Annotated in this window: 49 protein-coding genes and 1 pseudogene (2 of these 50 only partly in view); 25 read left to right on the top strand and 25 right to left on the bottom strand. The window is 74.2% G+C overall.

What is annotated here, in order from left to right; translation table 11 throughout:
• Positions 1-904, top strand: partial view of a TIGR03842 family LLM class F420-dependent oxidoreductase gene (locus tag ACWCRA_RS12380; RefSeq protein WP_351555687.1) — the 3' portion only. Its footprint begins 95 nt before the window's first position; only the last 904 of its 999 coding nucleotides appear in the window; its start codon lies off the left edge, out of view; it ends in the stop codon at positions 902-904.
• A gap of 254 nt (positions 905-1,158) precedes the next feature.
• On the top strand, positions 1,159-2,295 hold the full coding sequence (locus ACWCRA_RS12375; RefSeq protein ID WP_351555591.1) for a PQQ-dependent sugar dehydrogenase: 1,137 nt from the start codon (positions 1,159-1,161) through the stop codon (positions 2,293-2,295).
• 124 nt (positions 2,296-2,419) lie between these two features.
• Here ACWCRA_RS12375 and ACWCRA_RS12370 read toward each other — a convergent pair whose 3' ends face one another.
• Complete coding sequence (locus ACWCRA_RS12370) at positions 2,420-3,478, bottom strand: lipoate--protein ligase family protein (protein WP_351555588.1); 1,059 nt, start codon at positions 3,476-3,478, stop codon at positions 2,420-2,422.
• A 189-nt stretch (positions 3,479-3,667) separates the two neighbouring features.
• Between ACWCRA_RS12370 and ACWCRA_RS12365 the strand changes: the two genes are divergently transcribed.
• Both ACWCRA_RS12365 and ACWCRA_RS12360 read left to right on the top strand, forming a co-directional pair.
• Positions 3,668-4,492 carry an inositol monophosphatase family protein gene (locus ACWCRA_RS12365; RefSeq protein ID WP_451067397.1) on the top strand — a complete coding sequence of 275 codons (825 nt, stop codon included), beginning with the start codon at positions 3,668-3,670 and terminating at the stop codon, positions 4,490-4,492.
• Positions 4,493-4,647: 155 nt separating this feature from the next.
• Complete coding sequence (locus ACWCRA_RS12360) at positions 4,648-6,063, top strand: phytoene desaturase family protein (protein WP_451067434.1); 1,416 nt, start codon at positions 4,648-4,650, stop codon at positions 6,061-6,063.
• A gap of 33 nt (positions 6,064-6,096) precedes the next feature.
• Here ACWCRA_RS12360 and ACWCRA_RS12355 read toward each other — a convergent pair whose 3' ends face one another.
• Positions 6,097-6,939: an NmrA family NAD(P)-binding protein gene (locus ACWCRA_RS12355; protein WP_351555579.1), complete on the bottom strand. Its 843-nt coding sequence runs from the start codon at positions 6,937-6,939 to the stop codon at positions 6,097-6,099.
• Between the two features lie 78 nt (positions 6,940-7,017).
• Between ACWCRA_RS12355 and ACWCRA_RS12350 the strand changes: the two genes are divergently transcribed.
• Complete coding sequence (locus tag ACWCRA_RS12350; RefSeq protein ID WP_451067396.1) at positions 7,018-7,866, top strand: AraC family transcriptional regulator; 849 nt, start codon at positions 7,018-7,020, stop codon at positions 7,864-7,866.
• 257 nt (positions 7,867-8,123) lie between these two features.
• Here ACWCRA_RS12350 and ACWCRA_RS12345 read toward each other — a convergent pair whose 3' ends face one another.
• Together ACWCRA_RS12345 and ACWCRA_RS12340 are read right to left on the bottom strand one after the other, a co-directional pair.
• Positions 8,124-9,563: a WGR domain-containing protein gene (locus tag ACWCRA_RS12345; protein ID WP_351555573.1), complete on the bottom strand. Its 1,440-nt coding sequence runs from the start codon at positions 9,561-9,563 to the stop codon at positions 8,124-8,126.
• A 106-nt stretch (positions 9,564-9,669) separates the two neighbouring features.
• A complete protein-coding gene (locus ACWCRA_RS12340; RefSeq protein ID WP_351555570.1) occupies positions 9,670-10,206 on the bottom strand; it encodes a hypothetical protein in 537 nt (178 codons plus the stop codon).
• A gap of 207 nt (positions 10,207-10,413) precedes the next feature.
• Here ACWCRA_RS12340 and ACWCRA_RS12335 point away from each other — a divergent pair, with 207 nt between their 5' ends.
• Both ACWCRA_RS12335 and ACWCRA_RS12330 read left to right on the top strand, forming a co-directional pair.
• A complete protein-coding gene (locus ACWCRA_RS12335; RefSeq protein ID WP_351555567.1) occupies positions 10,414-11,898 on the top strand; it encodes a DNA-3-methyladenine glycosylase 2 family protein in 1,485 nt (494 codons plus the stop codon).
• An 11-nt stretch (positions 11,899-11,909) separates the two neighbouring features.
• The gene (locus ACWCRA_RS12330) at positions 11,910-12,413 is read left to right on the top strand and encodes a methylated-DNA--[protein]-cysteine S-methyltransferase (protein ID WP_451067395.1); all 504 of its coding nucleotides are present in this window, start codon (positions 11,910-11,912) and stop codon (positions 12,411-12,413) included.
• Positions 12,414-12,453: 40 nt separating this feature from the next.
• Here the strand turns inward: ACWCRA_RS12330 and ACWCRA_RS12325 are convergent, their stop codons facing one another.
• Both ACWCRA_RS12325 and ACWCRA_RS12320 read right to left on the bottom strand, forming a co-directional pair.
• Positions 12,454-12,942 carry an NUDIX hydrolase gene (locus ACWCRA_RS12325; protein WP_351555562.1) on the bottom strand — a complete coding sequence of 163 codons (489 nt, stop codon included), beginning with the start codon at positions 12,940-12,942 and terminating at the stop codon, positions 12,454-12,456.
• A 101-nt stretch (positions 12,943-13,043) separates the two neighbouring features.
• Positions 13,044-13,403 carry a peptidase inhibitor family I36 protein gene (locus ACWCRA_RS12320; protein ID WP_351555560.1) on the bottom strand — a complete coding sequence of 120 codons (360 nt, stop codon included), beginning with the start codon at positions 13,401-13,403 and terminating at the stop codon, positions 13,044-13,046.
• A gap of 170 nt (positions 13,404-13,573) precedes the next feature.
• On the opposite strand from ACWCRA_RS12320, the gene ACWCRA_RS12315 reads away from it, so the two are divergent.
• Positions 13,574-15,247 carry a GNAT family N-acetyltransferase gene (locus tag ACWCRA_RS12315; RefSeq protein ID WP_451067394.1) on the top strand — a complete coding sequence of 558 codons (1,674 nt, stop codon included), beginning with the start codon at positions 13,574-13,576 and terminating at the stop codon, positions 15,245-15,247.
• A 1-nt stretch (position 15,248) separates the two neighbouring features.
• Here the strand turns inward: ACWCRA_RS12315 and ACWCRA_RS12310 are convergent, their stop codons facing one another.
• The 10 genes from ACWCRA_RS12310 to ACWCRA_RS12265 form a co-directional block, all read right to left on the bottom strand.
• The gene (locus ACWCRA_RS12310) at positions 15,249-17,105 is read right to left on the bottom strand and encodes an AMP-binding protein (RefSeq protein WP_451067393.1); all 1,857 of its coding nucleotides are present in this window, start codon (positions 17,103-17,105) and stop codon (positions 15,249-15,251) included.
• A gap of 83 nt (positions 17,106-17,188) precedes the next feature.
• Entirely contained in the window at positions 17,189-18,043 is an 855-nt protein-coding gene (gene pssA / locus ACWCRA_RS12305) for a CDP-diacylglycerol--serine O-phosphatidyltransferase (RefSeq protein WP_351557815.1), read from the bottom strand.
• Positions 18,036-18,683: a phosphatidylserine decarboxylase gene (locus ACWCRA_RS12300; RefSeq protein ID WP_351557809.1), complete on the bottom strand. Its 648-nt coding sequence runs from the start codon at positions 18,681-18,683 to the stop codon at positions 18,036-18,038. The genes pssA and ACWCRA_RS12300 overlap by 8 nt, the downstream gene beginning before the upstream one ends.
• Positions 18,684-18,853: 170 nt before the next feature.
• Entirely contained in the window at positions 18,854-20,059 is a 1,206-nt protein-coding gene (locus tag ACWCRA_RS12295) for an acyl-CoA dehydrogenase family protein (RefSeq protein WP_451067392.1), read from the bottom strand.
• A gap of 2 nt (positions 20,060-20,061) precedes the next feature.
• Entirely contained in the window at positions 20,062-20,640 is a 579-nt protein-coding gene (locus tag ACWCRA_RS12290; RefSeq protein ID WP_351557805.1) for a MaoC family dehydratase, read from the bottom strand.
• Between the two features lies 1 nt (position 20,641).
• Complete coding sequence (locus ACWCRA_RS12285; protein ID WP_351557803.1) at positions 20,642-21,607, bottom strand: HpcH/HpaI aldolase/citrate lyase family protein; 966 nt, start codon at positions 21,605-21,607, stop codon at positions 20,642-20,644.
• On the bottom strand, positions 21,604-23,709 hold the full coding sequence (locus ACWCRA_RS12280) for a methylmalonyl-CoA mutase family protein (RefSeq protein ID WP_451067391.1): 2,106 nt from the start codon (positions 23,707-23,709) through the stop codon (positions 21,604-21,606). The genes ACWCRA_RS12285 and ACWCRA_RS12280 overlap by 4 nt, the downstream gene beginning before the upstream one ends.
• Positions 23,706-25,073, bottom strand: a complete 1,368-nt coding sequence (gene ccrA, locus ACWCRA_RS12275; RefSeq protein WP_351557799.1) for a crotonyl-CoA carboxylase/reductase — start codon at positions 25,071-25,073, stop codon at positions 23,706-23,708. The genes ACWCRA_RS12280 and ccrA overlap by 4 nt, the downstream gene beginning before the upstream one ends.
• Before the next feature lie 372 nt (positions 25,074-25,445).
• On the bottom strand, positions 25,446-26,324 hold the full coding sequence (locus ACWCRA_RS12270; protein WP_351557797.1) for a TetR family transcriptional regulator: 879 nt from the start codon (positions 26,322-26,324) through the stop codon (positions 25,446-25,448).
• Between the two features lie 148 nt (positions 26,325-26,472).
• Positions 26,473-28,254, bottom strand: coding sequence for a 3-hydroxyacyl-CoA dehydrogenase family protein (locus ACWCRA_RS12265; protein WP_451067390.1), 1,782 nt, complete (start codon positions 28,252-28,254; stop codon positions 26,473-26,475).
• A gap of 394 nt (positions 28,255-28,648) precedes the next feature.
• Here ACWCRA_RS12265 and ACWCRA_RS12260 point away from each other — a divergent pair, with 394 nt between their 5' ends.
• Positions 28,649-29,215 (top strand): HEAT repeat domain-containing protein, encoded by a 567-nt coding sequence (locus ACWCRA_RS12260; protein WP_351557793.1) that lies wholly within the window; start codon positions 28,649-28,651, stop codon positions 29,213-29,215.
• Positions 29,216-29,238: 23 nt separating this feature from the next.
• Here ACWCRA_RS12260 and ACWCRA_RS12255 read toward each other — a convergent pair whose 3' ends face one another.
• A complete protein-coding gene (locus ACWCRA_RS12255) occupies positions 29,239-29,841 on the bottom strand; it encodes a hypothetical protein (protein WP_351557791.1) in 603 nt (200 codons plus the stop codon).
• Between ACWCRA_RS12255 and ACWCRA_RS12250 the strand changes: the two are divergent.
• Positions 29,795-30,226 (top strand): annotated as a pseudogene (locus ACWCRA_RS12250) (helix-turn-helix domain-containing protein); the annotation flags it as partial. The gene ACWCRA_RS12255 and the pseudogene ACWCRA_RS12250 overlap by 47 nt on opposite strands.
• Before the next feature lie 1,080 nt (positions 30,227-31,306).
• Positions 31,307-31,924 carry a hypothetical protein gene (locus ACWCRA_RS12245; RefSeq protein WP_451067438.1) on the top strand — a complete coding sequence of 206 codons (618 nt, stop codon included), beginning with the start codon at positions 31,307-31,309 and terminating at the stop codon, positions 31,922-31,924.
• A 15-nt stretch (positions 31,925-31,939) separates the two neighbouring features.
• Here ACWCRA_RS12245 and ACWCRA_RS12240 read toward each other — a convergent pair whose 3' ends face one another.
• Positions 31,940-33,001, bottom strand: coding sequence for an Rv2578c family radical SAM protein (locus tag ACWCRA_RS12240; RefSeq protein ID WP_451067389.1), 1,062 nt, complete (start codon positions 32,999-33,001; stop codon positions 31,940-31,942).
• Positions 33,002-33,166: 165 nt separating this feature from the next.
• Between ACWCRA_RS12240 and ACWCRA_RS12235 the strand changes: the two genes are divergently transcribed.
• The 6 genes from ACWCRA_RS12235 (at position 33,167) to ACWCRA_RS12210 (ending at position 40,115) form a co-directional block, all read left to right on the top strand.
• Positions 33,167-33,634: an SRPBCC family protein gene (locus ACWCRA_RS12235; protein ID WP_351557787.1), complete on the top strand. Its 468-nt coding sequence runs from the start codon at positions 33,167-33,169 to the stop codon at positions 33,632-33,634.
• A 143-nt stretch (positions 33,635-33,777) separates the two neighbouring features.
• The gene (locus tag ACWCRA_RS12230; RefSeq protein ID WP_451067388.1) at positions 33,778-34,455 is read left to right on the top strand and encodes a hypothetical protein; all 678 of its coding nucleotides are present in this window, start codon (positions 33,778-33,780) and stop codon (positions 34,453-34,455) included.
• A 360-nt stretch (positions 34,456-34,815) separates the two neighbouring features.
• On the top strand, positions 34,816-35,649 hold the full coding sequence (locus ACWCRA_RS12225; protein ID WP_351557783.1) for a M55 family metallopeptidase: 834 nt from the start codon (positions 34,816-34,818) through the stop codon (positions 35,647-35,649).
• Between the two features lies 1 nt (position 35,650).
• On the top strand, positions 35,651-37,012 hold the full coding sequence (locus ACWCRA_RS12220; protein ID WP_451067433.1) for a M20/M25/M40 family metallo-hydrolase: 1,362 nt from the start codon (positions 35,651-35,653) through the stop codon (positions 37,010-37,012).
• A 71-nt stretch (positions 37,013-37,083) separates the two neighbouring features.
• Positions 37,084-39,129: a prolyl oligopeptidase family serine peptidase gene (locus tag ACWCRA_RS12215; protein WP_451067387.1), complete on the top strand. Its 2,046-nt coding sequence runs from the start codon at positions 37,084-37,086 to the stop codon at positions 39,127-39,129.
• Complete coding sequence (locus tag ACWCRA_RS12210; RefSeq protein WP_451067386.1) at positions 39,126-40,115, top strand: S66 peptidase family protein; 990 nt, start codon at positions 39,126-39,128, stop codon at positions 40,113-40,115. The genes ACWCRA_RS12215 and ACWCRA_RS12210 overlap by 4 nt, the downstream gene beginning before the upstream one ends.
• 270 nt (positions 40,116-40,385) lie before the next feature.
• On the opposite strand, the gene ACWCRA_RS12205 is transcribed toward ACWCRA_RS12210, so the two are convergent.
• Together ACWCRA_RS12205 and ACWCRA_RS12200 are read right to left on the bottom strand one after the other, a co-directional pair.
• A complete protein-coding gene (locus tag ACWCRA_RS12205; RefSeq protein WP_351557777.1) occupies positions 40,386-41,450 on the bottom strand; it encodes an adenosine deaminase in 1,065 nt (354 codons plus the stop codon).
• Between the two features lie 43 nt (positions 41,451-41,493).
• Positions 41,494-42,240, bottom strand: coding sequence for a GntR family transcriptional regulator (locus tag ACWCRA_RS12200; RefSeq protein WP_351557775.1), 747 nt, complete (start codon positions 42,238-42,240; stop codon positions 41,494-41,496).
• Between the two features lie 153 nt (positions 42,241-42,393).
• Between ACWCRA_RS12200 and ACWCRA_RS12195 the strand changes: the two genes are divergently transcribed.
• The 3 genes from ACWCRA_RS12195 to ACWCRA_RS12185 all read left to right on the top strand — a co-directional run bounded on the left by ACWCRA_RS12195 (position 42,394) and on the right by ACWCRA_RS12185 (position 45,412).
• Positions 42,394-42,636 carry a LapA family protein gene (locus ACWCRA_RS12195; RefSeq protein WP_351557773.1) on the top strand — a complete coding sequence of 81 codons (243 nt, stop codon included), beginning with the start codon at positions 42,394-42,396 and terminating at the stop codon, positions 42,634-42,636.
• Positions 42,637-42,665: 29 nt separating this feature from the next.
• The gene (locus ACWCRA_RS12190) at positions 42,666-43,346 is read left to right on the top strand and encodes a GNAT family N-acetyltransferase (RefSeq protein ID WP_451067385.1); all 681 of its coding nucleotides are present in this window, start codon (positions 42,666-42,668) and stop codon (positions 43,344-43,346) included.
• Between the two features lie 89 nt (positions 43,347-43,435).
• Positions 43,436-45,412 carry a DUF5107 domain-containing protein gene (locus tag ACWCRA_RS12185; protein ID WP_451067384.1) on the top strand — a complete coding sequence of 659 codons (1,977 nt, stop codon included), beginning with the start codon at positions 43,436-43,438 and terminating at the stop codon, positions 45,410-45,412.
• Positions 45,413-45,590: 178 nt separating this feature from the next.
• Here ACWCRA_RS12185 and ACWCRA_RS12180 read toward each other — a convergent pair whose 3' ends face one another.
• The 3 genes from ACWCRA_RS12180 to ACWCRA_RS12170 form a co-directional block, all read right to left on the bottom strand.
• Positions 45,591-45,944 (bottom strand): VOC family protein, encoded by a 354-nt coding sequence (locus ACWCRA_RS12180; RefSeq protein ID WP_351557767.1) that lies wholly within the window; start codon positions 45,942-45,944, stop codon positions 45,591-45,593.
• A gap of 91 nt (positions 45,945-46,035) precedes the next feature.
• Complete coding sequence (locus tag ACWCRA_RS12175; protein WP_351557765.1) at positions 46,036-46,845, bottom strand: methyltransferase domain-containing protein; 810 nt, start codon at positions 46,843-46,845, stop codon at positions 46,036-46,038.
• 101 nt (positions 46,846-46,946) lie between these two features.
• Positions 46,947-48,470 carry a phosphatase PAP2 family protein gene (locus ACWCRA_RS12170; RefSeq protein WP_451067383.1) on the bottom strand — a complete coding sequence of 508 codons (1,524 nt, stop codon included), beginning with the start codon at positions 48,468-48,470 and terminating at the stop codon, positions 46,947-46,949.
• Positions 48,471-48,847: 377 nt separating this feature from the next.
• Between ACWCRA_RS12170 and ACWCRA_RS12165 the strand changes: the two genes are divergently transcribed.
• Together ACWCRA_RS12165 and ACWCRA_RS12160 are read left to right on the top strand one after the other, a co-directional pair.
• Entirely contained in the window at positions 48,848-50,047 is a 1,200-nt protein-coding gene (locus ACWCRA_RS12165) for a sulfite oxidase (protein ID WP_451067382.1), read from the top strand.
• A 50-nt stretch (positions 50,048-50,097) separates the two neighbouring features.
• Positions 50,098-51,276: a pyridoxal phosphate-dependent aminotransferase gene (locus ACWCRA_RS12160; protein ID WP_451067381.1), complete on the top strand. Its 1,179-nt coding sequence runs from the start codon at positions 50,098-50,100 to the stop codon at positions 51,274-51,276.
• A 367-nt stretch (positions 51,277-51,643) separates the two neighbouring features.
• Here the strand turns inward: ACWCRA_RS12160 and ACWCRA_RS12155 are convergent, their stop codons facing one another.
• Both ACWCRA_RS12155 and ACWCRA_RS12150 read right to left on the bottom strand, forming a co-directional pair.
• A complete protein-coding gene (locus ACWCRA_RS12155) occupies positions 51,644-52,309 on the bottom strand; it encodes a DedA family protein (RefSeq protein WP_351559548.1) in 666 nt (221 codons plus the stop codon).
• Positions 52,306-53,076, bottom strand: coding sequence for an MBL fold metallo-hydrolase (locus ACWCRA_RS12150; protein ID WP_351559550.1), 771 nt, complete (start codon positions 53,074-53,076; stop codon positions 52,306-52,308). The genes ACWCRA_RS12155 and ACWCRA_RS12150 overlap by 4 nt, the downstream gene beginning before the upstream one ends.
• A gap of 106 nt (positions 53,077-53,182) precedes the next feature.
• On the opposite strand from ACWCRA_RS12150, the gene ACWCRA_RS12145 reads away from it, so the two are divergent.
• From ACWCRA_RS12145 to ACWCRA_RS12135, 3 genes are all read left to right on the top strand, one after another.
• Entirely contained in the window at positions 53,183-53,587 is a 405-nt protein-coding gene (locus ACWCRA_RS12145) for a hypothetical protein (protein ID WP_351559552.1), read from the top strand.
• An 89-nt stretch (positions 53,588-53,676) separates the two neighbouring features.
• Positions 53,677-55,854 (top strand): phage holin family protein, encoded by a 2,178-nt coding sequence (locus ACWCRA_RS12140; RefSeq protein ID WP_451067380.1) that lies wholly within the window; start codon positions 53,677-53,679, stop codon positions 55,852-55,854.
• Between the two features lie 43 nt (positions 55,855-55,897).
• Positions 55,898-56,215 carry the beginning of a zinc-dependent alcohol dehydrogenase family protein gene (locus ACWCRA_RS12135; RefSeq protein WP_351559556.1) on the top strand. 723 nt of this gene lie beyond the right edge of the window, so the window shows 318 of its 1,041 coding nt (coding positions 1-318); its start codon is at positions 55,898-55,900; the stop codon falls past the right edge of the window.

Raw genomic sequence — 56,215 nt, 5'->3', positions numbered from 1 at the left:
GACCTTCGACTCGGCGGTGCTCTGGCAGGAGCCCTTCGTCATCCACAGCCGGATTCTGGAGCACACCGAGCACCTCGTCGTCGGGCCGATGGTGACCAATCCGTCCACCCGTACCTGGGAGGTCACCGCCTCCACCTTCGCCACCCTCAACGACATGTACGGCAACCGCACCGTCTGCGGCATCGGGCGCGGCGACTCCGCGGTGCGGGTCGCCGGGCGGCGGCCGAACACCCTCGCCCGGCTCTCCGACGCGATGCGGGTCATCCGCGATCTCGCCGAGGGGCGCGAGACCCTCCTCGACGGGAAGCCGCTGCGGCTGCCGTGGGTGCGCGACGGACGGCTCCCGGTGTGGATGGCGGCGTACGGGCCCAGGGCGCTGGCCCTCGCGGGCCGGGAGGCCGACGGGCTGATCCTCCAGCTCGCCGATCCGTATCTCACCGAGTCGATGATCACGGCCGTGCGCACCGCCGCGTCCGACGCGGGCCGCGACCCGGCCGCCCTCACCATCTGTGTCGCCGCGCCCGCCTATGTCGGCGACGACCTCGCCCACGCGCGCGACCAGTGCCGCTGGTTCGGCGGGATGGTCGGCAACCACGTCGCCGATCTGGTCGCCCGGTACGGCGAGCACTCCGGCGCGGTGCCCGAGGCCCTCACCTCGTACATCAGCGCCCGTGAGGGATACGACTACAGCCACCACGGCCGCGCCGGGAACCCGTCCGCCGATTTCGTCCCCGACGAGATCGTCGACCGCTTCTGTCTGCTGGGCCCGGCCGGGGCGCACATCGAGAGGCTCCGGCACCTGCGCGGCCTCGGGGTCGACCAGTTCGCCCTGTACGACATGCACGACGCCCGGGAAGCGACCATCGACGCGTACGGCTCCGACATCATTCCGGCGTTCCGCTGACACCGGCCGGCGGCACGGGTGCGCGGCCCGCCGCCGGACCCGTGACCGGGCGGCGGGGCGCGGGTGCCGTACCGGCCATCGCGGGGCGGGGATCGGACAGGGGCCTGCGCCGGGCCGCCCCGCCCCCGTATCCTCATCCGTAGCCAGCGGCACACCCCCCACACCCAGTTGCGTGCTGGCGCGCGGGCACCCCCATGGTCACTCCGCCCGAGCAGCCGGGTGACTCGCCACTCGCCGCCTCCAGGAGGCTCACGGTGAACATTCCCATCAGAAGCTCGGCGATCATCGGCACCCTCTGTCTCGTCGCGTCCCTCGCCCTGGCCAAGGCGTCCGCCGACGAGCCCGCCGCCGCGCGTCAGCCGGCGAAGGTCCAGCTCACCCAGGTGGCCACGGCCAAGAACCCCATCGCCGGTGCCGCCGGCCCAGGCGGCACCGTCTGGATAGCCGAACGCGCGGGCACCGTACGGGTCCTGGACGACCGAGGGCTCGGCGCGCCGGTCCTCGACATATCCCGGGAGACCACGACCGACGGCGAACGCGGGCTGCTGGGCATCGCGTTCGACCGGACGTTCAAGCACTTCTACATCTCGTTCACCGACCTCGAAGGCACCAGCACCATCGACGAGTTCGCCGTGAAGCGCGGCCGGATTCAGCCGGAGACCCGGCGCACCGTCCTCACCCAGACACAGCCGTACGCGAACCACAACGGCGGCGACCTCAGGTTCGGCCCCGACGGCTATCTCTACATCGCCTTCGGGGACGGCGGCGCGGGCGGCGATCCGCACGGCTACGGACAGAGGCTCGACACCCTGCTCGGCAAGATCGTGCGGATCGACCCGGCCGGCGCCAGGCCGTACGCGATCCCGCCGGGCAACCCGTACGCCGACGACCCGGCGGCGAGGGACGAGATCTGGTCCTACGGGCTGCGCAACCCGTGGCGGTTCTCCTTCGACGCGGGCACGGGCGATCTGCTGATCGGCGATGTCGGCCAGAACGACTGGGAGGAGATCGACTGGGCCCCCGCGGACAGCGAGGGCGGCGAGAACTACGGCTGGTCCCGGATGGAGGGCAACCACCCCTTCCGCGGCGGCACCGAGCCCGCCGACCATGTGCGGCCGGTCCACGAGTACGACCGCAACGGACTGGGGTGCGCGGTGACCGGCGGATACGTCTACCGGGGCAGCGAGATCCCCGCCCTCAGGGGGCAGTATCTGTTCAGCGACTACTGCGACGGAACCGTCCGCGCGCTGCGGATGCGGAACGGCGTGGTGACCGGCCAGAGCGACCTCGGAGTCAACGGCGGCGAGGTCATCTCGTTCGTCCAGGACGGCGACCGCGAGCTGTATGTGCTCGCCATCGGCGGCGCCATCTCCCGTATCGATCCCGCGTAGCACCGCTCACCACCGGGAGATCCCGGCCGGACGGACACCGTCCGGCCGGGATCGTCCAGGGCCCGCGCGCGGCGCCCACAGCCGCCGCACCCCCGGCTCCCGCCGGGGCCGGCGGCGAACGGGCCTACGGGACCCGCGCGGTCCACTCCGGCGTACCGAACTTGCTCCGCACCAGCTCCCGCGCCCGGCTCAGCTCCTCGTCGGAGATCCGCCCCTCCGTGAGCCCGTACCGGGCCCGGAAGGAGTCGATCATCCGCTCGATGACCGCCTCGCGCGGCAGCCCGGTCTGCCGCCGCAGCGGGTCCACCCGCTTCTTCGCACTCCGGGTGCCCTTGTCGGAGAGCTTCTCCCGGCCGATCCGGAGCACCTCCAGCATCTTGTCGGCGTCGATGTCGTACGCCATCGTCACGTGATGCAGCACGGCACCCCGGCCGCTGCCCACCACCCGCTTCTGCGCCGCGCCCGCGATCTTCCCGGCGTCCGTGGCGATGTCGTTCAGCGGCTGGTACCAGGCCTTGACGCCCATGTCGCCGAGAGCGCCGAGCACCCAGTCGTCCAGATAGGCGTAGCTGTCGGCGAACGAGAGCCCCGAGACCAGCGCGTCCGGCACGGAGAGCGAGTACGTGATGGTGTTGCCGGGCTCGATGAACATCGCCCCGCCGCCGCTGATCCGGCGGACCACACTGATCCCGTGCCGCTCGGCGGCCTCCGGGTCCACCTCGTTGCCCAGCGACTGGAAGCTGCCGATGACCACGGCGGGCGCGCCCCACTCCCACACCCGCAGGGTCGGCGGGCGCAGCCCCGCGGCGACCTCGGCGGTGATGACCTCGTCCAGCGCCATGTGGAGTTCGGGCGGCTGCGGGGGCTCGTGGACCAGCTGCCAGTCGTAGTCCGTCCAGTCCGTGGCGTGCGCCAGCGCCCGCCGCACGGCCACCCCGACGCCCTCCGAGGTCAGCCCGAACATCTCGGTGCCGGGCGGCAGCGCCGCGTCGATACGGGCCGCGAGCCCGGCGGCGCCGGTGTCCGCCGGAGCGCCCTCCAGCGCGCCGTCGATCGCCTCGATCGCCTCGTCGGGCTCCAGGAAGAAGTCCCCGGCGACCCGCACATTCCGCAGCGCGCCGTCCTCCGTGTCGAGATCGACGACCACGAGCTTGCCGCCCGGGACCTTGTACTCGCCGTGCATCCTTCAGCCTCCGGATCGACCTGCCGCGCACCCGCGCCGGACAGCCAGATCGTACTCCCGGGCGGCGCCGCTCCCCGGGCGGCGGCCGGTGGGGGAGCGGGCGCGCGGTGACGGGGGGAGGAACGCGGGGTGACGTCCCGGCGGAGGACCCGGTACGGGAAAGACGCAGGTCCGTGCTTAGCTGGTCGTATGATCGATGACTTTCTCGCCGGGGACCTGTCCGCTGTCGAAGAGGCGGTCCGCAAGGCCGCCGCCGCCGAGATCATGCCGCGCTACCGGCAGCTCGCCGTGCACGAGATCGTGCAGAAGAGCGGGCCGCACGACCTGGTGACCGCCGCCGACCGGCTCGCCGAGGAGAACCTCACCGCCGCCCTCACCGCGCTGCTGCCCGGATCGGTCGTGGTCGGCGAGGAGGCCGTGCACGCGGACCCGGCGGTGTACGGGGCGCTGGGCGGCGAGGCGCCGGTGTGGATCGTGGACCCGGTCGACGGCACCCGCCAGTTCGTCCGGGGCGAGACCGGGTTCTGCACCCTGGTGGCGCTCGCGGTACGGGGTGAGGTGCTGGCCTCCTGGACCTTCGCGCCGGTGCTCGACCAGATGGCGACGGCCGTCCGGGGCGAGGGCGCCTGGCTCGACGGGCAGCGGCTGTGGTCGGGCCCGCCGGAGCCCGGGAAGGTGCTGGACGTGGCCATGTCCCACCCGGACTTCACCACCGACGACCAGAAGCGCGCCCTGCTCGGCCTCGGTGTCGAGGGCGTGCGCGCCCGGCCGTGCGGTTCGGCGGGTCTGGAGTACCTCGCGATAGCCCGGGGCGCCCTGGACGCGGTCGCCTTCTCCTGGGAGAGCGCCTGGGACCACGCGGCCGGACTGCTGCTGGTGACCGAGGCGGGCGGGGCCCATCTGACCCTCTCCGGAGAACCGTTCCGCATCGGCGACGGGAACGCGATGCCGTTCACCGCCGCCCGCACCCCCGCGACCGCCGAACGCGTCCGCTCCCTGCTGACCCCCGCCTAGGTCGTCTCTTTCGGATCAGGCCGGCCCGCGCGGCCCGGTCTCGCCCGGCCCCGGCCCGCGCCGCCCCGGCGGGGCCGGGCCCGCGACGGCGGTGGGCCGGAATATCCTGGGGGCGTCCGTCCGCCGTCTGACAGAGGAGTCCCTCAGTGACGCCGATGCTCGATGCCGTCGTCGTGGGCGCGGGTCCCAATGGGCTGACGGCCGCGGTCGAACTCGCCCGCCGGGGACTCTCCGTCCAGGTCTTCGAGGCCAAGGAGACCGTCGGCGGCGGCGCCCGGACCGAGGAGCTGACCCTCCCCGGCTTCCGGCACGACCCCTGCTCCGCCGTGCACCCGCTGGGCATCGGCTCCCCGGCGTTCCGCCGGATGCCGCTCGACCGGTACGGACTGCGGTGGCTCCAGCCCGAGCTGCCCATGGCGCACCCCTTCGACGACGGCACGGCCGCCGTGCTCTCCCGCTCGGTCGCCGAGACCGCCGCCTCCCTCGGCCCCCGCGACGCGGGCACCTACCGCCGGCTGCTCGCCCCCCACCTCGGCCACTGGGACACCCTGGTCCAGGACTTCATGTCGCTGCCCCTCACCGCGCTGCCCCGGGACCCGGTGGGCCTCGCCCGGTTCGGCGCCGTCGGGCTCCAGCCGTACAGCTGGCTGATGCGCCGCTTCCACGACGACCGGGCGCGCGCCATGATGGCCGGTCTCGTCGCCCATGTCATCGCCCCGCTCACCGGCGTCGCGACCAGCGGGGTCGGACTGCTCTTCGCGCTCGCCGCCCATGAGAACGGCTGGCCGGTGCCGCGCGGCGGCTCCCAGGCGATCCCGGACGCGCTCACCGCGTATCTGCGGGACCTCGGCGGCACGGTCCACACCGGTTACGAGGTCCGGCGGCTGGACGATCTGCCGCCCGCCCGCGCCTATCTCTTCGACACCTCGCCCACCGCCCTCGCCCGTATCGCCGGTCTGGGCCGCGCCTACGAGCACTACCGGTACGGCGCCGCCGCCTTCAAGATCGACTACGCGCTGGACGGCCCGGTCCCCTGGACGGCGGAGGCACCCCGCCGGGCCGGCACCGTCCAGATCGGCCCCTCCAGCGGGGAGATCGCCACCGCGCTCGGCCAGGCGACCGGCGGCACCGCCCCGGACACCCCCTTCCTGATCACCGCCCAGCCCAGCCTGGTCGACCCCTCGCGCGCGCCCGAGGGCAAGCACGTCTTCTGGGCCTACGGCCATGTCCCCAACGGGTGGGACGGCGATCTCACCGAGGCGGTCGAGCGGCAGATCGAGCGGTTCGCCCCCGGCTTCCGGGACCGGGTCCTCGCCCGGGCGACCGCCGGCCCCCCGCAGCTCGCCGCCCGCAACGCCAACTACGTCGGCGGCGACATCGCCTGCGGGGCGGCCTCCGGCCTCCAGCTGCTGCTGCGCCCCACGGTCTCGCTCTTCCCCCACCGCACCCGCCACCCCTCCGTCTTCCTCTGCTCGTCCGCCGCCTGGCCCGGCCCCGGAGTGCACGGGATGTCCGGGCACAACGCGGCCAAGGCCGTCTGGCGGGCGCTCGGGCGAGCCGGGACGAGGTGAGCGGCCGGGGGGCGGGCCGGTGGGGGACCCGCCCTACGACCAGGCCCCGGCCCGGGCCGCGCGCTCGGCGAACGTCTCGAACGCGATCGGGTCACGGCCCAGCAGTTCGCGCACCCCGTCGACGGGCCGGGAGATGAGCCCGGACCGCACGGCGGTGAAGAGCGCGTTCATCCCCTCCGCGACCTCGGGCGGCGCGCCCTGCTCCAGCAGCTCCGCCGTGTACTCCTCGGGGGTCAGCTCCTCGTAGACCATGGGCCGGCCCGAGGCCCGCGCCATGATGTCGACGGCCTCGCCGAAGGAGAGCCCGCGCGGCCCCGACAGCTCGTAGGCCCGCCCGTCGTGCTCGCCGCCCTCCGCCGTGAGCAGCAGCGCCGCCACCGCGGCCACGTCGTCGACATCCACGAACGGCTCGGGCGCGGCCCCGGTGGCGCCCGCGGGCAGCGCGAGCCGGCCGGCGCGCAGCGGCTCCCGCCAGATGTACTCGTCGAAGTTCTGGTTGAAGTTGTTGGGCCGGATCACCGTCCAGGCGGCCCCCGACTCCCGGACCGCGCGCTCTCCCTCCAGCATGTCCGCGCCGAAGTCCCCGGGCGCGTGCTCCAGGCCGCGGCCGGAGAGCGCCACGAAACGGGAGACACCGGCCGCCGCGGCCTGCTTCACCAGCGCGTCCACCGGGCTCGGGTCCTCCGGGGCCACCAGGAACAGGGCGGACGCCCCGTCCACCGCCGCCGCCCAGGTCTCCGGCCGCCCCCAGTCGAAGGTCACCTCTCCGGAACGGGACGCGGCCCGCACCTTCCGTCCCTCGGCGCGCAGCAGCCCCACCACACGCCGTCCGGTCTTGCCCGTCGCTCCCAGAACCAGAATCTCATCGGTAGTCATGTGCCCAGCCTGCCCCCGCGGGCGCCCATGGTCCATAAGGCCGGGTCCGCGGTCCATGTGTGTGCGTACGGTGGGTGGATGAATCCTTTCGACGACCTGCTGCGGGGCGTGCGCGCCCATGGCGCTCTGCTCAGCTGTTCCGTCTTCACCTCGCCGGAGGCGCTCCGGCTGGGGGAGGGGGCCTCCCTGACCCTGTGTGTGCCGCTGCGCGGTGATGTCTGGATCGAACAGGGCTCCGACCGGCGGCTGGTGCGCACGGGCGCGGTGGCGGTCCTGCGCGGGCCGGAGCGGATCACCGCGTCCGACGCGGCGGAACTCCCCTCGGAGACGGCGCTGATGGTCGGGGTGTACCGGCTGCACGGCGAGGTGGCGCACCGGCTGCTGCGGGTCCTGCCGCGCTATCTGCTGGTCTGTGAGGAGTACGACCGGACCTCGACGCGCGACTATCTGGAGGCCCAGCTCCACACCTCGGGCCCGATGCCCCAGGTCGTCCTGGACCGGCTGCTGGACTGGCTGCTGGTGTGCACGCTGCGGGAGTGGTTCGACCGGCCCGACACCGAGCCCCCGGCCTGGTTCCGCGCGCTCGGCGACGAGGTGGTGGGACCGGCGCTCCGGGCGATGCACGAGTCGCCCGCCACGGGCTGGACCCTGGCCGCGCTGGCGGCCGAGGCGGGGGTGTCCCGGACCACGTTCGCCAAGCGGTTCCCCGAGGTCGTGGGGGAGTCGCCGATGTCCTATCTGACGGGGTGGCGGATGGCGCTCGCCGCCGACCTGCTGGCGGAGACCCCGGCGACGGTCGCCTCGATCGCCCGCCGCGTGGGCTACGCCGACGCCTTCGGTTTCAGCGCCGCGTTCAAGCGGGCCAAGGGGGTCAGCCCCAGCGCCTTCCGCGCGAGCGCGGCCCCCGAGCCCGCCGCCGTGGGCTGAGACGGCCCGGCGGGGCCCCCGGCCCCGCCACCCGCCGGCACCCCGGACCCGCCGGCACCCCGGACCCGCCGGCATCCCGGACCCGGACCCCGACCCGCCCGCACCCCCGACCAGGACCCGCCCGCACCGGCACACACGCGCACCCGGCACGCACCCGGACCGACCCCGCCCCCGTGCGCCCCGGCCCCGCCGCCCCCGGGGGCCGGCCCCGCCCTCCCGGGCCCCCGTGCGCACCCCCTGGCGCCCCCGGATCGCTCTCAGACCAGCCGGCGTATCTCCCCGCGCACCCGGTAGAACCCGCCCGGCGACGGATGCAGGGCGTCCACCACATAGCGGGCGCCCGGCTGCCGGATGCCGCGCGGGAACTGCACGTTCCACGAGGGCTCGAAGCCCTCGCTCACCACATGGACCCGCATCCTGCCGCCCTGCTGGACGCACTCCACCACCACCCCGCCCGCCGGGGCGCTCACCACCGTCGTCACCTGGGCCACCGAGGCGGCCGGGGTGTAGGTGGGCAGCGCCGCGGCCGACTTGATGTCCCGGGCGACCGGGACCGTGCCCTGCTGGGCGGCGGCGATGGCCGCGTCGCTCGCGTCCACACAGACCAGCGAGCCGTCGGTGGTCACCATGTACAGCCGCTCGTCCAGATACTGCATGGACAGCGCGGAACCGCCGCCCGTGCTCAGCTTCCACAGCCGGGTGCCCGACGCGTCGAAGCAGTACACCGAGGAGGAGGAGTCACCGGCGAAGACATAGGAGCCGTCCGGCGAGGTCGCGCACGAGTAGACAGCGGTGTCGCAGCGGAAGGCCGCCTCCACCCTCCCCGTCCTCTTCGACAGCCGCTGCACCACATGGCGGCCGGTGCCCGCGTAGACCGCGTCGTCCTCCTGCCAGCCGAAGAGCACCGCCCCCTGTGTGGGGGTGTGCCACAGCTCCCCGCTGCCATCGGTCGCGTAGGCCGTCACACCCTTCTGGTGGCCGTGGTAGACCGCCCGCTCGTCCGCCCGCACCATCCAGGCGTGCCCGCCGGCGGACTTGCGCGCCCACTGGTACTCGTCCTCGTGGTCGATGACCGTCAGCCCGCCCTGGGCGTCCGAGACATGGAGCACACCCTCCCGGATGTCCAGCCAGAAGATGTCCACGTCGTCCGCGATGCCGTAGGCCGCGAAGGGGAGCTTCGACGACAGGTCGTACACCGTGCCGTCGTCGCAGCCCGCGTAGATCCAGAAGTCGTCGGCGACCAGGCACTTGACGCCGTCGGGGAGGGAGTAGCGCGCCAGCACCTCGCCGCTGTGACTGAGCGTGTAGACATCGCCCGACTGGTTTCCGACCCAGCAGCGGTCCTCGTCGATGTGGATGCCGAAGGCCGCGGCCCCCGTGCGGAAGCGCCAGAGCACCGGTGCCACCGACCGGGCCGTGGAGGGCGCCGAGGTCACCTGGCGGCGGGTCACCGGGCGGGCGGCCCGCTGGCCGCGCACCGCCGGGGCGTATCCCTTGCGGACCTTCTCACCGATCTTCTTCGCCGCCGCGGCCCGCGCCTTCTCCGCCGTGGGGAAGGAGGAGACCTGGGTCTGGCCGGCCGCGCCGATCCGTCCGTAACGCACCGAGACGACGGTGTCCTCGACAGTCACCTCGTAGAACTTGTGCGCTCCTTCGCCGTCCTGCGACAGCTCCAGATACGTCGTGGCACGTGACATGGCAGACCCCTCCCCGGGACGGAACCGGCGGTCCTTTTCCGCCGGTTCCCACTGCCGAGAACGTTAAGGGCGACCACTGACAGTGCCCCGGTCCGGGGCTGTCCGCTCAGCTCCAGGGGTTGGTCGGCTGGTCGTTGATGGCCGTCCAGAAGCGGGTGCCCAGCGGCACATCGCCGTTCGCGTAGTAGCTCCAGCCGCCGGAGTACTGGAGGTTCGGTCCGTACCGGCCGTCGTGGAACTCGGCCATCCGCCAGCCGGCGCCCAGGCTGTTCGCGCAGACCTGGTCCGCCAGGGCGCGGCTGGTCAGCCGGTTGCCCCGGACGGGGCTGGTGGCCGCCACGCTGCCGCGCGCCCAGCCCGCGTAGAAGTCGGGGGTGAGACCCGCGGGAACGGGGCTCCCGTCGATCCTGAGACAGAGCAGCGGGAGGGAGGCGGTCGTCGGGGTGTCGCCCACATAGGGGTTGCTCAGCGGGCCCCCGCCGACCCGGACCGTGCCGCCGGGACCGTCGCCGAGCAGGGTCCAGGTCATCGCCGAGGCGGCGGCCGGGGCGGGCGGGGCGGCGGCGGTGGCCGGGGCCACCGTGGTCGCCATGGCCGCCAGGACGGCGGCACCGAGAGCCAGACCTGATGTGATCCTGCGCAAGAGGTTCTCCTCACTCGCGTGACACATACGGGATGGTGCTCTGACGTTCATGGATTCTTCACGTTCTCCATGGAATCCCCATAGGAGAGAACCGGACAGCATGACCCCTCGAACACCCGCACCCTGATTCCGGGGCGGCCCTGGCAGCGCGAGGGCCATGTCGTTTTTCCGCCAGCATCGACTCCCGTGGTGCCGGATGATTGAGCTATGCACACCGAGACCGAGCGCTGTGTCCGCGCCGTTCAGTCGAAGGACGCCCGATTCGACGGCTGGTTCTTCACCGCCGTACTCACCACACGCATCTACTGCCGCCCCAGCTGTCCGGTCGTGCCTCCCAAACCCGAGAACATGACGTTCTACCCGAGCGCCGCCGCGTGTCAGCAGGCCGGATTCCGCGCGTGCAAGCGCTGCCGGCCCGACACCAGCCCCGGATCGCCCGAGTGGAACGCCCGCGCGGACGCCGTGGCCCGCGCCATGCGCCTGATCGGGGACGGTGTCGTGGACCGCGAGGGCGTCACGGGCCTCGCCGCCCGGCTCGGCTACTCCACCCGCCAGCTCGAACGCCAGCTCCGCGCCGAACTGGGCGCCGGCCCGCTCGCCCTCGCCCGCGCCCAGCGCGCCCAGACCGCCCGGCTCCTCATCGAGACCACCGGACTGCCGATGGCGGAGATCGCCTTCGCCGCCGGGTTCTCCTCCGTCCGCACCTTCAACGACACCGTCCGCGAGGTCTTCGCGCTCTCCCCCGGCGAACTGCGCGCCCGGGCCGCGCGCGGCACCCCCCGCACCGCCGAGGTGCCGCCCGCGCCCGGCGTCATCGCGCTCCGGCTGCCGTACCGCGAACCGCTCACCCCCGGCAATCTCTTCGGCCACCTCGCCGCCACCGGCGTCCCCGGCGTCGAGGAGTGGCGCGACGGCGCGTACCGGCGCACCCTGCGCCTCCCCTACGGGCACGGCGTCGCCGCCCTCACCCCCGCGCCGGGCCATATCGGCTGCCGGCTCGCCCTCACCGACCTCCGCGATCTGACCATCGCCATCACCCTCTGCCGCCGGCTGCTCGACCTGGACGCCGACCCCGTCGCCATCGACGGCCGGCTGCGCACCGACCCCGCTCTGGCGCCGCTGGTCGACGCGGCCCCCGGCCGCCGGGTGCCGCGCACCGTGGACGCGGCCGAGTTCGCGGTACGGGCGGTGCTCGGCCAGCAGGTCTCCACCGCCGCCGCCCGCACCCACGCCGCCCGGCTGGTCACCGCCCACGGCGAGCGGGTCGACGACCCCGGGGGCGGACTCACCCACCTCTTCCCCTCGTCCACGGCCCTGGCCGCGCTGGACCCCGGCACCCTCGCCCTGCCGCGCAGCCGCCGCACCACCCTGACCACCCTGGTCGCCGCGCTCGCCGACGGCTCGCTGCGGCTCGGCACCGACAGCGACTGGGACGAGGCCCGCGCCCGGCTCGGCGCCCTGCCCGGCTTCGGCCCCTGGACCGTCGAGGTGATCGCCATGCGCGCCCTCGGCGACCCCGACGCCTTCCTCCCCACCGACCTCGGCACGCGCCGCGCCGCGCGGAACCTCGGCCTCCCCGGGACCCCGGGCGCCCTCACCGCCCACGCGGCGGCCTGGCGGCCCTGGCGCGCCTACGCGGTCCAGTACCTCTGGGCCACCGACACCCACCCCATCAACAACCTCCCGGAATGAGGAAGCCCCCCATGACCAGGCAGCACACGGTCGTCGACAGCCCCTGCGGCGCGCTGACCCTCGTCGCGACCGACGGGGTCCTGAGCGGCCTGTACATGACCGACCAGCGCCACCGCCCCGGCGAGGAGACCTTCGGCGAGCGGGACGCCGGCCCCTTCGGAGAGACGATCCGGCAGCTCGACGCCTACTTCGCGCGCGAGCTGACCACCTTCGACGTGCCCCTGCGGCTCCAGGGCACGGAGTTCCAGCGCGGTGTGTGGGAGCGGCTGCTGGCCATCCCCTACGGCGAGACCCGCACCTACGGCGAACTCGCCGAGGAGCTGGGCCGGCCCACCGCCTCCCGCGCGGTGGGCCTCGCCAACGGCAGAAACCCCGTATCGATCATCGTCCCGTGTCACCGGGTCATCGGTTCGTCGGGAAGCCTCGTGGGGTACGGGGGAGGGCTGCCGCGCAAGCAGCGGCTGCTCGCCTTCGAAGCCGGGGCGTCGGGCGAACCGGCGGACGCGCTCTTCTGAGCCGCCCCCGGACCGTGCGGGCCGCGCCCGGGCATCCGGGTCACTTCACCGGCAGCCCCTCCACCAGCTCCACCGGGCCGGCCCCCGCCACCAGGGCGTCCACGGCGGAGAGCACCCGGTCCGCGACCGGCCCCGGGAGATGGGCGGCCAGCTCGTCCCGGGGCACCATCCGCCAGGCGAGCAGCTCCGACGCCTGGAGCCGGATCGAACCCAGCAGTCCCTCGTCCAGCACCCCGCCGTCGTACAGATAGGAGACCAGCGGGGGCCGCTCCGGCCCGCGCTCCCAGTCCACGGCCAGCAGCGCGCCCGGCGCCACGTCGAGACCGATCTCCTCCAGCGTCTCCCGGTGAGCCGCCTGTCTCGGCGTCTCCCCGAGATCCGACTCGACTGTCCCGCCGGGCAGCCCCCAGCCCTCCCGGTAATTCGGCTCCACCAGCAGGAAGCGGCCCTCGCGGTCCCGGAAGAGGGTGGCGGCGCCGGAGAGGACACGGGGGAGCGATGCGATGTACGCGGCGTAGTCCAAGGTCATTGCGGCAGCCTAGAGGCGGCCCACCGCCCGGCCAAGCACGTCGTGGGCGCGGGGAGTTGGCGGACGCCGCGCCCCGGGCCGGGACGCCCGGGGCGCCGTGGTCACCCGTCCGCCGTCACCACGCCCGCGATGAGGTTGGAACGGGTGTCGCCCGCGTCCACCTGGTCGAGGTACTGGGTGCACTCCGAGTCCACATAGAGACCCACCGGATAGATTCGGTTATTGATGACCGAACGCGCCCGGAAAGCCTCCTTGCACCCCGGCGTCGCGGTGAAATCAATGATGGTCGGCGTTCCCTGGAAATTGGCCCCCGGATAGAAGCAGACCCTGTTCGCCGGGCATGTCGTCGCGGGGGAGACCTCCGCCCGCGCGACACCGGTACCGAGAGTGGAGGCGACAACTGCCGAGACGGCGACGGCGGAGAGCGAGACCCTCCGCAGACCGCTGCGGAATGAAGACATTGACATCCCTCTTTTGATCGGCCGATCAGGAAGAACGTGAACCGCTCCATGGTCGGGCAGGGCGGAAAGGGTGTCCACCGCCACCACGGCGTGATAGCCGGGGCACGAGGACGTGAATGACGTGTCCTTTCCCGGCCCCGCGCCGGCGGCCCCGGGCCTAAGGTCCAGGGATGCGGATACGTGACGCGGACCCGGAGGAGGCCGCCGAGATCACCGGGCTCGTGCTCCGCTCCAAGTCCCACTGGGGCTACCCCGGCTCACTGCTCGCCGACTGGGCCCCGGAGCTGACGCTCACGCCGGAGCGGATCATTCCGCGCCGTGTCGTCGTCGCCGAGGACGACAGCGGGCTCCTCGGCACCGCCTGTCTCGACGGCACACCCCCCGAGGGCGCCATCGGACTCCTCTTCGTCGAGCCCACCGCCCTCCGGCGCGGGATCGGGCGGGCACTGTACGCACATGTGCTGGAGGCCGCCCGCGAGCGCGGGTTCGAGCGGGTGGGGATCGCGGCCGACCCGCACGCCGTGCCCTTCTACCGGGCCCTCGGTGCCCGCCCCGCCCCCCGGGAATCCGGCGCGGACCCCGTGGCGGAACCCGGCGGGCTGGTCCCGCTGGTGGCCGAACTCCGGCCCCGGGTGCCCTGGGCCCAGATCTGGACCGGCGGGCGGCGCGCGGTGCACCTCGGCAACGCGGCCGAGTTCCAGGCCCAGTTCGGGGGCGCCACGGAGCAGGCGCGGGAGGCGGCCTCGCACTACGCCTGCCTCGCCGTCTTCGCGAGTCCCCACCCCGCCGCCGTGGTGCTCCCGCGCGCCGTCCCGGACGGCTGGATCGCCCTGGTGGCGCGGCAGCTGCGCTGGGCCCAGGTGGAGGTCCACCGGGAGGGCGGCCCCGCGCTCGCCGCCCGGCTGCGCGCGCCCGGGCTGCCCCTGGTGCCCTGGGGCCACACCGCCGCCACGGGGGAACTCACCGGTCACCCCCTCCCGCCCGGCGCCCTGCGGTACGAGTCCAAGCGGGCGTCCCACTCCCTCTTCCGGCGGCTCGCCCCCGGGCACCCCGGGATCGCCGTCCCCGCCCGGTGGACCCCCGCCGGCCGCCGCGAGGCCGCCCGGCTGATCGCCGCCCGTGCCCGCGCCGGGCTCGCGACCGTGTGGAAGTCCGAGCACGGGGCGGGCGGCTCGGGCACCGGAATCCTCACCGGACGGGTCCGGGCCCGCTCGCTGCCCCGGGGGCCGCTGCTCCTGGAGGAGTACATCGCGGGCGACGGCACCCACCCCACGTACGACGGCATCGTCGACGCGCGGGGCGAGGTCCACGACGTCGGGGTCGCCGCCATGGAGATCGAGGGGACCGCCTACCGGGGCGCGACCGCCGGACCCGGGGCCGTGGCGCCGGAGCGGGCCGCGCACGCCCTGCGGTTCGGGCACGCGGTCGGGCGCGAGCTGGCCGCGAGCGGCTACCGGGGCTGGTACGACGTCGACTTCGTGACCGGCCCGGACGGGCGGCTCGCCCCGACCGAGACCAATCTCCGGCTCACCGGCCCCGCTGTCGCGTTCCTGGTCAAGCAGCGGCTCGACGAGACCCGGGGCGGCGACCACCTCGTCCGTGCGCTCGACCGGGTACCGCTCGGGGCGCGGCTGCCCGACGCCGAGCTGATGGCCCTGCTGCACCGGCTGACCGAGGCCTGCGCCGGGATCGACACGGTGCTGCTGCCGTCGATCCCGACCGCCGCCTACGAGCCCGACCCGTACATCGGTGTCGTACTCGCCGCGGCCACCCACCACCGGATCGACGCGGCCGATGCCCTCGTCCACACGGTCTGCCGGCGGCTCGGCCGGGTCTTCCGCTGACTCACCGGCCGCCAGGGGACCGCACGGCCGTCACCGCCGAGTCCCAGACGGCCCACACCGCCACCACCGCGGCCGCCGCCATCAGCGGCACATTGAAGGCGTACACCAGCGCGGCCTGCCGCTCCCAGTCCTGCTTCGCCGCCAGCCGGTAGAGATTGTCCTGCGGCCACCAGGCCACCAGCAGCCAGACGATCCCGAGGTACGCCGCCGTGGTCAGCCCCCGGGGCCGTCCCCGGCTCGGCATCAGCCGCCGGCCGCTCAGCAGGAACGACACACCGGCGGCGAAGGCCAGCGACTCCGCCGCGTACAGACCGCGGAAGAACCACGCCCACGGGTCCGGCACGATCGACAGATCGGTCGAACCGGGCCAGACGCTGTCCGTGAAGACATAGGACGCGATGGCGACCGGGAGGAAGACCACCATCGCCAGGACGATGCCGTTCTCCTCGGCGGAGAGGACCCCGGAGCCGCCCCACTTGCCGCCGCCTGTCCCCGATCCGATGGGCCGCGACAGCGGCCGGACCAGCGCGCCCCGGTCCACCTTGCGGGATCTGTTGCGGGGCAGGGCCGTGACCTGGACGACGGTTCCCGGGATGTCGGACGCCGGTACGGCCCCGGTGAGGTGGGCGCGCACGGAGTCCGGGCCCGGCGCGCTCGCGCCGGCCGGCAGCACATAGGCGATCAGCTCCCCGTGGTCCTCCGCGACCACGCTCTCCCGGACCCCGGGGTGGGAGGCGAGCGCCGACTCGATCCGGTAGGTGTCGACGGTCCGCCCGCGCACCCTCACCCGGTCCGCCGCCCGGCCCCGGAACTCGACGGGCCCCTCGCCCTCGCGCCGGCCCAGATCCCCGGTGAACACGGCATCGCCCCCCTCCGGGGGCGTCAGCCGGACCCGGCCGCCCTTCTGTATCCGGATCTCGCAGCCCGGGAACGGCAGCCCCAGATAGGCGTGGCGCTCGGGCGCCGCGACCGGCCCCGGGAGCTGGCCCGTCTCGAACCAGGTGCCGCACCCGGCGACCTCGGCCGGGCCGTACACGCTGATCAGCCGGGCTCCCGGGGCGAGCAGCCGCTCCAGGCCGACCTGCTCGTCCAGGCGCAGCCGCTCGCCGCCCACCGCGAGCAGCCGCAGCGCCGGCGGCCGGGGAGCGCGGGTCAGCAGACCGGAGGCCGTCCCGGGGTCGGTGTCGGCGACGGTGTACGGCTCGCGGGGGGAGAGCACCAGCGCGGCGCCCGAGCACAGGGTGCGTATCCACCCCGCCGTGAACGCGGTGGTGTCCGGGGCCGCCGTCAGCAGCACGCTGTCGTCCGGGGTGATCCGGAAGACCTCGGCCCAGCTGTCGCGGGCGGCGCACAGCCGCCGGTGGGAGGCGGCGAAGGCGTTCGGCGGGCCGGTGGTCCCGGCGCTGAGCAGCAGCGCGGCCCCGGCCTCCGGGCCGGCGGCCGGCGCCGCGGGCCCGGCGGACGGGGCCCCGGCGTCGGCGAGGTCGCCGTCCAGCAGGACCAGCGGCCGGCCCGCGCCGCCCTCGATCCGGCCGCTGTGGAAGCGGTGGGCGAGCACCGCCCGCGCACCGGCGAGGGCGGGCGGCTCGCTCCGCTCCGGCGCGAGGACGGAGTAGACCCCGCCGGCCTTCAGCACGGCGAGGATCGCGACCAGCACATCGGGCGCGCGTCTGGTGCGGATGGCGACCAGGGCGCCGGGCGGCAGCCCGACGGTGCCGGTCAGATGGCGGGCCAGCCGGTCGGCCCGCTCGTCCAGCTGTCCATAGCTCAGCCGGACGCGGTCGGTGATCACGGCGGTACGGTCCGGTGCGCTCCGTACCCGGTCCTCGAAGAGGTGGTGCAGCGTTCCCCCTGGCATGCCCCGGATGGTCCCAGAAGCCGCCGCACAAGACGAGGGCCCGGGCGCCATGCGCGCCCGGGCCCTCGTCGGAATCCGCTGGATCAGGGAAGCTGTGCCGCCCGTGCCTCGCGGCGGTTGCCGCGGAAGGTGTTCACCCGCCGTGCCGTGGCGAAGAGCGGAATCACCGCGCCCAGCACCACCTGGAGCGCGCAGCCGGTCTGGAGCAGCAGATGGCCGCCGGGCGCGTCGAACGCCCAGGCCGCCAGCAGCCCCATCGCGGAGACGATCCAGCCCAGCATCGCGACCGCGAGGACGCCCCGGGGCTTCGGGTACTCGACCCGGCTCACCATCAGCCAGGCCGTGCCGACGATCGCCAGCAGGGTCGGGATGAAGGGCAGCTCCAGCAGCACGATCGAGACGATCGTGAGCGCGCCGAAGGGGGATGGCATGCCCTGGAACATGCCGTCCTTCATGGTCACGCAGGAGAACCGCGCGAGCCTCAGCACCACCGCCAGCAGCACCACGATGGCGGCCAGGGCCGACACCTTCTCCACGGCGTCCGCGGCGACCATGCCGTAGACGAGGACGAAATAGGCCGGCGCCAGTCCGAAGCTGATCAGGTCGGAGAGGTTGTCCAGCTCCGCGCCCATCGGCGAGCTGCGCAGCTTCCGCGCCACCAGCCCGTCGAAGAGGTCGAAGATCGCGGCCAGCAGCATCAGAATCACGGCGGTGGCGGCGCTGTGCCGCGCCATGCCGGACTCCTGGCTGCCCTCCAGATGCGGAATGAGGATTCCGGTGGTGGTGAAGTACACCGCCATGAATCCACAGGTCGCATTGCCGAGGGTGAGCGTGTCCGCTATCGACAGCCGCAGGGAGAGAGGCATCTCCTCCGCGTCGTCCTCGGTCTCCGCCTCTGCCTCGGCGACCCAGCCCGCCTGTGTTTCCGGATCAATCACGGTCAATGCGAGTCACCCCCGCGGTCGTGGTCTGACCGACCTCGACCGCGACCTCGACACCTTCCGGCAGGTAGATGTCGACGCGCGAGCCGAAGCGGATCAGACCGATGCGGTCGCCTTGCTCGACCTTGGTGCCCTGGGGCACATACGGGACGATGCGCCGGGCGACGGCACCTGCGATCTGCACCATCTCGATGTCGCCGAGCTCGGTGTCGAAGTGCCAGACAACGCGCTCGTTGTTCTCGCTCTCCTTGTTGAACGCCGGGACGAAGCCGCCGGGGATGTGCTCGACCGATGTCACGGTGCCGGCCAGCGGCGCCCGGTTGACATGGACATTCAGCGGGCTCATGAAGATCGCGACGCGGGTGCGCCCGTCCTTCCACGGCATGATGCTCTGCACCACACCGTCGGCGGGGGAGATCACCCTTCCCTGGGTGATCTCGCGCTCGGGGTCGCGGAAGAACCACAGCATGCCCGCCGCCAGGGCGGTGGCGGGCACGGCGATGGCTGCCGCGCGGCGGGAGCGGCGTGCCCCGGCCAGGCTGAGTGCGGCGGTGGCGACGGTCGGCAGAAGCCACGGCGATGCTCCGCGCGCGAGGCGGACACGGCCGCGAGGTGCAGAGGTTTGGCTGTGGGGCATGGATGACCTTCGTAGCGGACGATGCCGCACTGGTTGACGGGGACTGGCGGCTTTCTGTCGATGCTATCGGGTGCGGGCCACAACTGGGAAAGCCAGGAACCGAGTCGACCGCCGGAACCGTGGGACACGGTGTGATCTTCTTCGCGGACAGATCCCCCAAAAAGTGACAATCAACCCTGGAACCGGTACTCCTCCAGCAGTCGTCGGCCGATGATCATTTTCTGGATTTCGGCGGTACCCTCGCCGATCAGCAGCATCGGGGCCTCCCGGTAGAGGCGCTCGATCTCGTACTCCTTGGAGAAGCCGTAGCCGCCGTGGATGCGGAAGGCGTCCTCGACGACCTCCTTGCAGTACTCGGCGGCGAGGTACTTCGCCATCCCTGCCTCCAGGTCGTTTCGTTCCCCGGAGTCCTTTTTGCGTGCCGCGTTCACCATCATCGCATGGGCGGCCTCCACCTTGGTGGCCATTTCGGCGAGCTTGAACTGAATGGCCTGGTGGTGGGCGATGGCGCGGCCGAAGGTGTGCCGCTGCTGGGCGTAGGAGATCCCCAGCTCGAAGGCGCGCCGGGCGACGCCGCAACCGCGGGCGGCCACATTGACCCGGCCGACCTCGACCCCGTCCATCATCTGGTAAAACCCCTGGCCAGTGGTGCCGCCGAGCACCCGATCGGCCGGTATCCGCAGCCCATCCATGATCATCTCGGTGGTGTCGACGCCCTTGTACCCCATCTTGTCGATCTTCCCGGGGATGGTGAGCCCGGGCCGGACCTCGCCGAAGCCGGGCTCCTTCTCCACCAGGAAGGCCGTCATCGAGCGGTGCGGCGCCGCATCACCCGTATGTCCTTCGTCACTGCGCACCAGAACGGCCACCAGGGACGAGGTCCCGCCATTGGTGAGCCACATCTTCTGGCCGTCGAGGATGTAGTCGTCCCCGTCGCGCACCGCCTTGGATGTGATGGCCGACACATCCGAGCCGAGCGCCGGCTCCGACATCGAGAACGCGCCCCGCACCTCGCCCAGCGCCATCCTCGGGAGGAAGGTGTCCCGCTGCTCCCGGGTGCCGTGCTGCTTGAGCAGATACGCGACGATGAAGTGGGTGTTGATGATGCCCGACACGGACATCCACCCCCGGGCGATCTCCTCCACACAGAGCGCGTAGGTGAGCAGCGACTCGCCGAGACCGCCGTACTCCTCCGGGATCATCAGCCCGAAGAGCCCGAGTTCCGCGAGTCCCTCGACGATCCGCTCCGGGTACTCGTCCCGGTGCTCCAGCTCGGTGGCGACCGGCAGGATCTCCCGCTCGGTGAAGTCCCGCACCGTCGCCAGGATCTCCCGCTGGACATCGGTCAGACCGTGCGTCTGGGCGAGTCGCGCCATGGCTACTTCTCCGAATTCTGCGAGGGCTGCTTCCGCGCGGGCCGCTGGGCCTGTGGCGCGGGCTGCGGGGAGGGGGCCCGGGTCAGGGGCTCCGGGCGGCCTGGCTGCTCGCCGCCGCGCGCGGCGACATGGTCCCGGGTGGGCACCATCACCTTCCGCCGGAAGACACAGACCAGCGTCCCGTCCTGCTTGTGACCCCTGGTCTCCACCTGGACCACGCCCCGGTCGGGCCTGGACCGCGACGGCGTCTTGCCGAGCACCGTCGTCTCGCCGTAGAGGGTGTCGCCGTGGAAGGTCGGCGCCACATGCCGCAGCGACTCGATCTCCAGATTGGCGATGGCCTTGCCGGAGACATCGGGCACGGACATCCCGAGCAGCAGCGAGTAGATGTAGTTCCCGACGACGACGTTCCTGCCGAAGTCGGTGGAGCCCTCGGCGTAGTGGGCGTCCAGATGGAGCGGATGGTGATTCATCGTCAGCAGGCAGAAGAGGTGGTCGTCGTACTCGGTGACCGTCTTCCCCGGCCAGTGCTTGTAGACGTCCCCGACGGTGAATTCCTCGTAGGTGCGGCCGAACTGCATGTCACGCCTCCGGCGGGGTGAAGGTGGAGGTACGGGTCAGACCGGCGGCGCGCCCCTTGCCGGAGACGACCAGGGCCATCTTGCGGCTCGCCTCGTCGATCATCTCGTCGCCGAGCATCGCCGAGCCCTTCCGCCCGCCGGCCTCCGAAGTGGCGTAGTCGTACGCGTCGAGAATCAGCTCGGCGTGGTCGAAGTCCTCCTGCGAGGGCGAGAACACCTCATTGGCGGCGTCCACCTGCCCCGGGTGCAGTACCCACTTGCCGTCGTACCCCAGCGCGGCGGCCCGTCCCGCGACCTCGCGGAAGCCGTCGACATTCCTGATCTGGAGGTAGGGGCCGTCGATCGCCTGGAGGCCGTGCGTCCGCGCGGCCATCAGAATCCGCATCAGGATGTAGTGGTAGGCGTCCGCCGGGTAGCCCGGCGGCTGCTCTCCCACGACCAGGGACTTCATATTGATGGACGCCATGAAGTCCGCCGGGCCGAAGATGATGGTCTCGGTCCGCGGCGAGGCGGCGGCGATGGCGTCCACGTTCACCAGGCCGCGCGCGTTCTCGATCTGCGCCTCGATGCCGATCCGGCCGACCTCGAAACCCATCGTCTTCTCGATCTGGGTCAGCAGCAGATCCAGCGCCACGATCTGCTGGGCGTCCTGGACCTTCGGCAGCATGACGCAGTCCAGATTCTGCCCGGCGCCCTCCACCACGGTCACCACGTCGCGGTAGGTCCACTCGGTGGTCCAGTCGTTGACCCGCACCACCCGGGTCTTGCCGGTCCAGTCGCCCTCGTTGAGGAACTTCACGATGGTGTGCCGGGCCCCGGGCTTGGCGAGCGGCGCGCAGGCGTCCTCCAGATCCAGGAAGACCTGGTCCGCGGGGAGGCCCTGGGCCTTCTCCAGGAAGCGGGGATTGGAGCCGGGGACCGCCAGACAGGAGCGGCGGGGGCGGAGTCGGTTCGCGGGCCGGGTCATACGGGGACCTCCAGGGGGTCGAGCTTGTTCGCTTTCCGGATCTCGTCGACGATACGGCCGATGATCTCCGTGATGCCGAAGTCCTTCGGGGTGAAGACGGCGGCCACTCCCGCCGCCCTGAGCGCGGCGCCGTCGGCGCTCGGGATGATCCCGCCGACGATCACCGGAATCGGGGGGTCCGCCGCGCGTCCGGCACGGGCGGGGGCTCCGGAGCCTGCTCCGGCCCCGGCGCCGGGCGCGGCTCCGGCTCCGGCCTCGGCCCCGGGCGCGGCTCCGGCCGCGCGCAGCCGCTCCAGCACATCGGGGACCAGCTCGGCGTGCGAGCCGGAGAGGATGGAGAGCCCCACACAGTGCACGTCCTCCGCGAGCGCGGCGGCCACGATCTGTTCCGGGGTCAGCCGGATGCCCTGATAGACCACCTCGAAGCCGGCGTCCCTGGCGCGTACGGCGATCTGCTCGGCGCCGTTGGAGTGCCCGTCGAGCCCCGGCTTGCCGATCAGCAGCCGCAGCCGCCCGCACCCCAGCTCGCCGGCGGTCCGTGACACCTTCTCGCGGACCCGGGCCAGCGGGGTGCCGGCCTCCGCCGTGACCGCGACCGGTGCGCCGGAGACCCCGGTCGGGGCGCGGAACTCGCCGAACACATCGCGCAGCGCCCAGCTCCACTCGCCCGTGGTCACCCCGGCCCGGGCGCACTCCACGGTGGCCGCCATCAGATTCCCGGTCCCGGCCGCCGTCCTCTTCAGGGCGGTGAGCGCGTCGGCGGCCCGCGGCTCGTCCCGGTCGGCCCGCCACCGCTGGAGCGCGGCCACCACCCGGGCCTCGTTCGCCGGGTCCACCGTCATGATCGCGGTGTCCAGATCCGCGGTGAGCGGGTTCTCCTCGGTCGACTCGAAGACATTGACCCCGACGATCTTCTCCTCGCCGGACTCGATCCTGGCCCGCCGCTCGGCGTGCGAGGAGACCAGCCGGGACTTCAGATAGCCGGACTCGACGGCCGCCATCGCGCCGCCCATCTCCTCGATCCGGCCGATCTCGGCGAGGGACTCGGTCACCAGCCGGTCCACCTCGGCCTCGATGACATGGGAGCCGGCGAAGATGTCCTCGTACTCCAGCAGATCCGACTCGTGCGCCAGCACCTGCTGGATACGGAGCGACCACTGCTGGTCCCAGGGCCTGGGCAGCCCCAGCGCCTCGTTCCACGCCGGGAGCTGTACGGCGCGGGCGCGCGCGTCCTTGGAGAGGGTGACGGCCAGCATCTCCAGCACGATCCGCTGGACGTTGTTCTCCGGCTGCGCCTCGGTCAGCCCCAGCGAGTTGACCTGCACGCCGTAGCGGAAGCGGCGCTGCCGGGCGTTGTCGATGCCGTACCGCTCCCGGGTGATCCGGTCCCAGATGCGGGAGAAGGCCCGCATCTTGCACATCTCCTCGATGAACCGGACGCCCGCGTTCACGAAGAAGGAGATACGGGCGACCACCTCACCCCTGCGTTCGTCGGGGATCTGACCGGAGGCGAAGACCGCGTCGAGCACGGCGGTCGCCGTGGACATCGCGTAGGAGATCTCCTGGACCGGGGTGGCCCCGGCCTCCTGGAGGTGGTAGCTGCAGATGTTGATCGGGTTCCACTTGGGGAGGTGGCCGACCGTGTAGGTGATCATGTCGGTGGTCAGCCGGAGCGAGGGTCCCGGCGGGAAGACATGGGTCCCGCGCGACAGGTACTCCTTGACGATGTCGTTCTGGGTGGTGCCCTGGAGCAGGGCGACCTCCGCGCCCTGCTCCTCCGCGACGACCTGGTAGAGCGCCAGCAGCCACATCGCGGTGGCGTTGATCGTCATCGAGGTGTTCATCTGCTCCAGCGGGATGGACCGGAACAGCCGCCGCATGTCGCCGAGGTGGGAGACCGGCACCCCGACGCGGCCCACCTCGCCCCGGGCGAGGATGTGATCGGGGTCGTACCCCGTCTGGGTGGGCAGGTCGAAGGCGACGGAGAGCCCCGTCTGCCCCTTGGCGAGGTTGCGCCGGTACAGCTCGTTGGAGGCCTCGGCGGTGGAGTGTCCCGCGTAGGTCCGCATCAGCCACGGGCGGTCCTTGCGGCGGCCGGTCACCGGTCCGCCGCTGCGGTCGGGGCCGCGTCGGCCGTGCGGAAGAGGTTGATGGAGTCGAGGTGCCGGGCGCGCAGCTCCTCGTCCCGCACACCCAGGCCCTCCCGGGGCGCGAGCGCGAGGACGCCGACCTTGCCCTGGTGGACATTGCGGTGCACGTCGTGGGCGGCCTGTCCGGTCTCCGCCAGCGGATAGACCCGGGAGAGGGTCGGGTGGATCTTCCCCTTGGCGATCAGCCGGTTGGCCTCCCACGCCTCACGGTAGTTGGCGAAGTGGGAGCCGATGATCCGCTTGAGCGACATCCAGAGGTAGCGGTTGTCGTACTCGTGGGTGTAGCCGGAGGTGGAGGCGCAGGTCACGATGGTCCCGCCCTTGCGGGTGACGTAGACCGAGGCGCCGAAGGTCTCCCGGCCCGGGTGCTCGAAGACGATGTCCACGTCCTCGCCGCCGGTCAGCTCCCGGATGTCCTTGCCGAACCGCTTCCACTCGCGCGGGTCCTGGGTCCGCTCGTCCTTCCAGAACCGGTACCCCTCGGCGCTGCGGTCGATGACGGCCTCGGCGCCCATCGCCCGGCAGATGTCCGCCTTCCGCTCGCTGGAGACCACACAGATCGGATGCGCGCCGCCGGCCAGTGCGAACTGGGTGGCGTACGAGCCGAGGCCGCCGCTCGCGCCCCAGATCAGCACATTGTCGCCCTGCTTCATCCCCGCGCCGTTGCGCGAGACGAGCTGGCGGTACGCGGTGGAGTTGACCAGGCCGGGAGCCGCCGCCTCCTCCCAGCTGAGGTGGTCCGGCTTCGGCATCAGCTGGTTGGACTTGACGAGGGCCAGCTCCGCCAGACCGCCGAAGTTGGTCTCGAAGCCCCAGATCCGCTGCTCGGGGTCGAGCATGGTGTCGTTGTGCCCGTCGGAGGACTCCAGTTCGACCGAGAGGCAGTGGGCGACGACCTCGTCCCCGGGGCGCCAGGCGTTGACGCCCGGCCCGGTGCGCAGCACGACTCCGGCCAGGTCGGAGCCGATGACATGGTAGGGAAGGTCGTGCCGGCGGGTCAGCTCGGAGAGCCGGCCGTACCGCTCCAGGAAGCCGAAGGTGGACACCGGCTCGAAGATCGAGGTCCAGACGGAGTTGTAGTTGACCGAGCTGGCCATGACGGCCACCAGCGCCTCGCCGGGGCCGAGTTCGGGCACCGCGACCTCCTCGACGTGCAGGGATTCGCGGGGGTCCTTCTCCCGGCTGTCGAGGCCGTCGAACATCTCGGCCTCGTCCCTGTGCACGGTCACGGCGCGGTAGGACTCGGGAACGGACAGCGCGGCGAAGTCGGCGCTGGTGCTGTCCGCCGACTGGATCGCGTCCAGGATTTCCTTCACGGTGTTGCCTCCGGCAAAGCGCGTCGGGGTCCCTGAGGAGCCCCGCGGGGGGTGAGGGTCGGTGCTTGCTGCTGTGGAGGTGTGCCGTCGGTTCGGCGGTGGTGCTGCTGGCAGCGCTGGTGGGCGCGGGGTGGAGAGCCTGTGACGCAGGCGTCCGGGCGCGCAGGCGCAATGGCTTGCGGGGACAGCCGGCGTACGCGAGGTCTCTGCACGCCGGCCGCCCGGACAACTTCAAGCTATGGCACTGCGTGTCGACTGACAAGGCACTGCGTGCCATTAATTCGTCTCATGTGTACGGGCACGGGTACGCCTGAGCGCGAACGGCCGCCCCCGGTGAGCGGGGGCGGCCGTTCGCGGCGGGGGAGGGTCCGGTCAGCCCCGGTGCTCCCGGAGCGCGCGCTCGATGGTCCGCATCACATCGCCGAGCGGCGCGTCCGTGCGCGCCACCGTCACCAGCACCTCGTCCCGCACGGTCGCGGAGAGCGGCCCGCCGGCTCCCGCGGCCGGGTCGTCGGGGGCCTCCCGGGTGTCCGGCGCGCTCTCGGCGGCCCGGGGGCGGCCCGCGCCGATCCCCGTGCCGAAGGTGTCCCGGACGATCGCGAAGGCGTGGTCCAGCTGCGCCTCCACATCGCCCTGCCCGCCCGCCCGCAGCCACCGGCGCAGCACGTGGTTGTGCGCGGTGACCACGGCGGACGCGGCCACCTCCGCCAGCAGCGGATCGTCGTTGCCGTCGTGGTGGTCGCGCTCGTCGAAGTGGCCCAGCAGATAGCGGGTGAAGAGCCGTTCGTACCGCGCCACCGAGGCGATCTCGCGCTCCCGGAGCGTGGGCACCTCCCGGGTCAGCCGGTACCGCTCCACGGAGACCGCGGGGGAGGCCGCGTACATCCGCATGACCTCCTTGATGCCCCGGCACACCGTGTCCAGCGGATGCTCGTGCGCCGGGGCCGCGTTCAGCACCGCCTCGGCCCGTACGAGGGTGTCGTCGTGGTCCGGGAAGATCGCCTCCTCCTTGGAGCGGAAGTGGCGGAAGAACGTCCGGCGAGCGACCCCGGCGGTGGCCGCGATCTCGTCCACGGTCGTCGCTTCGTACCCCTTGGAGGCGAACAGCTCCATGGCCGCCGCCGCCAGCTCACGGCGCATCTTGAGCCGCTGGGCGGCGGCGCGGGTGCCCGCGGCGCTCCCGGGAGCGTCGGCGGTGGTCTTCGGGCGGGTGGCCTTGGCGGGCTGGGACATGACCCGAACGTACTGCATACGCGCGGGACGGCGCGCCCGCGGGTGGAGCCCGCCGGGGCCCGGCGGGGCGGGTCCGGGCGGCCCGCCCCGCTCCCCCGGGACGGGCGCTCCCCGGCGCGGCGGGCCGGGTGCCTCCCGGCCCGCCCACTCCTTCGGGCCCGGCCGGTCAGCGCCGGGCATGGGCGCGGAAGCCGCGCCCCGTCTTCCGGCCGAGGCACCCGGCGGCCACCAGATGCTCCAGCAGCGGCGCGGGCGCGAGCCCCGGCTCCCGGAACTCGCGGTGCAGCACCCGCTCGATCGCCAGCGAGACATCCAGCCCCACCGTGTCGAGCAGCTCGAACGGCCCCATCGGATAGCCGCCGCCCAGCCTCATCGCCGCGTCGATCTCGTCCAGGGACGCGTAGTGCTCCCCGACCATCTTGACCGCGTTGTTGAGGTACGGGAACAGCAGCGCGTTGACGATGAACCCGGCCCGGTCGCCGCAGTCCACCGGGTGCTTCTTGAGGGAGGCGGTCACCGCCCGGACCGTGGCGTGCGTCTCGTCGGAGGTGAGCACCGTACGGACGACCTCGACCAGCCTCATCGCCGGCGCCGGGTTGAAGAAGTGCATCCCGATGACGTCCTCGGGGCGGCCGGTGGCCCGCGCGCAGGCCACCACGGGCAGCGAGGAGGTGGTGGTGGCGAGCACCGTGCCCGGCCCGCAGACCTTGTCCAGCGCCGCGAACAGCCCCCGCTTGACCTCCAGATCCTCGGCGACCGCCTCCAGCGCCAGATCCACCCCCGCGAAGGAGTCGAGCGAGCCGGCCGCGACGATCCGCTCCAGCGCCCCTTCCCTCGCCTCGGCCGTCAGCCGGCCCTTCGCGACGGAACGGGCCAGCGAGGCCGCGATCCGGTCCCGGGCCCGCCCCGCCTTCTCCGCGCCGCGCGCGGCCATCACCACGTCGTAACCCGCCTTGGCGAAGACCTCGGCGATCCCGCTCGCCATGGTTCCCGAGCCGGCCACCCCCACCGCGCGGACCTCCCGGCCCGCCGGGGCCGCCGGGCCCGGGCGCGGGGTGAGGGCGTCCGGCACCACGGCCGATGTCCTCCGGCCCGCGTAGGAGTAGAAGCCGCGCCCCGCCTTGCGCCCGGTGAGACCGGCGTCGGCGAGCTGCCGCAGCACCGGGGCCGGCGCGTGCAGCCGGTCGCCGGACTCGGCGTACATCGCCTCCAGGACGGTGCGGGCGGTGTCGATGCCGACCAGGTCGAGCAGGGCCAGCGGGCCCATCGGCAGACCGCAGCCGAGCCGCATCGCCGCGTCGATGTCCTCGCGGGAGGCGTACTTGGCCTCGTACATCGCCGCGGCCTGGTTGAGATAGCCGAACAGCAGCCCGTCCGCGACGAATCCGGGCCGGTCGCCCGCCGCGACCGGCTCCTTGCCCAGCTCGCGGGCGAGCGCGGTGACGGCTTCCACGGCGGCCGGCGAGGTCAGCACCGACGAGACCACCTCGACCAGCCGCATCACCGGCGCCGGGTTGAAGAAGTGCATGCCGAGCACCCGTTCGGGGTGGGCCGAACCGGCGGCCAGCCGGGTCACGGAGAGCGCGTTGGTGCCGGTGGCGATGAGGGCGCCGGGGCGGAGCACGCCGTCCAGCACCCTCAGCACCTCCTCCTTGGCCGCGTACGACTCGGGCACCAGCTCGATGACCAGATCGGCGTGGGCGGCGGAGCGGAGATCGGCGGAGGTGTGGAACCGGGTGAGGATCTCCCGGCGCTCCGCCGCGGTGATCCGGCCGCGCTCCACCGAGCGGAGCGTGGCGGTCTCCAGCGAGGTGACGGCCCGGCGGGCCGCCCGGTCGCAGAGGTCGATGCCGATGACCTCGCGCCCCGCGGTGGCGAGGACTTCGACGACACCGGTGCCCATGGTGCCGAGGCCGACGACGGCGATGGTGTGGAGAGGGATGTCCATCGGGGGACTCCAGGGTGAGGGACGGCTGCGGGAAGGCCGGCGCGAGGGCGCGCGTACGCCTCGCGTGGGTGCGGGAGTGCCCGCGCCGGGGGAGTGGGGCGCCCCGGGCGGCACACGCGCCGATCACCGGCCGTGGTGCTGGGCGGCGGGCCCTGTCCCGGGGCCGCGCCGTACGAGGCGCGCGAACCGACACGCGCGCCCGGCTGTTCCGCCGAACCGACCGCAACCGCGGTGGCTGCGTCACCAGGCCACCGTGAGCTGTGCGGGCTGAGCTGTACGGGGGTTACCCGCTCAGATGAGGTTAACTGGCGAGTAACGAGCGCACCAGACCCGTGCGGGTGTGATCTGGGTCGCCGCGCTGACCCCGCCGGGCCGCGTCGATACGCTGACGTGCATGGACGACGAACTACACGCGCTGGCCCGGCGGTTGCGGGGTGAGTCCGGCGGTTCGGCGGCGTACGAACGGCTGCTGGCGACCGAGGACCACGAGGAGCTGGCGGGCGTCCTCACCGAGGACCGGCGCCCGTTGTGGGCACGGGAGCTGGCCGCGTTCCGGCTGGGGTGCGCGGGCGACCGCAGAGCCTTCGAGGCGCTGGTGCTGCTCCTCAACCACCGCGACCCCGAGCGCTGTGTCTCCGCCGCGCACGCCCTGTTCGTCCTGGCCGACGGGCGCACCGCCCGGGCCGCCGCCGCGCTCGCCACCAATGAACTGCGGGTGGCCTACGCCCTGGTGCCGGTCCGGCTGCTCACCCGGCTGCGCGCCCCGGAGTCCGCACCGGCGCTGATCACCGTACTGCGCCGCAGACTCGTGCCGGGAGATCCGCACTGGCGGGTGGCGCTGGCCTGTGTGGAGGGGCTGGGGGCGCTCGGCGACGGCCGCGCGGACGCGGTGCTGACGGCGGCCCGCGCCCACCCCCGGCTCACGGCGGCGGCGGAGGCGGCCCGCGCGCGACTCGGCTGAGGCGCGCGGACCGCCTCGCCCGGTCAGTGGAGCTTGGTGACCGAGGTGCTCGCCGTCGTGCGGAAGCCCTTCAGCGGGGCGCCCCCGAGATCGCCCATCTGCCCCCAGCCGACCACGGTCACCGTCCTGCCGTCCCGGCCCACGGAGTGGAGCGAGATGTCGTCCGTGCCCACCACGGGGTCGGTGGTGTCGACGCTGTAGACGTGGACGCCCTCCTCGACGGCGATCCTCCCGTGGTACCGGTCCTTCCCCTGGAGGGTGGGGTACTGCTTCCGGAGCCGCTCCAGGCAGCCGTCCAGCGCGGCGCGCACCCGGGTCACCAGCGCCTTCGCCCCGGCCTCGGAGGCCGCGACGGTGACGGTCTGATGGGCCGAGGTCTCCAGCTCGGTACGGAAGGTGCGGTAGGTGCTGGACGGCTTCGGCAGCACCGCGCCGACGCAGTGGTCGTCGGCGGTGCCCGCCTTCACCCTGTCCGCCGTCCAGGCGGTGGCGGAGGCGGGCAGTTCCTTCGCCGCGAGGAGCCTCGGCTTCGCCGGGGCGGCGCCGGCGGTGGTGGCGGCGGAGAGCGTGGTGATCGTCATGGTCACGGCCACGGCGGCCACGGTGGCGGTGCGGAGCTTCGTCATGGAACGGGTTCCCCCTCGGTGGGTCGTCGGCGGTACGTTCCACAGCTTCGGCGGGCCGCCGGGGCCGGGACAAGCGATCCGGGCACCGTCGCCGGGGTGGAACCATTCCACCCCCGCTGACGTGGGAGTACGCACGAGGGTGGAACGCCGCCCCGGAACGGTCGGGGGGAGGGTGGGGCGGTTGAGCACGGGGGAGTCGGCCACCGAGGTGTTCGCGCGGCGGCTGCGCGCGGTACGGGAGGAGTCGGGGCGCAGCTACGGCGCGCTGGCGCGCCGGGCCGGGGTCAGCGCGTCGACCCTGCACCGCTACTGCTCGGGTCACTCGGTGCCGGTGGAGTTCGCTCCGGTGGAGCGGCTGGCCCGGCTCTGCGGCTGCCGCGGGGAGGAGCTGGTGGCGCTGCACCGCCTCTGGATGCGGGCCGACGCGGAACGCGGCCACCGTCGGCCCCCGACCGCACCGCCGCCCCCGCCGACCACGACGGAACCGGCCGCCGCCGGGGCGGCTGTACCGGGTGGGGTGTGTTGTGTTGAGCCGGGGGTTCCGTCGGGGTCGGGGTCCGGGTCCGGTTCGGTGCCGGTGGCCGGGGGGCCGGGGCGGGTCCGGGCCGCCGGGTCTTCCGCCCCGGGTGGGGCGCGTGGTGCCGAGTCGGGGGTTCCGGCGGGGCTCGGCGGTTCGTCCGGCTCGGTGCCGGTGGCTGAGCAGCCCGGGCGGGGCGAGTCGGCCGAGTCCTCTGTTCCGGGTGGGGCGTGTGGTGCCGAGGCGGGTGTTCTGTCCGGGTCCGGGTCTGGCTGGGTGCCGGTGGCTGGGCAGCCCGGGCGGGGCGAGTCGGCCGAGTCCTCTGTTCCGGGTGGGGCGCGTGGTGCCGAGGCGGGTGTTCTGTCCGGGTCCGGGTCCGGGTCCGGGTCCGGTTCGGTGCCGGTCGCCGGGGGGCCGGGGCGGGTCCGGGCCGCCGGGTCTTCCGCCCCGGGTGGGGCGCGTGGTGCCGAGGCGGGGGTTCCGCCCGGGGCCGGGTCCGGTTCGGTGCCGGCTGTTGGGGAGCCGGGGCGGCGCGAGGCGTCCCCCTCCGCCTCCGCCGGGCCGGTGGTTCCGGGAGCTTCCGCTTCGGCCCTCGGGCACGGGAGGTTCCGGTGGAGGCGGGCCGGGCTCGTGGGCGCCGTGGTGGTCGCGGGTGTCGCCGGGCTGATCGCGCTCCCGGGCGCCGGGGCGCCGGACGGGCCCGAGGCGGACCGGCGGGGCGCCGCCGCGCGGCAGCCCGCGGGCGCCCCCGCCGCCTCGGCGCTCGCCACCGGGCGGCCCGTGCCGCCCTCCCCGGCGCCGAGCGCGCCACGGGGGAGCGCCGCCCCCACGGCGCAGCCGGACCCGGGGCGACGGGCACCGGCGCCCTCCGCGCCCCCCGCCCCCTCCGCGCCGTCCGCCTCGGCATCCCCGGCCTCCCCGCGCCCCGGAGGACGGCCCCCCTTCACCGTGCGGAGCGAACACCACGTGTGGCGGTACGGCTGCGACCACACCTATCTCGTACCGCGCGGCCCCGCCGCCGTCCCGCCGCCCCCGGCCGAGGCCGACGCCGGACCCTGGGCGGCGGCCCTCGGGGCGGTCCACGGCGGCGAGACCATCGTCCGGTTCACCGTGCAGGGCCGGGGCGAGGAGGCGGTGGTCCTCCAGGCGCTCCGGGTCCGGGTGGCCGCCCGGCGCGCGCCGCTGGAGCGGAGCGCGTACCGGATGAGCCTGGGCTGCGGCGGCTCCCTCACTCCCCGGTTCTTCGACGCCGACCTCGACCGCCCCCGCCCCGTCGCGCGCGCCGTGGCGGGCAGCGACGCGGGCACGGAGATCCCCGCCGTCTCCCTCCCCTACCGGGTCTCGGTGACGGACCCGGAGGTCGTTCTGGTCACCGGCCGTACGGCACAGTGCGACTGCGACTGGTATCTGGAGCTGGAGTGGAGCAGCGGGGACCGCTCCGGCACGGTGCGGATCGACGACAACGGGCGCCCGTTCCGCACCAGCGCGGTGCGGGACGGACCCGTCCACGAGTACGACACCGGCACCGGCGGCTGGGTGCGGACCGGGCCGGCGGGGGAGTCCTGACGCCGGGCCGGCGGCTCACATCAGCGTGAGTTGGGTCTGTCCGGGGTCGCCGCCGGGCCGCTCGGTCCCGGCAGGCCGCCCGGTCCGTGCGATCCGCCGGGGCGCGCCCCGGTCCGCCGGCCCGATGCCGAACTCCGCCGCCAGTTCGTGCACCTGGCGGGTGATCCGGCGCTGGTACCAGGTGGGCGCGTACGCCCCTGCCGCGTACAGCCGCTCGTAGCGTTCCACGAGCCCGGGGTGGTGCTCCCGGAGCCAGGCCATGAACCACTCGCGGGCCCCGGGCCGCAGATGCAGGACGAGCGGTGTCACCGAGGTGGCCCCGGACGCGGCGATCGCCGCCACCGTCGCCCGCAGCTCCTCGGGGTGGTCGCCGAGGAACGGGATCACCGGGGCCATCAGCACACCGCAGCCGATCCCGCGCCCGGTCAGGGCGCGGACCACATCGAGCCGGCGCTCGGGGGACGGGGTCCCCGGCTCGACGGTGCGCCACAGGGCGTGGTCCGTGAAGCCGACCGAGACGGAGATGCCGACGTCCGTCACCTCTGCGGCCTCCACCAGCAGCTCCAGATCCCGCAGGATCAGCGTCCCCTTGGTGAGGATCGAGAACGGATTGGCCCGGTCGCGCAGTGCCTCGATGATCCCGGGCATCAGCCGGTAGCGCCCCTCCGCGCGCTGGTAGCAGTCGACATTGGTGCCCATCGCCACATGCGCGCCCTGCCAGCCCCGCGCGCCGAGCTGGCGGCGCAGGACCTCGGCCGCGTTGGTCTTGACCACGATCTGGGAGTCGAAGCCGAGACCGGTGTCGAGATCCAGATAGCTGTGGGTCTTGCGGGCGAAGCAGTACACACAGGCGTGCGTGCAGCCCCGGTAGGGGTTCACCGTCCATTCGAACGGCATCCGGGAGGCCCCCGGTACCCGGTTCAGAATCGAACGCGCCCGCACCTCGTGGAAGGTGATGCCGCGGAACTCGGGTGTGTCGAAGGTTCTCGTCCGCACGGCGGACGCGGCGAACAGCGCGGCGTCCCCGGTCGCGGGCCGCGGGGCCGACGGGGTGTCGGCGAGATGGTCCCAGCGCATGGTCGCCTCCTCGGTAGAGCTGTTCCCGACAATAGAACATTTGTTCCCATGATCGCCGGGGGCCGGAGGTCCGGGGCCCCGGATTTGGGTGGCCGCACCCGAGGTGGTTGGCTATGCCAGGCCCATGCGGCACCCCCTGAACAACCGAGTGCTGGAGGAACAGCTATGGCGCAGGTCGAGGCCACGACTGAACGGATCATCGCGGCGGACGCGGAGACCGTGATCGACACACTGGCCGACTACGCGAACACCCGCGCGGCGCTCCTGCCCGGCCAGTTCAGCGAGTACGAGGTGCGCGAGGGCGGCGACGGCGAGGGCACCCTCGTCCACTGGAAGCTCCAGGCCACCAGCAAGCGCGTCCGGGACTGTCTGCTGGAGGTCACCGAGCCGGTCGACGGCCAGCTCGTCGAGAAGGACCGCAACTCCTCGATGGTCACCACCTGGACCGTCACCCCGGCCGGCGAGGGCCGCTCCAGGGCCGTCGTCACCTCCGTCTGGAACGGCGCGACCGGCATCGGCGGATTCTTCGAGCGGACCTTCGCCCCCAAGGGACTCGCCCGTATCCACGACGCCGTGCTGGCGAACCTCGCGGCGAAGGTCGAGAAGCCCGCCGGGGAGAAGAGCGGCTCCTAGCCACGGGCCGCGGCGTGGTGCGGCGCTCCCGGTCCGTGCGCGGGCGCACAACCTATTCCGCCGTTGCCCCGCGCGCGATGTCCGCGGCGCCGTACCGTGGGGCCAGCCGCCCATCCCGGCGGCGGGGAAGGAGCCTCCCACCCATGGACCGTGGCATTCCGCCGAGGAGGCCACAGCGGTACACCGTGGCCGGCCGGATTCCGCTGGCCGTGGTGGTCGTGGACCGCGAGGGACTGGTGTCGCACTGGTCCGCCGGGGCGCGCGGGCTGTTCGGGCCCGCCCATGAGGACGCGGTGGGCAGGCCCGCCGACGATCTGCTCCCGGTCTCCGGGGCCCTGGTGGCGGACGGCGAGTACACGGCGTACGACAGCGGCCCGGGACCCGGCGTCCCGCCGGCCGGCCGCACCCCCTTCCCGACCGCGGGCCGCGCCCGGCTCCCGGCGCCTGGGCGGGCCCGTGTCGATGTGCTCTGGTGGGGCTACCCCATGGCCGGGCCGGGTGCCGGACGGCTCCTCGTGCTCGCCGCCGACGCCGCCCGGCTGGGCGGCCGGACCGGCGGCACCCGGCGCATCGCGCCCGGCTTCGCCCGGCACGCCGAGGTCCCCGGGGCGCGCGAACTGGCCCGCGGGCTACCCCGCGTCCTCCCCGGCATGACCGCCCGGGAGACCGGCCGCGCCGTCGCCCGCATCCTCGACCTGGGCTATCCGGTGGTGGAGGCAGGCCGGCACGGCAGGGTCGCGGTCACCCCCGACTGGTCCGTGCCCCGTCCCGCCGGGCGCCGCGGGGCCGCCGGAGCCGGCCCGCGGCACGCCCTCGGGTAAGGGAACCGCCGCCGCCTCCCCCGGCTGTGCGAGGCCCACCAGCGCCACCGTCGTCAGCAGACCCGTCAGTACCGCGCTCCGCAGTCGCTTCACTCTCCGCGTTCCTTCCCGTCGGTTCCCGTCCCGGGCCGGGACGGGAACATCGTGACGGGCCCGCCCTTCGCGAACCTTGCCGAATCCTTGCCCCGGCACCGCCCGGGGCGCACCGCCCCGGGCGCACCCCCTCCCCGAGTGCTCCGGCGCGCCCCCCTCTCACACCCCGAACCCGCCCCCCGGCGACGGCGCGCACACCCCGGACCGTGCGCGCACCGTGACCCGGTCCCCCTTCAGCTCGCCGATCCGGGAGGGTTAGGGTGAATCATGAAGATCCTGATCAGTGCCGATATGGAAGGCGCGACCGGAGTCACCTGGCCGGCGGATGTGCTGCCGGGCCACGCCCAGTGGGAGCGGTGCCGGTCCCTGTTCACCTCCGACGTGAACGCGGCGGCGCTCGGCTTCTTCGACGGCGGCGCCGATGAGGTGCTCATCAACGAGGCCCACTGGTCCATGCGCAACCTCCTCCTGGAGCGGCTCGACGACCGCGCCCAGATGCTGACGGGCCGGCACAAGTCGCTCTCCATGGTGGAAGGCGTCCAGCACGGCGACGTGGACGGCATCGCCTTCGTCGGCTACCACACCGGCGCCGGCACCGAGGGCGTCCTCGCCCACACCTATCTCGCCAACCAGCTCACCGGCGTCTGGCTGAACGGCGTCCGCGCCAGCGAGGGACTGCTCAACGCCCATGTCGTCGCCGAGTACGGCGTCCCGGTCGTCCTGGTCACCGGGGACGATCTGACCTGCGTCGACGCCGGGCTCTACGCACCGGACGCCCGCAAGGTCGCGGTCAAGGACCATGTCTCGCGGTACGCCGCGGTCTGCCGCACGCCCGCCCGTACCGCCGCCGACATCCGCGCCGCGGCCAAGGACGCGGCGGCGCTGGCCGTCCGGCACGAGCCGGTGCGCGGCGGCCCGTTCACCATGGAGCTGGAGTTCGACGCGGAGCACCTCGCCGCGGCGGCGACCGTGGTGCCCGGTGTCCTGGGCAGCGGGGAACGCCGGGTCAGCTACCCCAGCGACACCATGTACCAGGCCATCCGTACCTTCAAAGCGGTCACGACGATCGTCTCGGCGGCCGTGGAGGAGCAGTATGGCTGACATGAACGCGCACCACGGCCCCACCAGCCCCACTGACCCCACCAGCCCCATCGATCAGCGGGCCCTCGACGAGGTGGTGACCTTCACCTCCGAGCTCATCCGGATCGACACCACCAACCGGGGCGGCGGCGACTGCCACGAGCGCCCCGCCGCCGAGTACACCGCCGAGCGCCTGGCCGCCGCCGGACTCGAACCCACCCTGCTGGAGCGCACCCCCGGGCGCGCCAACGTCGTCGCCCGGATTCCCGGCACCGACCCCGGCGCCGACGCCCTGCTGGTCCACGGACATCTCGACGTGGTGCCCGCCGAACCCGCCGACTGGACGGTCCACCCCTTCTCCGGCGAGGTCCGCGACGGGGTCGTCTGGGGCCGGGGCGCCGTCGACATGAAGAACATGGACGCGATGATCCTCGCCGTCGTGCGGGCCTGGGCGCGCGCGGGCGTCCGGCCCCGCCGGGACATCGTCATCGCCTACACCGCCGACGAGGAGGACAGCGCCGCCGACGGCGCCGGGTTCCTCGCCGACCGCCACCCGGGGCTCTTCGAGGGGTGCACCGAGGGCATCAGCGAGTCCGGCGCCTTCTCCTTCCACGCCGGGCAGGGCATGACGCTCTACCCGATCGGCGCGGGGGAGCGCGGCACCGCCTGGCTCAGGCTCACCGCCCACGGCAGGGCGGGACACGGCTCCAAGGTCAACCGCGCCAACGCGGTCAGCAGGCTCGCCGCCGCCGTCGCCCGCGTCGGCGAGCACGACTGGCCGGTGCGGCTCACCCCCACCGTCCGCGCCGCCCTCGCCGAACTGGCCCTGCTGCACGGCATCGACACCGATGTCCACGCCCCCGGCTTCGACGCGGACGCGCTGGTCGGCAAGCTCGGCCCGGCCTCAGCCCTGGTCGAACCGGTGCTGCGCAACAGCGCCAACCCGACCATGCTCGACGCCGGATACAAGGTCAATGTGATCCCCGGGCAGGCCACCGCCCACATCGACGGACGGATGCTGCCCGGCGGCGAGGACGAGTTCCGGGAGACGATGGACCGGCTCACCGGACCGAACGTGGAGTGGGAGTTCCAGCACCGCGAGGTGCCCCTCCAGGCGCCCGTCGACTCACCCACGTACGAGAAGCTCCGTGCCGCGATCGAGCACTTCGACCCGGCCGGGCACGCCGTGCCGTACTGCATGTCGGGCGGCACCGACGCCAAGCAGTTCGCCCGCCTCGGCATCACCGGCTACGGCTTCTCGCCGCTGAAGCTCCCCGTGGGCTACGACTACGCGGCCATGTTCCACGGCGTCGACGAGCGGGTCCCGGTCGAGGGACTGCACTTCGGCGTCCAGGTGCTGGACCGCTATCTGCGCACGGCGTAGACACACACCGGACACGGCGACGCGGCACGGCACACCACATCCGGCCCGCGGACGATCAGGGGAAGAGGGACATGGCAGCGACAGGCCCGTACGGCAGTTGGCCGTCGCCCATCGACGCGGCGCTCGCGGCGTCGCACGACGGGCGGCCCGAGTTCCTCGGCAGGGTGGGCGCGGAGATCTGGTGGACCGCGCCCCGCCCCGCCGAGGGCGGCAGACGAGCCCTGATCCGGCGCCGCGCCGACGGCACCGAGGAGTCCGTGCTCCCCGAGCCGTGGAACGTCCGCAGCCGGGTCATCGAGTACGGCGGGCACCCCTGGGCCGCCGTGGAGCGCGCCGACGGGACCCCGCTCGCCGTCTTCGTCCACCACCCCGACCAGCGGCTGTACGTCTGTGAGCCGGACACCCCCGGCGCGGTGCCGCGCCCGCTCACCCCCCTGTCACCGCTCGGCGGCGGGCTGCGCTGGGCCGATCTGCGGATCGACACCGGGCGCGGCGAGGTCTGGGGGGTGCTGGAGGAGTTCACCGGAGCAGAGCCCACCGAGGTGCGCCGGGTGATCGCCGCCGTGCCGCTGGACGGCTCGGCCGCCCAGGACCGGGGCGCGGTACGGGAACTCTCCGGCGACCGGCACCGCTTCGTCACCGGCCCCCGGCTCTCCCCGGACGGCCGGCGCGCCGCCTGGATCGCCTGGGACCACCCCCGGATGCCGTGGGACGGCACCGAGGTGATGGTGGGCGAGGTGCCGGAGAGCGGGCCCTTCACCGGAGTGCGCCGGGTGCTCGGCGGACCGGAGGAGTCGGTCTGCCAGGCGGAGTGGGCGCCGGACGGCTCCCTGCTCTTCCTCACCGATGAGAACGGCTGGTGGGAGCCGCGCCGCCTGCCCGCCGGCGCGCTCGACGGCCCGGCGGATTCGGGAGGCGGACTCCTCGTGGGGCCCGCCGCCGGCCATGTCACCACCGACGCCCTGTGCACCGGCCGGGAGGAGGAGTTCGGCGGCCCGCTCTGGAAGCTCGGCAGCCAGTGGCTCCACCCGCTGGAGAACGGGCTGATCGCCGTGGTCCACGGCAAGGGCACCACGGCGCTGGGCATTCTCGACCCGGAGACCGGGGAACTCGTCGACGCGGTGGGCCCCTGGACCGAGTGGGCCCCCACGCTCGCCGTCCTCGGCGACCGGGTGATCGGCGTCGCCGCCGGACCCCTCGGCGGCCACGAGGTCGTGGAGCTGGACACCCGCACCGGCCACACCCGGGTCATCGGCGCCGCGCACACCGACGCCGTGGACCCGGCCCACTACCCCGAACCCGAGCCGCGCGTCTTCACCGGACCGGACGGCCGGGAGATCCACGCCTGTGTCCATCCGCCGCGCCACCCGGAGTGGACCGGGCCCGAGGGCGAGCTGCCGCCCTACGCGGTGTGGGTGCACGGCGGCCCCACCGGCCACGCCCCGCTCGCCCTCGATCTGGAGATCGCCTACTTCACCTCGCGCGGCATCGGTGTCGTCCAGGTCAACTACGGCGGCTCCACCGGATACGGCCGGGAGTACCGCGAGCGGCTGCGCGGGGAGTGGGGCGTCGTCGATGTCGAGGACTGCGCGGCCGTCGCGCTGGCCCTCGCCGCCGAGGGCACCGCCGACCCCGGGCGTCTCGCCATCCGGGGCGGCAGCGCGGGCGGCTGGACCGCCGCCGCCTCCCTGGCCGCCACCGATGTCTATGCCTGCGGCGCCATCAGCTACCCCGTCCTCGACCCGATGGGCTGGGCCGACGGCGGCACCCACGACTTCGAGTCGCGGTATCTGGAGTCGCTGATCGGTCCGGTCGACGAGGTGCCCAGCCGCTACCTCCAGCGCTCCCCGCTCCGCCGCGCCGACGCCGTCACCGCGCCGTTCGTGCTGCTCCAGGGGCTGGACGACCCGGTCTGTCCGCCCGAGCAGAGCGAACGGTTCATCGCCCGGATCGCGGGCCGGGGCGTCCCGCACGCCTATCTCGCCTTCGTGGGGGAGAGCCATGGCTTCCGGATGGCCGGGACCCTGGTCCGCGCTCTGGAGGCGGAGCTCTCGCTGTACGCGCAGACCTTCGGCTTCCCCCGTACCGACATCCCCCCGCTGGAGCTGGCCCCATGACCCGGTCCGTCCCGTCCGTCCCGTCCGTCCCGTCCGTCCCGTCCGCTCCGCACGCCCGGGTGACTCCGCTGACCCGGCCCCGGCGGCTCCGGTCCGGCGACCGGGTCGCCGTCGTCGCCCCCAGCGGGCCCGTCCCCGGCGACCGGCTCGACGAGGGCCTGGAGATCCTCCGCTCCTGGGGTCTCGATCCGCTCGTGATGCCGCATGTCCGCGAGCGCCATCCGCGGTTCGGCTATCTCGCGGGCCACGACGCCGACCGCGCCCGGGAGCTGACGGAGGCCTGGTGCGATCCGTCGGTCTCCGCCGTCCTCTGCGCCCGGGGCGGGTACGGCGCCCAGCGGATGGCCGACCGGCTCGACTGGAGCGCGATCCGGGCCGCCGGGCCCAAGGTGTTCGTCGGGTACAGCGACATCACCGCACTCCACGAGGCCTTCGCGACCCGGATGGGGCTCGCCACCCTGCACGGCCCGATGGTCGCCGCGCTGACCTTCCTGAAGGACGGCGCCACCCGGGAGTCGCTGCGGGCCACCCTCTTCGAACCGGAGTCGGTGCGTACGGTCGGGGCGCCCGCGGCCCGTCCCCTGGTCCCCGGCCGGGCCCGGGGCGTCACCCTCGGCGGCTGCGCCAGCCTGCTCGCCGCCGATCTGGGCACTCCGCACGCCCGGCCGTCCGCCGCCGGCGGGCTGCTGCTCCTGGAGGACGTGGGGGAGGAGGACTACCGCCTCGACCGCATCCTCACCCAGTTGCTGCGCGGTGGCCGGCTGGACGGCGTCGCCGGGATCGCGCTCGGCTCCTGGGCGGAGTGCGGTCCCTACGAGGGTGTACGGGAGGTGCTGCGGGACCGTCTCGGCGGGCTGGGGGTGCCGGTGGTGGAGGAGCTGGGCTTCGGCCACGGCGAGAGCAACGCGACGGTGCCGCTGGGGGTGTCCGCCGTGCTCGACGCGGACGCGGGCACCCTGACGCTGGACGAGCCGGCCCTGCTCTGAGCCCGTGGGGCCCGGGACCGGCCCGCCCGGCCGGTCCCGTGGCCCGCTCGGCGGTGCGGTGCGCCGATCCGGCGGCACCGGCCGGTGCCGCCGAGGGACCCGCCGGTTCCGGGCCGCCGGTCACCGCCGCCCACTCGGCCCCGCCCCGGCGCCGACCGGGCCCCGCCCCGCCGACGCCGTCCCGGGAGCCGGAGGGCCCGCCCCGGCGCGCACGCTCCCGGGCCGCGGTCTCCGGGAAGCCGGCCCCGCCGCCCGTACCCCGGCGCGGGGTCAGCGCAGGGCCGCGTACCCCGGGCGGATGACCTCGTCGATCAGCCGGCGGCGCTCCGGCAGCGGCAGGAAGGCCGCCTCGACCGCGGCCACCGTCAGCTCCTCGAAGACCTCGGGACCGTATCCGAAGGCCGTCGCCATGTGCGCGAACTCCTGGCTCATCGTGGTCCCCGACACCAGCCGGTTGTCCGTGTTGAGCGTGGTGCGGAAGCCGAGCCGGCGCAGCAGGTCGACCGGGTGGGTGGCGTAGTCCTTCGCGGCGCCCGTCTGGAGGTTGGAGGTCGGGCAGACCTCCAGGGCGATCCCGTTGTCCCGGACATAGGCCGCGAGGCGGCCCAGCGTGGCGGTGCCGTCCTCGTGGACGGTGATGTCGTCGGTGATCCGCACCCCGTGCCCGATCCGCTCGGCGCCGCAGATCTGCACCGCCTCGTGGATGGACTCCGCGCCGACGGCCTCGCCCGCGTGGATGGTGAAGTGGCAGTTGTGCCGCTTCAGGTGCCGGAAGGCGGGCAGGTGGCGGGCGGGCGGATTGCCGATCTCGCCGCCCGCGATGTCGAAGCCCGCGACCCCGTTGTCGCGGTGGGCGACGGTCAGCTCCGCTATCTCCAGGGAGCGGTCGGTGTGGCGCATCCCGGTGAGCAGGGCGCGCACCGTGATCCGTCCGCCGCTGCGGCGCTCGCCCTCGCGGAATCCGGTGTTGACGGCCTCGACCACCTCGTCCAGGGTCAGCCCCCGCTCCAGGTGCTGCTCGGGGGCGTACCGCACCTCGGCGTAGACCACGCCGTCGTCCGCCAGGTCCTCGGCGCACTCCGCCGCGATCCGCTCCAGCGCCTCACGGGTCTGCATCACCGCGCAGGTGTGGGCGAAGGTCTCCAGATACCGCTCCAGCGAGCCGGAGTCCGCCGCGTCCCGGAACCAGACCGCGAGCGCGGCCGGGTCCTCGGTGGGCAACTGGCGGTAGCCGTGCTCCCGGGCCAGTTCGATGATCGTCGCGGGGCGCAGCCCGCCGTCGAGGTGGTCGTGGAGTACGGCCTTGGGCGCGCGGAGGATGTCAGACAAGTGCATGGCCCGGGAGTGTACGGCACGGCGGCGCGCGGCGCTTCGGCGGTCAGTTCGACTGCACCACGGGGAGCGCCGGAGCGCCGGTCGGCAGCATGTGCTTCGCCGCCAGGACCGGGGTGTCCCCGCTCCGCACCACCTGGGTGACCAGCACGGCCGGGGTGTCCGGCGCGCGGTCGAGCTGCTCCCCGCGCCGCTGCCCCAGCAGGGTCGCGCTCACGGCGCTGTGCGCGGTCAGGGCGAGCCCCCGGGAGGCGGAGCAGAGCACCGAGAGCATCGACCCGTCCCCGGCGCCGGGCGAGCGCAGCGCCCCGGCGAACGCCGGATGCGCCCTCTCCAGTACGTCGTCGGGGGCCGCCCACTCCTGGCTGAGCACCCCTGCCGTCCCCTCGCCGGTCAGTACCGACTCCCAGAACCGCAGCTCGGAACCGGCCGGGGCGAGCAGCTGCTGGGTGCTGAAGTCGGTCGGCTCCTCGACGGCGCGCAGCAGCGGGCGCACCCGCAGCGCCGGGCCGGCCGCGAGCAGCTCCTCCAGGGGGCGCAGCAGCTCGTAGCCGCGCCGAGGGGGGCTGTCGTTGACGGTTCTGCCCACCCCCCGGCGCACCGAGAGCAGGCCGTCCTCCTGGAGCAGCAGCAGCGCCTCGCGCAGGGCGGGCCGGCTCACCCCCAGCTCGGTCGCGAGACGCGGCTCGGACGGCAGGGTGGAGCCCGGGGGATAGGTGCCGTCGTGGATGGCGTCCGCGATCCGCTCGTACAGGACGACGACCGGCCTGCGCTGCGGGCGGCTGACTGTCACGGGCTCCTCCTGGGGTGCTGCTGGGGTGCTGCGTATCCGGATGCCATGGAACGGTCTCAGCTTGTCAGACAGGGAGCGGGTGTGGGGTCGCTGTCTCACCCGTACGGCCCGCTCCACCGCACCACCGGCCCGGCCCGGGCCCATTCTGGTGCCATGAGCGCCAGGAAATCACCGGAAGCCGGGAGGGGCGGCGTCGGGGAGTGGTTCACTCCCGCGAGGACCGCGGTCACCGTGCTCGCGGTCCTCGCCGTCGTCCTCATCGCCGAGAACACCGGGGAGGTCAGGATCAGGGTGCTGATCCCCGTGGTCACCATGCCGCTCTATCTGGCGCTGCTCGCGATGTTCGTCATCGGCGCGCTCTGCGGGGGCCTTCTCTTCCGCCGCCGCCCCCGCTGACCCCCGGGCCGGGTGGATAGCCTGGCCGGATGCCCGCCACCGCCCCGGACCCCGCCGACGACCGGTCCCCCGACTCCGCCGCCGGAGCCCCCGCCCCGGCTCCCGCCCCCGCCCCCGCCGTCGGGCCCGTCACCCGCGCCCTCCCGGCGCCCGTCCCGCTGGCCACCGGCCCCCGGACCGTGATCCGCGCCCTCACCCCCGGCGACGGCGCCGAGTTCACCGCCGGGGCCCGGGCGAGCACCGGCCTCCACCGGCCCTGGCTCTTCCCGCCCCGCACGGACCGCGCGTACGAGGAGTACGCGGACCGGCTCATCGAGGACCCGGCCCGCGCGGGCCTTCTCGTCCTGGAACGCGCGTCGGGCCGGATCGCCGGCTTCATCAACATCAACAACATCGTCGCCGGCGCCTTCCGCGGCGGCGCCCTCGGCTACGGCGCCTTCGCCCACGCCGCCGGGCGCGGGCTGATGGGCGAGGGCCTCTCCCTGGTGCTGCGGTACGCCTTCGGCCCGCTGGGGCTGCACCGCCTGGAGGCCAATGTCCAGCCGGGGAACACCGCCTCCATCGCGCTGGTGCGCCGCGCGGGCTTCCGGCTGGAGGGCTTCTCGCCCGACTTCCTCCACATCGACGGCGCCTGGCGCGACCACGAACGCTGGGCGATCACCAGCGAGATGCTCCCGCCCGACGGCCGCGCCGAAGTCCGGCGCGCGTGACCCCTGTTCGGCGCGGCGGCGAGACGGTTCCATGGTCACCGGGCCGCCCGCGCCGTAGGCGGCCCTTCCGCGAGTGAAGCGAGGTTGCCTTGGCCACGACCGTGCGGCGTACCGTACTGACCCTCCCCGCCGCGCCCGTGGGCCCGGCGAATCCGCTGCCCGCGCTCCGCCCGCTCCCGGCTCCGCACTCCGTCGACGAGCGCACCCGGCGCGATCTGCCGCGCGACATGGCCCGCCAGATCGGGTACGAGCCGCCGCGCACCGTGCTGCCCGCGCGGATGCTCGACGGCTACGGCCGCGACCGCGCCCCCGCCGGATTCGACGCCGTCGTCATCGAGAACGAGCGGCTGCGGGCCACCGTGCTGCCGGGCCTCGGCGGCCGGGTCCACTCGCTGTACCACAAGCCCACCGACCGGGAACTCCTCTACCGCAACCCCGTCTTCCAGCCCGCCGACTTCGCCCTGAACGGCGCCTGGTACTCCGGTGGCATCGAGTGGAACATCGGCGCCACCGGCCACGGGACCCTCTCCGTCGCCCCGCTGCACGCGGCCGTCGTCCCCGCCCCCGACGGCGGGGAGATGCTCCGGCTCTGGGAGTGGGAGCGGCTGCGCGATCTTCCGTTCCAGGTCGATCTGTGGCTGCCCGCCGACTCCGACTTCCTCCATGTCGGCGTACGCGTCCGCAATCCGCACGAGCGGCCGGCACCGGTCTACTGGTGGTCCAACACCGCCGTCCCGGAGCACGGGCGGACCCGGGTCATCGCCCCCGCCGACGAGGCCTGGTACTTCGGCTACGAGCGCACCCTGCGCCGGGTGCCGGTGCCGGACTACCGGGGCGAGGACCGGACGTACCCGCTGCGCAGCGAACACCCCGCCGACTACTTCTACGAGGTGCCCGCCGGCGCCCGCCCGTGGATCGCCGCGCTCGACGGCGACGGCCGGGGCCTGGTCCAGACCTCCACCGACACCCTGCGCGGCCGGAAGCTCTTCCTCTGGGGCTCGGGCAGCGCGGGCCGGCGCTGGCAGCGCTGGCTGACCGAGCCGGGCACGGGCGGATACGCGGAGATCCAGGCCGGACTCGCCCGCACCCAGCTGGAGCACATCCGTCTCGACGAGGGCGCCGAGCTGAGCTGGCTGGAGTGCTACGGGCCCCTGGGCGCCGACTCCGGCACGGTGCACGGCAACAACTGGGCCGCCGCCTGCGCCGAGGTCGAGGCCCGGCTCGCCGGCGCCCTGCCGCGCCGGGCGGTGGAGGCCGCGTACACGGCCTGGCTGCCGCACGCCGACAGCGAACCGGCGCGCACCCTGGCCACCGGCTCCGGATGGGGCGCGCTCGAAGTGCTCCGCGGCGGGCTGAAGCTGCCCGGGACGCCCTTCGGGGAATCCACCCTCGGCGACGAACAGGCCCCCTGGCGCGCCCTGCTGACCACCGGGGTGCTCCCCGAGCCCCGCAGGGTCGCCCCGCCCGGGCCCTCGCTCGTCTCCCCGCACTGGCGGGACATGCTGGAGACCGCCCCGGCCGACCCGCTCACCGAGTACCACCTCGGCGTCGCCCAGTGGCACGCCGGCGATCTGGCCCAGGCCGTCCGGAGCTGGGAGCGCGGTCTCGCCCTCGCCCCCTCCCGCTGGCCGCTGCTGCGCGCGCTGGCCGTCGCCGACGAGGAGGGCGGCCACGGGGAGCGCGCCGCCGACCGCTATCTGGAGGCGTTCGACGACCTCTGCCAGGAGCGCCGCGACGACGGCGAGAGCTGGACGGCGGCGACCGCCGCGCTCGCCCGCGAGGCGATCGACGCGCTGCGCCGCGCGGGCCGCGCCGCCGAGGCCCGCTCGGTCTGGGACCGGCTGCGCCCCGAGATCCGGGCCCGGGGCCGGTTCCGGCTGCTCCACGCCCGGCTGCTGCTGGCCGAGGGCCGGCGCGAGGAGGCCCGCGCCGTCTTCGACGAGGGCATCGAGGTGGCGGATCTGCGGGAGGGCTCGGAGATCCTGGGCGAGGTCTGGGCCGAACTGACCGACGATCCGCTGCCCGAGGCGTACGACTACCGGATGCGGCCCCACCGCGCGCCGTAGGGTCTTTCGTCTGGATCTTGCCGGGCTCGTGCGCCCCGGCACCTCGCCGCGCTGTCGTCCATCACCCATGGCCCCCTGCGCCCTGGCGGGCGCGGGAGGTACCCCCACCGCGCGCCGTAGGAGCGGCGCCGGGCCCCCCGCGCACGGGCGTGTTCCCGCGCACGGGCGGGCCCGGGTGTCAGACGGACACCTTGCGGTCCACGTACTCGAAGACGGAGCCGTCGGGGTGGACGGCGATCAGATTCCGGCCCGCCGGGGTCGGCACCGGGCCCGCGACGATCCGCGCGCCGACCTCGGAGAGGGCGGTGTGCGCCTCCTCCACGTCCTGGACCGCGATCGTCGCCGTCACCTTGCGCAGCACATCGATCTCCGCGGCCGGGCCGCTCATCAGCAGGAAGCAGCCGACCGCCGCGACCGAGACACCCCCGCGCTCGAAGCGCTGCGGGGTGCTTCCGGTGAGCCGTGCGTAGACCGCCGTGGCCGCGTCCAGGTCGTCGACACAGATACGCAGCGTGGTTCCGAGGATCTCCATGACGGCGAGCCTAGTTCGGGTCGGAATCGATTGTCCCGCGCTCCCGCTGATCGGGCGCGCGCCGCACGGGACAGGGCCGGCGCCCCGGCGCTCAGGCGCGGCAGAGCAGTTCGCCGTGCGGGACCATGAACCAGGCGTCCGGGTGGGCGCCCCACTCCCGCCAGCCCTCCGCCACCGCCGCGAGCCGCGCGGTGGTGGTGTGGCCGCCGTCCACCGCGAGCCCGGCGTAGGAGGAGGCGGTCGTCCGGTCGGCCCACAGGCCGCTCCACCACGCGCGCTCGTCCGGGGTGGCGTAACACCAGGTGGAGGCCGTCGCGGTGAGATCGGTGAAGCCCGCGGCACGGGCCCAGGAGAGCAGCCGGCGCCCGGCGTCGGGCTCCCCGCCGGAGGCCCGGGCCACCCGGTGGTAGAGCTGGAGCCACTCGTCCAGCACCGGGGCCCCCGGGAACCAGGTGAAGGCGCCGTAGTCGGCGTCCCGTACCGCGACGATCCCGCCGGGGCGGCAGACCCGGCGCATCTCGCGCAGCGCCCGCACCGGGTCGCCCAGGTGCTGGAGCACCTGGTGGGCGTGGACCACGTCGAAGGAGTCATCGGGGAAGCCGAGTTCATTGACATCGGCCACGGCGAACCCGGTGTGTCCGAGCCCCCGTCCGGCCGCGAACTCCCGCGCCCGCTCGACGATCCCGGGCTCCCGGTCCACCCCGGTGACCCACCCGCCCGGGACCAGCTCCGCCAGATCGGCGGTGATGGTCCCGGGGCCGCAGCCGACGTCCAGGACCCGCATCCCGGGTCTCAGCTCGCCGACGAGGTACGCGGCGGAGTTGGCGGCCGTCCGCCAGGTGTGGGAGCGGAGCACGGACTCATGGTGGCCATGGGTGTACACGGCGGTCTCGCGCGGCATGGCGAACCTCCCTCTCGATGGCTCCCCATGGTCCCACTCAACTCATATGATGAGACCGGGTGTCTTGCCATGCGGACGCTCGCGAGTCGGCGGGGCGGGGCTCAGAGCAGGTTCTGCGGCCGGTACACCGTCAGCACCCCGGCCGCCTTGTCCACCGTCAGCTCCGCCGGGGCCTCCACCACCTCACCGTCGTACGCCATCGGCGTGCCCGGCTCCAGACCGGTGATCCGCAGCCGGTGCAACTGCTCCGCCGCGTGGACCGGGGAACGGCTCAGCGGGCCCGCGAGGGCCGCCGCCAGCAGCCGCAGCCCCGGCCACCGGCCGCCGTGGACCACCCGTACGTCCAGCAGCCCGTCGGAGAGGTCCTGGCGGTGCCCCGGGGTCGGCCCCATCCGCTGGTAGATCCCGTTCCCGGCGAACAGCAGCCACATCGGGCGCTCGCGGCCCTGCACCCCGGCCCTGAGCGGCCTGCCGTGCCGCAGCACCCGCGCCGCCGCCAGAATCCCGGCCGGCCAGCCGCCGATCCTCGGGGACCAGCGCTCCCGGATGTTCACCAGCTCCGGATAGACACCCAGACTGAAGGTGTTGAGGAAGTAACCGGGCCGGGACCCTTCCCCCTCCGGGTCATCCGCGCCGCCCGGACCCGGTGTGAAACGGCCCAGGTCGACCCGGACCGCGTCGCCGCTCTCCAGCGCCCGGCAGGTGTCGTCGAAGGTCTCGATCCCGAGGTCGTACGCGAAGTGGTTGAAGGTGCCGCCGGGGAACACCGCCAGCGGCACCCCCCGCTCCACCGCGACCGCCGCCGCGCCGTTGATCGTGCCGTCCCCGCCGATGATGCCCAGCGCCCGGCCGCGCTCGGCCGCCTTCTCCAGCTCCTGGTCCAGCTCGCCGGGCCCGCACTCCACGAACTCCGCCAGCGGCAGGGCCTCGCGCACCAGCGCCGCCGAGCCCGCCGAACCCGCGTCCCGGTTGGTCACGACCACCAGCCCCTCGCCCTGCGGCAGTGCCGGGGCCTCGGCCTGCGCCCGGCCGGGCGGCGGCAGCTGGGACCTGGTCGGCACCATCCCGCGCACCGCGAACGCCGCCCCCACCCCGAGGGCCGCGCCCACCAGCACATCGCTCGGATAGTGCGCGCCCGTGTACACCCGGGAGAACGCCACCGAGGCCGCCACCGGCGCGACCACCGCGCCCCAGCCCTTCGACTCCAGCGCGACACCCGTCGCGAAGGCCGCCGCCGACGCCGAGTGGCCCGAGGGGAAGGAGGTGGTGAACGGCTGCCGCTTGAGCTGCCGTATCACCGGCACCGTGTCGATCAGCGGGCGCGCCCGGCGCACCGAGCGCTTGCCCACCGTGTTGATGACCGCCGAGGCCAGCGCCAGCGACGCCATCCCGCGCACCGCCGCCCGCCGTGAGCGGACGCCCCGGCCCAGCACCGCGATCCCGGCCGCCGCACCCAGCCAGAGCAGCCCGTGGTCCGCGCTGTGGCTCAGCCGGGGCAGCACCGGCTCGGCCCCCGGCCAGCGGCGGGCGGCGACGGTGGCGAAGACCTTGCGGTCCCAGCGGCCGAGCAGCGCCGGCACTCCCTGCCGGGGAGGCGGATTTCCTTGTGTGTACGGAGTGGACATGGGTCGCGGTTACCCCGTAACCCGGGATGCCACGCCGGGCACCGCCCATTTCGCCGCGCCGGGCGCACCGCCCCGCCGGGACCGCCGCGCCGGGACCGCCCCGCCGGGACCGGCGCGCCGCGGGTCTGTCGCCGGGGGCCGCCCTGCCCCTAGGATCACCGCCATGGCCATCGCCCCGGACGCCGGTACGCCCGCAGTGCCCGTGTGCCGCCGCGCGCCCTCCTGTCCCCGCTGACGCACGCGGCCTCGTGCCGCCCCCGTGAGACAGCGGCCGTGATGCCCGCCGCCGTTCCCGCCGTGAGTCCTGTTCCCCGTGTCCTGTTCCCCGTGTCCCGTGCCCCGTGCACGCGGGCACCCCGTGTTCCCAGGAGACCTCCGTGCCCGCTTCCCCCGACCGCCGCCGGCTGCTGAGACTGCTCGCGGCGGCCCCGGTGACCGCGTCGGCGCTGGCCGCCGCCGGCACCGCCCCCGCGCGGGCGGTGCCCGCCCCGGCCGCCGCCGGGACGGTCAAACCGCTGCCGCCCGAGCACTTCACCGTCCACGGCACCAACGCCGAGACCGTCTTCTCCTCCCTGCGCGACACCGGAACGCTCACCCCCGCCGATCGCTTCTTCGTCCGCAACCACACCTCCACGCCCCTCATCGGCGAGCGCGACTGGAGGCTGACCGTCTGGGGCAGCGGGCTGCACGGGAGCCGGCCGGTGGAGTTCAGCTACGACCAGCTCCGCTCGATGCCCTCGGTCAGCCGCACCGCCCTCGTCGAGTGCGCGGGCAACGCCCGGAGCCACTTCGCCAGTCAGCAGGGCGAGACCGTCAGCGGCACCCCCTGGACCCTCGGCGCCGTCGGCGCGGCCCGCTGGCGCGGGGTGCCGCTCCGCGATGTCCTGCACCGCGCGGGTCTCTCCTCGACCGCCGTCGACATCATGCCCAGCGGGCTCGACGGCGAGGTCGTCAGCGGCGGAGTGAACCTCGGGCGGGTGCGCCGGCCGCTGCCCGTCGCCAAGGCCCTCGACGATGTGATCCTCGCGTACGAGATGAACGGCGAGCCCCTCCCGTACGACCACGGCTTTCCCGTCCGGGTGATCGTTCCCGCCTGGATAGGGATCGCGTCGGTGAAGTGGGTCGGTGACATCGAGGTCAGCGACACACCGCTCGCCTCGCCCTGGAACACCCAGCTCTACCGGCTCTTCGGCGCCGCCCACCCGCCCGGCGGCAGCGCGCCGCTGACCCGGCAGACCGTCAAGAGCGCCTGGGAGCTGCCGAGCGGGGCGGCGCTGGAGGCGGGCCGGAACCACCGCCTCACCGGCCGCGCCTGGTCGGCCGCCGCGCCCGTCCGGCACGTGGAGATCAGTACCGACGGCGGGGTGGGGTGGCGGCGGGCCGCGCTCCACGACACCCCGCGGCCCGGCGGCTGGGTCCGCTGGTCGGCCCAGTGGTGCCCGGGGGTCACCGGGCCCGCGCGGCTGCTCGCCCGTACCACCGACACCGCCGGGAACACCCAGCCCGAGCGGACCGTCCACAACACCCAGGGGTACCTCTTCGACGCGGTGGTGCGTCACCCCGTCACCGTCGTCTGACGCGCCGCCGCCGCCCTCCGTTTGTATAAAGGAGTCACGGAGGTGACGCCATGGCGGACACGCCCCCCGAGGGGCACGGGCCCGTCCGCTACGGCCCGGGCGTGCCCGGAACCGGTCTGCCCGTCCCCGGTGAGCTGGCCGGTGTGCTGGCCGCGGCGGCCGGTGCGCCGGGGGAGCCGCCCGGCGGCGGGGCGGTGCTGCGGGAGGCCGCGCGCGGGTACTGGTGGCGGCGCGGGCTGCACAGTGCCGCCGAGGACCTGGTGGCCGCCGCCGGGCCGCAGCCGCTGCTCCTCGCGCTCCTCGGCGCGTACACCGGGGACGACGCGCGGGGCGGCGACGTCCTGATGTCGCGCCCCTGCCCCGCGTGGTGGGCCCCGCAGGCCCGGCTGCTGGGGAGGGGCGCGTACCGGGTCCCGACCCCCGCCGAGTGCGGCGGGGTGCCCGATCCGTTCGCGCTGCTGGAGACCGTGCGGCGGGTGCGGGCGGAGGGGGGTGCGCCCAGGGTGCTGCTGCTCTCCGTCGCGGACGATCCGACCGGGACGGTGGCACCGCCGGAGACCGTGCGCGAGACGTGCGAGGCGGCGGTGGGGGAGGGGCTGCACATCATCAGCGACGAGAGCTGGCGGGACACGGTGCACCGGCCGCGCGAGACGGTGCTGGTGAGCCCCGCGGAGATGTGCCCCGGCGACGTGACCGTCCTCAGCGACCTGGCGGGCGCGCTGCTGCCGCCGTCCTGGCCCGCCGCCGTCGCCCGCTTTCCGCCGACCGCGGCGGGGGCGGCGCACCGGGACCGGGTGCTGGACTTCCTCGCCGCGCTCGGGGCGGCGGTGGCGGGGCCCGTCGCGGCGGCGGCGGCGCACGCGCTCGACGAGCCCGGGGGGCTGGTCGGGCTGCGGGAGCGGGGGGTCGAGGGGTACGCCCGGGTGGGGGCCGAGGTGCACCGGGCGGTGCTCGCCTGCGGCGGGCTGGCCAGGCCGCCGGTGGCGGGGCGGCATCTGTACGCGGATTTCGGGCCGCTGCGGGAGGGGTTGGGGTGGTGCGGGGTGGGGGACTCCATGGAGCTGGAGGAGTATCTGTCGGCGCGGCTGGGGGTGCCTGTGCCCGGGGGGCACCGCTTCGGCGATGAACTCGGCGCCCTGCGGGCCCGCCTGCCGACGGCGCCTTTCCTGTCCGCCGCCCTCCTGCCTCACCTCACCACAACCCTGACGCCCCACGCCTCGAACTCTTGATTCGCGCCTCAGCTCCCTCTGCGAGGTGCCTCCGGCGGGGCCGGGTGGATTGCTCAGCTCGGCGGCGGGGCTGAGCAAACCCAGCCGGTCTGGGGGCACCTCCCGGAGGCGGCTCTGGGGGAGTTTGAGGACGTGCCCTGCACCCCGGGTGGCCCGAGCATTCTCAGCGTGTCCGGCGTTTGAGGACGGACCCTGGTCCACAGGTGCCCGCACGGTGCGGGTCCCGGTCGGGGGCCGGCCCCCGAACCCCCGCTCCTCAATCGCCGGAGGGGCTGGATTTCGTGCCCCGGCTCTCCGGCGGGGCCGGGCAAAACCAGCCCGGCCCGGGGCGCCTCCCGGAGGTCGCTTGAGGACGAACCCCGCGGGGTCAGGCGGGGCGGCCCTGGCTGCCGGGGGTGGGGCGGCGGAGGCGGCGCCAGAGGATCGGGGCGCCGCTGATCGCCACCGTCAGCGCCACCGCCACCACCACCCCCTTCCACGCCTGGTCGAACAGCACCCCACCCAGAATCCCGATCAGCTGATACGTCACCGCCCACGCCAGACACGCCGGCACATCCCCCCGCACAAAACTCCGCAGCGGCATCCGCGCCAGCAGACACGCCATCATCACCGGAATCCGCCCCGCCGGAATCAGCCGGGAGAGCACCAGCACCGCCACCCCGTGATCCTCCAGCTTCCGCCGCGCCTGCTCCAGCCGCTCCTCCGGCGCATGGCTCCGCAGCTGCTCCAGCCAGCGGGAGCCGTTCCTGGAGCGCACCCCGCGCTGCCCGAGCCAGTACAGCGTCACATCCCCGAGGAGCGCCGCGCCCGCCGCCACCAGGAAGATGAACAGCAGCGTCAGCGGCGACGACTGATGGAAGGCCACCACCGCCGCCGAGCTGACCACCGCCCCCGTCGGCACCACCGGCACCAGCGCCCCCAGGGCCACCAGCAGAAAGATCGACGGGTACCCCACCGCCTGCTGGGTGGACTCCGGCGGCAGCGCCGCCAGGAACTCCGAGACCCGCCCCACCGCGTCCGACAGCGAACTCACCGTGCGGCCTCCGGCCTGAACCGTTCCCCGTGCCCCAGCCGGCACACCGACACCCCGGGCGCGAGCACGGCGGCCTTCCGCACGAACTCGTCGCCCGGGGCGTAGAACTCATGCGGCCGGACCCCGTCCATCCCGATCGGCCAGTACGTCCCGTAATGCACCGGAACCGCCCATCTCGGTCTCAGTGCCGCGAGCGCCAGCGCCGCGCGGCCCGCGTCCAGGTGGCCATGGCCCAGATAGGGCCCCCACCCGCCGACCGGCAGCAGCGCCGTGTCCACCTCGCCGACCTCCTCGGCCATCGAGTCGAAGAGCCCGGTGTCCCCGGCGAAGTACGTCCGTGTCTCCCCGCTGATCACGAACCCGAGCGCGGGCGAGCGCTGCGGGCCGACCGGCAGCCTGCGCCCGTCGTGCCGCGCCGGCACCGCCCGTACCGTCAGCCGCCCCACCCGCACCTCGTCCCCGGGCCCCACCTCGCTCACCCGCAGCCCCAGCCGGGTCACCCCCGGCACCGCCCGCGCGGCCCCGCGCGGCACGATCAGCCGCGTCCCGGGCGCCAGCCGGCCCAGCGACGGCAGATGCAGATGGTCGGAGTGCAGATGCGAGACCAGCACGGCGTCCGCCTCCGCCGCCTCGGGCGGCGGCACCGCCCCGCACCGCCGCCGCAGATGCGCGAGCCGCCGGACGAACAGCGGATCGGTCAGCACCCGGGTCCCGGAGTCCTCGACCGTGCAGGTGGCATGACCCCACCAAGTGACCTCCACCGGCACGCGACCCTCCCAGCTCCCGACGCTTTCCCTACGAGCCTATGGCCTGACCGGCCCGCCCGGCCGGGGGATAGGCTCGGCGCGAACGACGAGAGCAGGGTGAACGACCATGAACGGCTTACGCGTGGCGACCATCGCCAGCCTGACCCCCCTCGAAGAGCTGGACCGGGAACCCTTCCTGGTCGACACCCGGGGCCAGCAGGCCATGTGCGCCCGCTGGGCGGCCGAGCGCGGCCACACCGTCACCAGACACCTCCTCTTCTACGGGCTCCGCCCCGACCACCGGGGACTGTGGGCCGATGTGGACGACGGCCAGGTCGATCTCTTCCTCGTCCCCACCGGGAAGGTGCTGGCCCGCGCCCTGACCTCGGTGGCCGACTTCGCCGCCGAGTGCGCGCGCCGGGGCGTACCGCTGGAGACGGCGGGCGAGGACGAGCCGGTGTACGACGCCGCCATGAAGGCGGATGTCCACCGCCGGCTCTCCATGCCGACCGCCGGCTACGACGGCTGCTGACCGCCCCGCCCCCTCGCGCCACCCCTCCCCGTCCCGAGCGGTCCGCGCGCTGTGCCACGCTGGAGGACGATTCGGGACGAGGTGACGGTGTGACCGCAGGGCGATGGCGCAGGGCGGGGAGTGCCCTGCTGCGGGTGGTCGTGGTGTGGGCGGTCTCCACGCTGACGATGCTGGCGCTCGCCGGTGCCCTGCCGGACTTCCGGCTCCAGGGCCCCGACGGCGACAGCGTCACCCGCACCGCGCTGACCGCCGCCTGGGGCGCCGGGGCCTTCGGCCTGCTCACCGCGCTGGTCTGGCCGCTGGTGGTGCGCGCCCTGCTGCTGGTGCCCGCCCTCGTCCTCGGTCTGCTGGTCTTCTTCCTCAACGGCTCGCTGCTGCTGATCGCCCTGCGGCTGATCCCCGACGGGCGCGGCGACGCGGCCCCCGAGACGGCCGTCGTCGTCGCCGCGGTGATGTCGGCCGTCGCCTCCGCCACCTCCACCGCGCTCGCCGTGCGCGACGACACCGCCTACCGGCGCAGGCTCTCCCGGCTCGCCACCCGCCGCAGACGCCGCGCCGGGCAGGCCGGCGGCGACCCGGCCTGCCCGGGAATGCTCTTCCTCCAGCTCGACGGCGTCGGCCACGAGGTGCTGCTGCGCGCCGCCAAGGACGGGCTGATGCCCACCGTCGCCCACTGGCTCGACGGCACCCACCGGCTCACCCCCTGGCGCACCGACTGGTCCAGCCAGACCGGCGCCAGCCAGCTGGGCATCCTCCACGGCTCCAACCACGACGTCCCCGCCTTCCGCTGGTACGAGAAGGACCGCGGCCGGATCATGGTCAGCAACCGGCCCGCCAGCGCCGTCGAGCTCCAGCGCCGCGCCATCGAGCGGACCGGCGACGGAGGGCTGCTCACCTTCGACGGCGCGAGCCGGGGGAACCTCTTCAGCGGCGGGGCTGACCAGGTCGCCCTGGTGCTCTCCGTCTCCACCCGGCGCGGCCGGGCCAACCGCTCCCGGGCCGGCTACTTCGTCTACTTCTCCGACCCCGCGAACGCGGTCCGCACCGCGATCTCCTTCGTCGCCGAAGTGGTCCGTGAGCTGCGCCAGTCCACCCGTGCCCGGCTGCGCGGCGACACACCGAGGGTCCCGCGCGGCGGTCTCTACCCCTTCATCCGGGCGTTCGCCACCGTCGTCTCGCGCGATGTGGTGGTCGCCGCGGTGATCGGGGACATGCTGGCCGGCCGCACCTCCGTCTACGCCGACCTCGTCGCCTACGACGAGGTCGCCCACCACTCCGGGCCGCACAGCCGGGACGCGGGCCGGGTGCTCCAGTCCCTGGACCGCTCCCTCACCCTGATCTCCCAGGTCGCCGAGCACGCGCCGCGCGGCTACCGGATCGTGCTCCTCTCCGACCACGGACAGAGCCCCGGGGAGACCTTCGAGAGCGCCTACGGACTCACGCTGAAGGATCTTGTACGGGCCGGGTGCGGGCTGCCGGTGTCGCGGCGCGCCGAGCGCTCCCGGTGCGGCGCCGAGGCCCGGGACGCGGCCGGGGACGCTCTGCGCGGAGCCCTCCACCGGCGGCTGGCCGAGGGCGACCCGCTGCCCGAGGCGGGCCCGGACGCCGAGCCGGTCGTCCTCGCCTCGGGCAACCTCGCCCTGATCTCCTTCCCGGATGTGCCCGGACGCCTCAGCCGCGAACAGATCGAGGCCCGTCACCCCGCCCTGCTGAGCACCCTGGCCGACCACCCCGGCATCGGCTTCCTGCTGGTGCGCAGCGAACGGCACGGCTCGGTGGTGCTGGGCGCCGGCGGGGTCGAGGTGCCGATCGCGGAGCTGACCGACGACGGGCCGCTCGCCGGTTTCGGCAAGGGCGCGGCCGACGCCGTGCGCCGCACCGACACCTTCCCCCATGTCGCCGACATCATGGTCAACTCGATGTACGAGCCGGAGACCGGCCGGGTGCACGCCTTCGAGGAGCAGATCGGCTCGCACGGCGGCCTCGGCGGCGAGCAGTCCCAGCCGTTTCTGCTCTATCCGGCGGATCTCTCCCCGCCCGTCGACGACGGCGCCGAACTCGTCGGCGCGGAGAGTGTGCACCGGGTGCTGCGGCACTGGCTGCGGGAGTGCGCGGGACCCCAGGTGCCGGTGCCTCCCTCCGACGGCCCGGACAGCGCTGAGGGCTCCGGCCCGAACGGCCCGAACGGCCCGAACGGCCCGAACGGCCCGAACGGCCCGGACAGCCCGGTCGGCCCGGGCGGCTCGGATAGCGTGGGCGCGAGCTGAAGCACCGCCGCAGGCCCCCGCAGCCCAGCCGAGGAGGTTTCCCGTGCGCGCCGTTGTGTTCGAGGAGTTCGGTGGTCCGCTCTCGGTGACGGAGGTGCCCGACCCGCGGCCGGCACCCGGTGGCGCGGTGGTCCGTGTCGAGGCCACCGGGCTGTGCCGCAGCGACTGGCACGGCTGGATGGGCCACGACACCGGGATAGCCCTGCCGCATGTGCCCGGCCACGAGCTGTCCGGAGTGGTCGCGGCGGTGGGCGCCGGGGTGCTGCGGTGGCGGCCGGGCGACCGGGTCACCGTGCCGTTCATCTGCGCGTGCGGCCGGTGCGAGCCCTGTGCCCGGGGCGCGCAGCAGGTGTGCGAGCGG

Source organism: Streptomyces sp. NPDC001889, assembly GCF_053594535.1.
Note: the sequence above shows the minus strand (reverse complement) of the source record. Positions and strands in the feature narration are given on the sequence as shown.

Excerpts from the sequence above, each read along its gene's own strand:
- ACWCRA_RS12370 (WP_351555588.1), bottom strand. The coding sequence starts at position 3,478 with ATGCACGGCGAGTACAAGGTCCCGGGCGGCAAGCTCGTGGTCGTCGAT.
- ACWCRA_RS12365 (WP_451067397.1), top strand. The coding sequence starts at position 3,668 with ATGATCGATGACTTTCTCGCCGGGGACCTGTCCGCTGTCGAAGAGGCG.
- ACWCRA_RS12360 (WP_451067434.1), top strand. The coding sequence starts at position 4,648 with ATGCTCGATGCCGTCGTCGTGGGCGCGGGTCCCAATGGGCTGACGGCC.
- ACWCRA_RS12355 (WP_351555579.1), bottom strand. The coding sequence starts at position 6,939 with ATGACTACCGATGAGATTCTGGTTCTGGGAGCGACGGGCAAGACCGGA.
- ACWCRA_RS12350 (WP_451067396.1), top strand. The coding sequence starts at position 7,018 with ATGAATCCTTTCGACGACCTGCTGCGGGGCGTGCGCGCCCATGGCGCT.
- ACWCRA_RS12345 (WP_351555573.1), bottom strand. The coding sequence starts at position 9,563 with ATGTCACGTGCCACGACGTATCTGGAGCTGTCGCAGGACGGCGAAGGA.
- ACWCRA_RS12335 (WP_351555567.1), top strand. The coding sequence starts at position 10,414 with ATGCACACCGAGACCGAGCGCTGTGTCCGCGCCGTTCAGTCGAAGGAC.
- ACWCRA_RS12330 (WP_451067395.1), top strand. The coding sequence starts at position 11,910 with ATGACCAGGCAGCACACGGTCGTCGACAGCCCCTGCGGCGCGCTGACC.
- ACWCRA_RS12325 (WP_351555562.1), bottom strand. The coding sequence starts at position 12,942 with ATGACCTTGGACTACGCCGCGTACATCGCATCGCTCCCCCGTGTCCTC.
- ACWCRA_RS12320 (WP_351555560.1), bottom strand. The coding sequence starts at position 13,403 with ATGTCTTCATTCCGCAGCGGTCTGCGGAGGGTCTCGCTCTCCGCCGTC.
- ACWCRA_RS12315 (WP_451067394.1), top strand. The coding sequence starts at position 13,574 with ATGCGGATACGTGACGCGGACCCGGAGGAGGCCGCCGAGATCACCGGG.
- ACWCRA_RS12310 (WP_451067393.1), bottom strand. The coding sequence starts at position 17,105 with ATGCCAGGGGGAACGCTGCACCACCTCTTCGAGGACCGGGTACGGAGC.
- ACWCRA_RS12300 (WP_351557809.1), bottom strand. The coding sequence starts at position 18,683 with ATGCCCCACAGCCAAACCTCTGCACCTCGCGGCCGTGTCCGCCTCGCG.
- ACWCRA_RS12295 (WP_451067392.1), bottom strand. The coding sequence starts at position 20,059 with ATGGCGCGACTCGCCCAGACGCACGGTCTGACCGATGTCCAGCGGGAG.
- ACWCRA_RS12290 (WP_351557805.1), bottom strand. The coding sequence starts at position 20,640 with ATGCAGTTCGGCCGCACCTACGAGGAATTCACCGTCGGGGACGTCTAC.
- ACWCRA_RS12285 (WP_351557803.1), bottom strand. The coding sequence starts at position 21,607 with ATGACCCGGCCCGCGAACCGACTCCGCCCCCGCCGCTCCTGTCTGGCG.
- ACWCRA_RS12270 (WP_351557797.1), bottom strand. The coding sequence starts at position 26,324 with ATGCAGTACGTTCGGGTCATGTCCCAGCCCGCCAAGGCCACCCGCCCG.
- ACWCRA_RS12265 (WP_451067390.1), bottom strand. The coding sequence starts at position 28,254 with ATGGACATCCCTCTCCACACCATCGCCGTCGTCGGCCTCGGCACCATG.
- ACWCRA_RS12260 (WP_351557793.1), top strand. The coding sequence starts at position 28,649 with ATGGACGACGAACTACACGCGCTGGCCCGGCGGTTGCGGGGTGAGTCC.
- ACWCRA_RS12255 (WP_351557791.1), bottom strand. The coding sequence starts at position 29,841 with ATGACGAAGCTCCGCACCGCCACCGTGGCCGCCGTGGCCGTGACCATG.
- ACWCRA_RS12240 (WP_451067389.1), bottom strand. The coding sequence starts at position 33,001 with ATGCGCTGGGACCATCTCGCCGACACCCCGTCGGCCCCGCGGCCCGCG.
- ACWCRA_RS12235 (WP_351557787.1), top strand. The coding sequence starts at position 33,167 with ATGGCGCAGGTCGAGGCCACGACTGAACGGATCATCGCGGCGGACGCG.
- ACWCRA_RS12230 (WP_451067388.1), top strand. The coding sequence starts at position 33,778 with ATGGACCGTGGCATTCCGCCGAGGAGGCCACAGCGGTACACCGTGGCC.
- ACWCRA_RS12225 (WP_351557783.1), top strand. The coding sequence starts at position 34,816 with ATGAAGATCCTGATCAGTGCCGATATGGAAGGCGCGACCGGAGTCACC.
- ACWCRA_RS12220 (WP_451067433.1), top strand. The coding sequence starts at position 35,651 with ATGAACGCGCACCACGGCCCCACCAGCCCCACTGACCCCACCAGCCCC.
- ACWCRA_RS12215 (WP_451067387.1), top strand. The coding sequence starts at position 37,084 with ATGGCAGCGACAGGCCCGTACGGCAGTTGGCCGTCGCCCATCGACGCG.
- ACWCRA_RS12210 (WP_451067386.1), top strand. The coding sequence starts at position 39,126 with ATGACCCGGTCCGTCCCGTCCGTCCCGTCCGTCCCGTCCGTCCCGTCC.
- ACWCRA_RS12205 (WP_351557777.1), bottom strand. The coding sequence starts at position 41,450 with ATGCACTTGTCTGACATCCTCCGCGCGCCCAAGGCCGTACTCCACGAC.
- ACWCRA_RS12195 (WP_351557773.1), top strand. The coding sequence starts at position 42,394 with ATGAGCGCCAGGAAATCACCGGAAGCCGGGAGGGGCGGCGTCGGGGAG.
- ACWCRA_RS12190 (WP_451067385.1), top strand. The coding sequence starts at position 42,666 with ATGCCCGCCACCGCCCCGGACCCCGCCGACGACCGGTCCCCCGACTCC.
- ACWCRA_RS12180 (WP_351557767.1), bottom strand. The coding sequence starts at position 45,944 with ATGGAGATCCTCGGAACCACGCTGCGTATCTGTGTCGACGACCTGGAC.
- ACWCRA_RS12175 (WP_351557765.1), bottom strand. The coding sequence starts at position 46,845 with ATGCCGCGCGAGACCGCCGTGTACACCCATGGCCACCATGAGTCCGTG.
- ACWCRA_RS12170 (WP_451067383.1), bottom strand. The coding sequence starts at position 48,470 with ATGTCCACTCCGTACACACAAGGAAATCCGCCTCCCCGGCAGGGAGTG.
- ACWCRA_RS12160 (WP_451067381.1), top strand. The coding sequence starts at position 50,098 with ATGGCGGACACGCCCCCCGAGGGGCACGGGCCCGTCCGCTACGGCCCG.
- ACWCRA_RS12145 (WP_351559552.1), top strand. The coding sequence starts at position 53,183 with ATGAACGGCTTACGCGTGGCGACCATCGCCAGCCTGACCCCCCTCGAA.